Origin of the sequence: Streptococcus sp. 1171_SSPC (assembly GCF_001069335.1) — a bacterium.
Lineage (GTDB): Bacteria > Bacillota > Bacilli > Lactobacillales > Streptococcaceae > Streptococcus > Streptococcus xiaochunlingii.
Map to the genome: position 1 here is coordinate 153,565 of NZ_JWAK01000015.1, position 57,671 is coordinate 211,235.

Annotated in this window: 56 protein-coding genes, 1 pseudogene and 1 riboswitch (1 of these 58 running past the window's edge); of the genes and pseudogenes, 13 read left to right on the forward strand and 44 right to left on the reverse strand. The window is 35.8% G+C overall.

What is annotated here, in order from left to right; translation table 11 throughout:
• The first annotated feature begins 232 nt into the window (after positions 1-232).
• The 3 genes from ADF75_RS02420 to ADF75_RS02430 all read left to right on the forward strand — a co-directional run bounded on the left by ADF75_RS02420 (position 233) and on the right by ADF75_RS02430 (position 3,725).
• Positions 233-2,242, forward strand: coding sequence for a DUF1430 domain-containing protein (locus ADF75_RS02420; protein WP_048789012.1), 2,010 nt, complete (start codon positions 233-235; stop codon positions 2,240-2,242).
• A 1-nt stretch (position 2,243) separates the two neighbouring features.
• Entirely contained in the window at positions 2,244-2,870 is a 627-nt protein-coding gene (locus ADF75_RS02425; protein ID WP_048789013.1) for a putative bacteriocin export ABC transporter, read from the forward strand.
• Between the two features lie 213 nt (positions 2,871-3,083).
• The gene (locus ADF75_RS02430) at positions 3,084-3,725 is read left to right on the forward strand and encodes a hypothetical protein (protein ID WP_048789014.1); all 642 of its coding nucleotides are present in this window, start codon (positions 3,084-3,086) and stop codon (positions 3,723-3,725) included.
• An 85-nt stretch (positions 3,726-3,810) separates the two neighbouring features.
• Here ADF75_RS02430 and xerS read toward each other — a convergent pair whose 3' ends face one another.
• From xerS to ADF75_RS02505, 15 genes are all read right to left on the reverse strand, one after another.
• The gene (gene xerS / locus ADF75_RS02435) at positions 3,811-4,881 is read right to left on the reverse strand and encodes a tyrosine recombinase XerS (protein ID WP_048789015.1); all 1,071 of its coding nucleotides are present in this window, start codon (positions 4,879-4,881) and stop codon (positions 3,811-3,813) included.
• 339 nt (positions 4,882-5,220) lie between these two features.
• Positions 5,221-7,923, reverse strand: coding sequence for a zinc-ribbon domain-containing protein (locus ADF75_RS10120; RefSeq protein WP_048789016.1), 2,703 nt, complete (start codon positions 7,921-7,923; stop codon positions 5,221-5,223).
• A 9-nt stretch (positions 7,924-7,932) separates the two neighbouring features.
• Positions 7,933-8,658, reverse strand: coding sequence for a hypothetical protein (locus ADF75_RS02445; protein WP_048789017.1), 726 nt, complete (start codon positions 8,656-8,658; stop codon positions 7,933-7,935).
• A complete protein-coding gene (locus ADF75_RS02450; protein ID WP_048789018.1) occupies positions 8,651-10,312 on the reverse strand; it encodes a hypothetical protein in 1,662 nt (553 codons plus the stop codon). The genes ADF75_RS02445 and ADF75_RS02450 overlap by 8 nt, the downstream gene beginning before the upstream one ends.
• Positions 10,309-12,162 carry a hypothetical protein gene (locus ADF75_RS02455; RefSeq protein WP_048789019.1) on the reverse strand — a complete coding sequence of 618 codons (1,854 nt, stop codon included), beginning with the start codon at positions 12,160-12,162 and terminating at the stop codon, positions 10,309-10,311. The genes ADF75_RS02450 and ADF75_RS02455 overlap by 4 nt, the downstream gene beginning before the upstream one ends.
• 12 nt (positions 12,163-12,174) lie before the next feature.
• Entirely contained in the window at positions 12,175-13,434 is a 1,260-nt protein-coding gene (locus ADF75_RS02460) for a site-specific integrase (RefSeq protein ID WP_037600646.1), read from the reverse strand.
• Between the two features lie 488 nt (positions 13,435-13,922).
• Positions 13,923-15,605, reverse strand: coding sequence for an ABC transporter ATP-binding protein (locus ADF75_RS02465; RefSeq protein ID WP_046165602.1), 1,683 nt, complete (start codon positions 15,603-15,605; stop codon positions 13,923-13,925).
• Positions 15,606-15,631: 26 nt separating this feature from the next.
• Positions 15,632-16,345 carry an ABC transporter ATP-binding protein gene (locus ADF75_RS02470; protein WP_009664206.1) on the reverse strand — a complete coding sequence of 238 codons (714 nt, stop codon included), beginning with the start codon at positions 16,343-16,345 and terminating at the stop codon, positions 15,632-15,634.
• Positions 16,346-16,480: 135 nt separating this feature from the next.
• The gene (locus ADF75_RS02475) at positions 16,481-17,221 is read right to left on the reverse strand and encodes an ABC transporter permease (RefSeq protein ID WP_009664163.1); all 741 of its coding nucleotides are present in this window, start codon (positions 17,219-17,221) and stop codon (positions 16,481-16,483) included.
• Positions 17,222-17,498: 277 nt separating this feature from the next.
• Positions 17,499-18,128, reverse strand: coding sequence for a TetR/AcrR family transcriptional regulator (locus tag ADF75_RS02480; protein WP_009664054.1), 630 nt, complete (start codon positions 18,126-18,128; stop codon positions 17,499-17,501).
• Positions 18,129-18,298: 170 nt separating this feature from the next.
• Entirely contained in the window at positions 18,299-18,628 is a 330-nt protein-coding gene (locus tag ADF75_RS02485) for a GntR family transcriptional regulator (protein ID WP_035620602.1), read from the reverse strand.
• Entirely contained in the window at positions 18,625-18,846 is a 222-nt protein-coding gene (locus ADF75_RS02490; protein WP_048789020.1) for a DUF1648 domain-containing protein, read from the reverse strand. The genes ADF75_RS02485 and ADF75_RS02490 overlap by 4 nt, the downstream gene beginning before the upstream one ends.
• Positions 18,847-18,864: 18 nt before the next feature.
• Complete coding sequence (locus tag ADF75_RS02495) at positions 18,865-20,424, reverse strand: hypothetical protein (protein WP_009664211.1); 1,560 nt, start codon at positions 20,422-20,424, stop codon at positions 18,865-18,867.
• On the reverse strand, positions 20,417-21,127 hold the full coding sequence (locus ADF75_RS02500) for an ABC transporter ATP-binding protein (protein ID WP_009664098.1): 711 nt from the start codon (positions 21,125-21,127) through the stop codon (positions 20,417-20,419). Before ADF75_RS02500 ends, ADF75_RS02495 begins: the two co-directional genes overlap by 8 nt.
• Positions 21,128-21,236: 109 nt before the next feature.
• Entirely contained in the window at positions 21,237-21,854 is a 618-nt protein-coding gene (locus ADF75_RS02505; protein WP_009664199.1) for a TetR/AcrR family transcriptional regulator, read from the reverse strand.
• A gap of 394 nt (positions 21,855-22,248) precedes the next feature.
• On the opposite strand from ADF75_RS02505, the gene ADF75_RS02515 reads away from it, so the two are divergent.
• The 4 genes from ADF75_RS02515 to ADF75_RS02530 are packed head-to-tail and all read left to right on the forward strand — an operon-like array spanning position 22,249 to position 23,493.
• The gene (locus ADF75_RS02515; protein ID WP_001813542.1) at positions 22,249-22,494 is read left to right on the forward strand and encodes a hypothetical protein; all 246 of its coding nucleotides are present in this window, start codon (positions 22,249-22,251) and stop codon (positions 22,492-22,494) included.
• Positions 22,491-22,826, forward strand: coding sequence for a hypothetical protein (locus tag ADF75_RS02520; RefSeq protein ID WP_000806926.1), 336 nt, complete (start codon positions 22,491-22,493; stop codon positions 22,824-22,826). Before ADF75_RS02515 ends, ADF75_RS02520 begins: the two co-directional genes overlap by 4 nt.
• A gap of 12 nt (positions 22,827-22,838) precedes the next feature.
• Entirely contained in the window at positions 22,839-23,207 is a 369-nt protein-coding gene (locus ADF75_RS02525; RefSeq protein WP_000567222.1) for a hypothetical protein, read from the forward strand.
• Positions 23,194-23,493, forward strand: a complete 300-nt coding sequence (locus ADF75_RS02530) for a DUF5960 family protein (protein WP_001072467.1) — start codon at positions 23,194-23,196, stop codon at positions 23,491-23,493. Before ADF75_RS02525 ends, ADF75_RS02530 begins: the two co-directional genes overlap by 14 nt.
• A gap of 117 nt (positions 23,494-23,610) precedes the next feature.
• Here ADF75_RS02530 and msr(D) read toward each other — a convergent pair whose 3' ends face one another.
• The 11 genes from msr(D) to ADF75_RS02585 all read right to left on the reverse strand — a co-directional run bounded on the left by msr(D) (position 23,611) and on the right by ADF75_RS02585 (position 35,566).
• Entirely contained in the window at positions 23,611-25,074 is a 1,464-nt protein-coding gene (msr(D), locus tag ADF75_RS02535) for an ABC-F type ribosomal protection protein Msr(D) (protein WP_000420313.1), read from the reverse strand.
• Positions 25,075-25,193: 119 nt separating this feature from the next.
• Positions 25,194-26,411, reverse strand: coding sequence for a macrolide efflux MFS transporter Mef(A) (gene mef(A) / locus ADF75_RS02540; protein ID WP_000417519.1), 1,218 nt, complete (start codon positions 26,409-26,411; stop codon positions 25,194-25,196).
• Positions 26,412-26,796: 385 nt separating this feature from the next.
• Positions 26,797-26,967: a hypothetical protein gene (locus tag ADF75_RS02545; protein WP_000873143.1), complete on the reverse strand. Its 171-nt coding sequence runs from the start codon at positions 26,965-26,967 to the stop codon at positions 26,797-26,799.
• Positions 26,968-27,739: 772 nt separating this feature from the next.
• Positions 27,740-29,230 carry an LA2681 family HEPN domain-containing protein gene (locus ADF75_RS02550; RefSeq protein WP_009664121.1) on the reverse strand — a complete coding sequence of 497 codons (1,491 nt, stop codon included), beginning with the start codon at positions 29,228-29,230 and terminating at the stop codon, positions 27,740-27,742.
• The gene (locus tag ADF75_RS02555) at positions 29,217-30,239 is read right to left on the reverse strand and encodes a hypothetical protein (RefSeq protein WP_036757376.1); all 1,023 of its coding nucleotides are present in this window, start codon (positions 30,237-30,239) and stop codon (positions 29,217-29,219) included. The genes ADF75_RS02550 and ADF75_RS02555 overlap by 14 nt, the downstream gene beginning before the upstream one ends.
• Positions 30,240-30,647: 408 nt before the next feature.
• Positions 30,648-31,631 carry an acetylxylan esterase gene (locus ADF75_RS02560; protein ID WP_048789021.1) on the reverse strand — a complete coding sequence of 328 codons (984 nt, stop codon included), beginning with the start codon at positions 31,629-31,631 and terminating at the stop codon, positions 30,648-30,650.
• A 105-nt stretch (positions 31,632-31,736) separates the two neighbouring features.
• Positions 31,737-32,504 (reverse strand): alpha/beta hydrolase, encoded by a 768-nt coding sequence (locus ADF75_RS02565; protein ID WP_048789022.1) that lies wholly within the window; start codon positions 32,502-32,504, stop codon positions 31,737-31,739.
• A gap of 66 nt (positions 32,505-32,570) precedes the next feature.
• On the reverse strand, positions 32,571-34,142 hold the full coding sequence (ffh, locus tag ADF75_RS02570; protein ID WP_009731038.1) for a signal recognition particle protein: 1,572 nt from the start codon (positions 34,140-34,142) through the stop codon (positions 32,571-32,573).
• A 17-nt stretch (positions 34,143-34,159) separates the two neighbouring features.
• Complete coding sequence (locus ADF75_RS10765; protein ID WP_023026816.1) at positions 34,160-34,375, reverse strand: hypothetical protein; 216 nt, start codon at positions 34,373-34,375, stop codon at positions 34,160-34,162.
• 2 nt (positions 34,376-34,377) lie between these two features.
• Complete coding sequence (locus ADF75_RS02580; RefSeq protein ID WP_003001435.1) at positions 34,378-34,710, reverse strand: putative DNA-binding protein; 333 nt, start codon at positions 34,708-34,710, stop codon at positions 34,378-34,380.
• 157 nt (positions 34,711-34,867) lie between these two features.
• Positions 34,868-35,566, reverse strand: a complete 699-nt coding sequence (locus tag ADF75_RS02585; protein WP_023023243.1) for a GntR family transcriptional regulator — start codon at positions 35,564-35,566, stop codon at positions 34,868-34,870.
• Positions 35,567-35,704: 138 nt separating this feature from the next.
• On the opposite strand from ADF75_RS02585, the gene guaA reads away from it, so the two are divergent.
• The 3 genes from guaA (at position 35,705) to ADF75_RS02600 (ending at position 40,714) form a co-directional block, all read left to right on the forward strand.
• On the forward strand, positions 35,705-37,270 hold the full coding sequence (guaA, locus tag ADF75_RS02590; RefSeq protein WP_048789023.1) for a glutamine-hydrolyzing GMP synthase: 1,566 nt from the start codon (positions 35,705-35,707) through the stop codon (positions 37,268-37,270).
• Positions 37,271-37,490: 220 nt separating this feature from the next.
• Positions 37,491-39,506 (forward strand): hypothetical protein, encoded by a 2,016-nt coding sequence (locus tag ADF75_RS02595; RefSeq protein WP_048789024.1) that lies wholly within the window; start codon positions 37,491-37,493, stop codon positions 39,504-39,506.
• 50 nt (positions 39,507-39,556) lie between these two features.
• Entirely contained in the window at positions 39,557-40,714 is a 1,158-nt protein-coding gene (locus ADF75_RS02600; RefSeq protein ID WP_048789025.1) for a hypothetical protein, read from the forward strand.
• 87 nt (positions 40,715-40,801) lie between these two features.
• Here ADF75_RS02600 and ADF75_RS02605 read toward each other — a convergent pair whose 3' ends face one another.
• From ADF75_RS02605 to ADF75_RS02615, 3 genes are all read right to left on the reverse strand, one after another.
• The gene (locus ADF75_RS02605; protein WP_048789026.1) at positions 40,802-41,206 is read right to left on the reverse strand and encodes a hypothetical protein; all 405 of its coding nucleotides are present in this window, start codon (positions 41,204-41,206) and stop codon (positions 40,802-40,804) included.
• Between the two features lie 371 nt (positions 41,207-41,577).
• The gene (locus ADF75_RS10770; protein WP_239665197.1) at positions 41,578-42,051 is read right to left on the reverse strand and encodes a hypothetical protein; all 474 of its coding nucleotides are present in this window, start codon (positions 42,049-42,051) and stop codon (positions 41,578-41,580) included.
• Between the two features lie 15 nt (positions 42,052-42,066).
• Complete coding sequence (locus tag ADF75_RS02615) at positions 42,067-42,570, reverse strand: hypothetical protein (RefSeq protein ID WP_239665198.1); 504 nt, start codon at positions 42,568-42,570, stop codon at positions 42,067-42,069.
• 319 nt (positions 42,571-42,889) lie between these two features.
• On the opposite strand from ADF75_RS02615, the gene ADF75_RS02620 reads away from it, so the two are divergent.
• Complete coding sequence (locus ADF75_RS02620; RefSeq protein ID WP_048789027.1) at positions 42,890-43,579, forward strand: hypothetical protein; 690 nt, start codon at positions 42,890-42,892, stop codon at positions 43,577-43,579.
• A gap of 360 nt (positions 43,580-43,939) precedes the next feature.
• Here the strand turns inward: ADF75_RS02620 and ADF75_RS10890 are convergent, their stop codons facing one another.
• Positions 43,940-44,368: a hypothetical protein gene (locus ADF75_RS10890; RefSeq protein WP_342666685.1), complete on the reverse strand. Its 429-nt coding sequence runs from the start codon at positions 44,366-44,368 to the stop codon at positions 43,940-43,942.
• A gap of 306 nt (positions 44,369-44,674) precedes the next feature.
• Here ADF75_RS10890 and ADF75_RS02630 point away from each other — a divergent pair, with 306 nt between their 5' ends.
• Positions 44,675-44,980: a hypothetical protein gene (locus tag ADF75_RS02630; protein ID WP_048789028.1), complete on the forward strand. Its 306-nt coding sequence runs from the start codon at positions 44,675-44,677 to the stop codon at positions 44,978-44,980.
• 204 nt (positions 44,981-45,184) lie between these two features.
• Here ADF75_RS02630 and ADF75_RS02635 read toward each other — a convergent pair whose 3' ends face one another.
• From ADF75_RS02635 to ADF75_RS02670, 8 genes are read right to left on the reverse strand one after another with little or no spacing between them, the layout of a single operon-like run.
• On the reverse strand, positions 45,185-45,787 hold the full coding sequence (locus ADF75_RS02635) for a lysozyme family protein (protein ID WP_048789029.1): 603 nt from the start codon (positions 45,785-45,787) through the stop codon (positions 45,185-45,187).
• Positions 45,787-46,761: a nucleoid-associated protein gene (locus ADF75_RS02640; protein ID WP_048789030.1), complete on the reverse strand. Its 975-nt coding sequence runs from the start codon at positions 46,759-46,761 to the stop codon at positions 45,787-45,789. Before ADF75_RS02640 ends, ADF75_RS02635 begins: the two co-directional genes overlap by 1 nt.
• Before the next feature lie 8 nt (positions 46,762-46,769).
• Complete coding sequence (glyA, locus tag ADF75_RS02645) at positions 46,770-48,026, reverse strand: serine hydroxymethyltransferase (protein WP_048789031.1); 1,257 nt, start codon at positions 48,024-48,026, stop codon at positions 46,770-46,772.
• 38 nt (positions 48,027-48,064) lie between these two features.
• Positions 48,065-48,676: an L-threonylcarbamoyladenylate synthase gene (locus tag ADF75_RS02650; RefSeq protein WP_048789032.1), complete on the reverse strand. Its 612-nt coding sequence runs from the start codon at positions 48,674-48,676 to the stop codon at positions 48,065-48,067.
• Complete coding sequence (gene prmC / locus ADF75_RS02655; RefSeq protein ID WP_048789033.1) at positions 48,663-49,499, reverse strand: peptide chain release factor N(5)-glutamine methyltransferase; 837 nt, start codon at positions 49,497-49,499, stop codon at positions 48,663-48,665. Before prmC ends, ADF75_RS02650 begins: the two co-directional genes overlap by 14 nt.
• On the reverse strand, positions 49,499-50,578 hold the full coding sequence (gene prfA / locus ADF75_RS02660) for a peptide chain release factor 1 (RefSeq protein WP_023026823.1): 1,080 nt from the start codon (positions 50,576-50,578) through the stop codon (positions 49,499-49,501). The genes prmC and prfA overlap by 1 nt, the downstream gene beginning before the upstream one ends.
• Before the next feature lie 9 nt (positions 50,579-50,587).
• Complete coding sequence (locus ADF75_RS02665) at positions 50,588-51,067, reverse strand: GNAT family N-acetyltransferase (protein WP_048691223.1); 480 nt, start codon at positions 51,065-51,067, stop codon at positions 50,588-50,590.
• A 21-nt stretch (positions 51,068-51,088) separates the two neighbouring features.
• Positions 51,089-51,673: a thymidine kinase gene (locus tag ADF75_RS02670; RefSeq protein ID WP_048691226.1), complete on the reverse strand. Its 585-nt coding sequence runs from the start codon at positions 51,671-51,673 to the stop codon at positions 51,089-51,091.
• Positions 51,674-51,785: 112 nt separating this feature from the next.
• On the opposite strand from ADF75_RS02670, the gene ADF75_RS02675 reads away from it, so the two are divergent.
• Positions 51,786-51,968, forward strand: coding sequence for a 4-oxalocrotonate tautomerase (locus ADF75_RS02675; RefSeq protein WP_001117401.1), 183 nt, complete (start codon positions 51,786-51,788; stop codon positions 51,966-51,968).
• Between the two features lie 177 nt (positions 51,969-52,145).
• Here the strand turns inward: ADF75_RS02675 and ADF75_RS02680 are convergent, their stop codons facing one another.
• The 6 genes and pseudogenes from ADF75_RS02680 to ADF75_RS02705 form a co-directional block, all read right to left on the reverse strand.
• Positions 52,146-53,492, reverse strand: coding sequence for an MATE family efflux transporter (locus ADF75_RS02680; RefSeq protein ID WP_048789034.1), 1,347 nt, complete (start codon positions 53,490-53,492; stop codon positions 52,146-52,148).
• A gap of 116 nt (positions 53,493-53,608) precedes the next feature.
• Positions 53,609-54,871, reverse strand: coding sequence for a nucleobase:cation symporter-2 family protein (locus ADF75_RS02685; protein WP_048789035.1), 1,263 nt, complete (start codon positions 54,869-54,871; stop codon positions 53,609-53,611).
• Positions 54,871-55,452, reverse strand: coding sequence for a xanthine phosphoribosyltransferase (locus ADF75_RS02690; protein WP_048789036.1), 582 nt, complete (start codon positions 55,450-55,452; stop codon positions 54,871-54,873). The genes ADF75_RS02685 and ADF75_RS02690 overlap by 1 nt, the downstream gene beginning before the upstream one ends.
• Before the next feature lie 75 nt (positions 55,453-55,527).
• Positions 55,528-55,623: riboswitch (purine riboswitch) on the reverse strand.
• On the reverse strand, positions 55,616-56,599 hold the full coding sequence (guaC, locus tag ADF75_RS02695; protein ID WP_048716041.1) for a GMP reductase: 984 nt from the start codon (positions 56,597-56,599) through the stop codon (positions 55,616-55,618). (Overlaps the previous riboswitch by 8 nt.)
• A gap of 179 nt (positions 56,600-56,778) precedes the next feature.
• The gene (locus ADF75_RS02700; RefSeq protein ID WP_048789037.1) at positions 56,779-57,501 is read right to left on the reverse strand and encodes an alpha/beta hydrolase; all 723 of its coding nucleotides are present in this window, start codon (positions 57,499-57,501) and stop codon (positions 56,779-56,781) included.
• Positions 57,498-57,671, reverse strand: a pseudogene (locus tag ADF75_RS02705) (sugar O-acetyltransferase) (it continues 388 nt past the right edge of the window). Before ADF75_RS02705 ends, ADF75_RS02700 begins: the two are co-directional and overlap by 4 nt.

A 57,671-nucleotide genomic window follows, 5' to 3' on the forward strand; every position in this document is an offset into this window, starting at 1 on the left:
AATCCAAAGACAATTGAGAGGCTAGGACTTTTGTCCCAGCCTTTTTTTTGAAACTAGTTTCACATAAAAATTATTGTTTTACTAAGGATTTTGTAGTATAGTAAAGGTGGAAAAGTGTATTCGCTTACAAAGAATATAACTGTAATTTGTAAAACTCAGTAATTATTAAACAACGAAATTAATTGACTAGCTAGGTATTACTTTCCTTTTCTGCTTTAGAAAGTGTGATGATATGAAACGTGTCTTTATTATTTTATCAAACCTTTTCATCTCTAGCTTTTTGATTTGGATTGCCTTTATTTCTCCAAATACGGTTATCCACCGCAGTCTTCCGGTAGTAGGTGTGGTAAGACAAGATAAGAGCGTCACATATGAAGAGTTATCTTCCAGTTTAGACCGCTTGGCAAGGGAAAATCATAGTATAATTGCTAGTCAGATACAAAGAACAGATTCTAAGGGTCAGGTTGTTTTCACCTATGATATCTACGGAGAGGGAAAACTTCCTCTTGGGATTAAAAGAGAGAAGAAAGAACTGGCTGCCAAAGAAAGCCTGCTAACGAATTATTATGTATTAACAGGTGAATTGGAAACTGAAAAGCTGGATCAAACGCTTCATACTCTTGGTTTCTCACAAACTTTTATAGTGAAACCAAATCCTCTGCAGACCTTTATTGCCTTTTTTGGCTCAGGTTCACAATCACTTGCCTTAGTCATTTTTATCATTAGTTTTAGCTCTTTTACGATTATTCAAAAAACACAAGAAATGAGAAGTGCTGGGATTCGATATATTTCAGGGATGAGACGCTTGCAACTTTTCGGACATTCTCTAAAAGATGATAGTATAGAGTTGCTTTTGGGATGTATTGGCGCAAGTATAATGGGTGCTGTTCTGATTTATTGCTTTCAATTGACACCTTTTTCCTATTCCCTCGTCATTTCCAGTAGTATTATTTACAATGGGATTTTACTAATTTTGTCTGTTTTCTTATCCTTCCTCTTTGCATATAGTATTCAAACAATGCATTTAGTCCCCCTTTTAAAAGGGAAGGTTCCATTGAAGCGCATATTGGTTTTCCTCTTTATTTGTCAATTTCTCGCTGTGGCATTAATTGGCCTTGCGATTCATCGAATCAGTATTTATGGATCAGTCTGGCAAACTCACCAAGAGGGAAGTGAGGCTTGGTTAAAACAGTCGAATTGGGTCCAAATTAGTACAAGTCGGGAGGATTTTTCACAGAAAACAAACAAAGAGACGCAAATTGAGGACAGAGCAAAATGGTCTAAGCTCATCGAGTCTGGTATTGAAAATGGTGGTCTTTTAGCTTATCATAATCTCGTATCTTTTAGTTCAAAAGGAGTTATGACGGATCCTAGTACAGGTAAAGAGTTTTCCATCACAGATTACGATCCACTTGCACGAACTCTTTATGTAACTCCAAATTACCTCGAAATCCAAGGTGTACCAGTTTCTCATGAAGTAAAAGATCACTTAAATCACTTACAAGCAGGAGAATTTGGTCTCTTGCTTCCGGAAAAATTAAAAGGTCGAGAAGAGGAGATAATTAAACGATATGAAGATTATCTATCTCCTCGAGATGATCAAGGAAATATCACCTTATCAATGAAGGCGCAGGTAACGTATATTCCGAATCATCAAAAACGCTTTATCTACAACAACACACCAATCAGCTATAAACAATTCTTTACAGATCCTGTTTTAGTGGTTATTCAACCTGAAAGTTTTGGAGGCTATGAGAATCCATATTTCACCCAACTAAATTCCTACCTTTATTTTAATGGGCTTCAAAATAGTAAAAAGCTAGTCGCTGAGTATAATCTTGAAAAAAGTGTTAGTCAGTACGACTATGCAGTGGACGTTTACCAGCAAATGGCCCAATTCATCCAAATAGAAAATCTCATGATAATTGCAGGAGGAGTCTTTGGTATAGCAACCTCTGTTCTTCTTTTTAACACTATGAATTTCCTATATTTTGAAGAGTTTAGAAAACAAATCTTCTTGAAGAAGATTGCAGGTCTGGGATTTGTAAACATTCACCAAACGATTTTGCTCTCAGAAAGTGTCCTCTTACTATTAGGAAGCTTCCTGGTATTCATTCTCACTTCGGAATGGTGGATTGCTCTTGTCACTCTCATTCTATTTATTACTAATGCTTGGTTCATTCTTCTGTATCGGTCTCATAAAGAAGACCACTTGTTAGCCACTGTACTGAAAGGAGCCTAATATGATTAGCATAGAACATTTAACCAAATCATTTGGCCAACGAACGGTCTTTCAAGATTTGAGCTTGCAATTTACAGAAGGTAAGGTCTATGCTCTGATCGGAAATAGTGGGTGTGGTAAAACAACCTTGCTCAATATCTTGGCGAAGATAGAGCCTTATGAAGAAGGGAGTATAAGCTATCAAGGGCAAGAACTGAAACAAATCAAACAGCATCACTTCTTTAAGCGTGAATTAGGTTATCTCTTCCAAAACTTTGGCCTACTTGAAAACGAGACTATCGCTACAAATTTAGATTTGGGATTGATTGGGCAAAAATTAACGAAAAAAGAGAAGAAGCAGCAAGAGGAAGAAGTGCTCAAAAAAGTAGGATTGGCTTACCTTGCTCTGGATCAAAAGATTTATGAATTATCGGGGGGAGAGGCGCAACGTGTCGCATTAGCTAAAGTCATTTTAAAAGATCCACCTTTAATTTTGGCAGATGAACTAACTGCAGCACTGGATCCAGAAACCTCACAAGAGGTGATGGACTTGCTCTTAATGTTAAAGAATCAAGAGCGTATAATCATTATCGCAACCCATAATCCAGTAATTTGGGAAAAAGCTGACGAAGTGGTAAAACTCAACTAGTCCATGACTGAAGAATGGTTTGATTTTCTACATTATCTTTTATAGCTAGCTATTCATGAGGTATAGGCTGATGAAGAAAAAGGATCATGTCAAACAAAAATTTTTAAGTTTTATCATCAAAAGTTAGTTCATGACACGGCTTCTTTTCTTGATATTCAAAAATAATGAGAGTAGAATATAGAGGAAATCTGAACAAAAAGGGGATCATATTCGATGATGAAAATTCCAGTTGAAAATCTCGGTTTATTTGAACAGTTAGATCGTATAGTAGTGGCTTTTTTTAGCAAGCAACAACCTTCAAGTCCATATGATTTGAATATCAGTATTACACAAGAACACCTTGACCGGAAAAAGCAAGAGCTAGAACCATTAGGCTATCAAGCTGTCCAACTACCATTAGGAATGGCTTTAGATAATATCATCCAGCAACCTCATTATCAAAATTTAATCCTTGGCGGACTTGCTCCCGACGAAATTATCGTCAGCAAAGAAGAATTAATGCCTTTGAAAGATATTGTGGACAGTTTTTGTATTATGTACGCTGCTGCGAATAACAGACTGGAAAATAGTAAGGCTTATGAGTTAATGAAAGATAAGACGGTTTATTTTATTGGTAAACTATTTACAGATTTTCCAAAAGCCGGTGATGAAATTGCTTATTTAGGAATTGATCGAATAGCGAGCGATGGTACTCCATATGAAGCAGTTAAATGTTTTCTAACGGAAGAGAGTGCAGAGAAGTACAATGGTGAAAAAAGACCGGTCACCCCTGCAAACTTGGCCTATCTTAAATCATTCTGGGGAAAACCAGTCATTATTGAGCCACACAGAAATTATTGGATCGAATTTTTATAGAAAGAATTAAAGAGCGTAAGATTCCATAAAAAATCCTACGCTCTTTTTCTAATGCCAAAATATTACATAATTTATATTATGTATCTTATAAACTATCCAAGGCATTTTTCTGTTCGTCATTAACGATATGCGTATACAAGTCCGTTACCTGTGTGCTAGCATGTCCCAGCTGGTGGCTGACCAAAACTTGGGATTTGGTAGCATCATAGAGACGGGTTGCAAGAGTATGGCGCAGTTTGTGGGGGGTTACGCGGACTTTAAAGTCTTCTGAATACTTGGCCACCATCTTTTCAACACTAGAAGCATCAATCCGGTTTGGAACCCCTCGATACAAGGTTAAGAAGAGGGCTGTATCGGTTTTTTCTGTCTTATAACGTTTGTCACGAATAGCGAGATATTGTTCTAAATAAGGTTTAGCAAAGGCAGCAACATTGACTGAGTCTCGTTTTCCACCTTTTCGAGTAACGTCAATCACCATCATTTTGAGATTGAGATCTCGAAGATCCAGGTTAACTGCCTCAGAGAGACGGACACCAGAGGCAAGTAGGAGTGCGATAATGGCTAAATCACGCTCTTTATTCTTATTAAAGGAAGATAAGGCGCGATTGGAGAGTGTTTGAGGGTATTCCTGATCGATATAGTTAAGGAAACCTTCTGTTTCATCCCCTAAAAAGAGCTTTTGCTTGATATTTTCAGCTCGCGCAGCCAAGGTTTCTTTCTTTTTCTTGGTAGCAACCTTCTTCATGACATTGCGGTAGAAATAAGGTTCACCTTGTTCATTTTCAACCTCCTCAGTCAAATACTTATACAGACTAGAAAGTGCAGAAAGTGTACGATTAATGGTAGTTTGGGAAACCCCATTTTTCGTCGTATTGGCATTGAGAAGAGGACGTTCACGTAAGTAAAGGATAAAGGATTCCATGTCTTTCTTGGTCATGTGCTCCAGAACCTCTAAAGGGATATCAGCCATGGTGTCAGCATCTGATATACCAGATTCCAAGACCCAGGTGAAAAATCGATCGTATTCCTTTAAGTATTCATATAAGGTCGTAAAACTATATGGAACGGCTAGTTTTGATTGGTAATATTCTAAGACGTACCAAGGCATGACTTGTTTGAGTTTATCGATCCGTTCTAATAAGATCTCGCGTTTCATGTTTTTCTCCAAATCTTTCTATACTAGTAGTATAGCATAGCCAGATATATTTTTCAAGAAAATTATAGTTTTTCGGAAAGATGTTATAGGGTTTATATAGGACTCTTTTGTATCTCTTTCTATACTAGATTTTTAACATAACCAAAAATTTTTTTTAAGCCAATTATACTCAATTATGTACTTTATTTAAGTGAACACTGGAAATTTTTAAAACTATTCATCTTCTGTATAATGTACTTTATTTAAGTGAAAACTAAAAATTTTTCAAATGTACATTTTGATACTAAAAAACACTTTAAACCATTAAATTGATATTAAAGTGTTTTTAGATTGTTTAATTTATTGATTTACAAACTGAACAAAATGTTCTTGTTTTCTTCTTAAACCTTTACAGATTTTACACGTTATTAAGTTACGTTTTTCATATTTGATTTTTTCATTGATTTTAAACTTATACCGATGATTTGGTTCATCTTTACAAATCCACCACACAATTTTATTACTTTTCTCATTAATTTCTGTTGGATTTGCTAAAAGAATATTATTCAGATAATCCCATTCGTTTAACAAATAGTCATGAGTTGTTGCAAGGTCGTTTAAACCTTTTAATACTTCATTGTTTTGACAATAAGGACAACAAGATATGTTCATTTGAATTTTTTTCTTAATCGTTTGCTGATATTCTCTGCTACATTCTGAACATCTCCACCATGCTTTATAATTTGAATTACACATTATAGAACTAGATTCCATGTCATTTAAAGTTGACCATTCCTTAATCAACCATGGGTGTGTGGTCGCAAGGTCGTTAAACCCTTTTAATACTTTATTGTTTTGACAATATGGACAAGAAGATTCTTTCTTTAGAATCTTTTTCTTAACTGTTTGCTGGTATTCTCCGCTACATTCAGAACATTTCCACCATGCACTATAATTTGAATTACTCATTATAGAACTAGAGTCCATGTCATTTAAAGTTGACCATTCCTTAATCAACCATGGATGTGTAGTCGCAAGGTCGTTAAAGCCTTTTAATATTTTTACTTTTCTACAGTAAGGACAAGATATTTTAGTAGTGAACTTATGACTAACAACCTGCTGGTATGTATTTGAACACACAGAACAGTTCCACCATGCTTTATAGCTTGATTTATTGGTTAAACAACTTAATTGTCGGTCATTCAAGCTTGACCATTCTTTTATTAAGTGAGGATGAGTTGTCGCAAGATCATTAATTCCTTTTATTAATTTTCTATTGGAACAATAAGGGCAACATTTATCGTCTTCAGCTCTATTAGAAATTTTTGCCTTATAGTTTCTGTGACATTTTCTACATATCCATTCAATTATATCGTTTGAATTAGAGAAAACATTATAAATGTCTCCGTTAATATTTTCTAGCCATTCTGATTTTAAAAATGGTTTTTTGTAACCCAATGATTCTTCAGGTTTAGGTATTTTTTTATTACAGTAAGGACAAATTTTCTTGAGTTCTTTATTGCTGATATTCGAAAATTTATCTAGAACAATACTTAGTTTTTCATTAAATTCTAAATTACAACAGTCGCACAACCATATACATTTTTTATTTTTAGCTTCTGACAGAGTTATTTCATCAAGTTGTTGGATATTTTTGTTACTCCAATAACTAGATAGTTCAGGGTGAATGTCAGATAGTGTATTATACCCCTTTAATGGTTGTTCATCATTACAATATGGACAGCTATCTATTACTTCTCTTCTTATTGGAATTGAACAAAGGTATTCGCCTTGACAAATAGAACAGTTCCACCAATATTTTTTTGTTTCAATATGACTTAGAGCTAAGTGAACAGAGATATTATTTTTTTTACTCCATTCTTTCCGTAACCTTGGCGAATTATAGAAAATATCATTATTAAAAATCAGTGTATTCCAATCACAGTTGTTAGGACATGTTTCAAAATTACTATTCTCTAAGTTGGTTCTAGATATCATTTCAACAGGGCTGCATTGAAACTGAATATTACAACAAGGGCATTTCCAATTTATACATTCAGAAGACTTATGCCAGTATTCAGAAATAGATTTATCATTACTTTTATCCCAAAATTTCTCTAAATATGGATGAGTTTCTTGTAAAGTATTATACCCTTTTAACATTTGTTTATCACTACAATATGGACAACCTTCTTGATGTCTTTTTACAACTGAGCATTCATATTCCCCATTGCATTTCATACATTTCCAAGTTGCTACTATATTAGACAAACAGTCAATCATATTTTTTTTAATATGATTTTTAACCAATTGGTCAAGAAGATGCTTATCTGTGTAGCTGAGAGGCTTTACATTCACTTTTATAGCTGTGTCAAAAGTTGCTTCGCATTTAGTACAATAAAATCCATTCCTCTTAATTCTTGAGATCAACTTATCTATTGATAAATCAAAAAAATGCTTGCATTTATCACATTTCCATTTTCTGGGAATTGTAACATTATCACTGAGAGTTAATTTTTCAAATTCCAACTCGTTATAACCGCCTGAAAGATATATTTTTCCGAGGTTAGGGTATGCTTTATAAAAAGGTACACAATGTTTATATTCGTTACAGCCTGCATGAACAACTTTTTTGTTTAATTTTTTTGTTAATAATCTAGAAGTATTGGCTACATCTTTCCAACCAACATGACAAGTGGGACATTTAAAATGAAATAATCTCTTTGAAGTAAAGGTTAAATTTTCAATTTCGTTTTGAATCGATTCTATATTCTCATAATGAAAGTTTATGTACTCAAGAAAGTTGGGAAACCTATCAGATATTGCGTTTTCTCCTTTTACAAGCACTTCTCCAAGGTCGCATACAGGACAGATTTTTGTATGATTTAGGACTTGCTTGTAAGATTTTGCTACACTTGCTTTCCATTCGTACGAACAGTTAGGGCATTTCCAGCTAACGTGTTTTTTACTAGTAATAGGGAGTTTTTCTATTTCTAATTTAATATTGCTATCAAAGTTCCAATATTTCAATAAAGCTGGAAAATCAGTGATGAAGTCTGACATTTTTTCCTCCTAATACTTAGTCTTATTATCCAGTAAGTTTTTGATTTCCAAAATCTTACTTTTGCCTGCTTTCTTCTCTTTATGAGTGTGCTTTTCAAAAGATATTTTTGTGTCTGAGGTGATAATATTTTCACTTAGATACTTCTTAGTTACAAGTTGCTGATCAGATTTTAATAAGCCTTCTTCTTTTAATAATTCATTTGCAATCCCAGGATACAAACTGGTTTTAAGAAGATTTCTTAACTTTTTGTTTTCCTCTAATAATTCTTTGTATAATGCTGTCTGCTCCTTAATTTCAGCATTCTTTTCATTAAGTTGTGCTACGTCATTTTTCAACTCTGAAACTCTTGTTTTAAGCTTATTTGCTTCTTCCTTATATTCTATTGCTGCATCAACAACTTTTTTATAATAATTGTTAAGTTCTATCAATGCTGATTTGATTGCTTTAGGGGTTCTATTGGTCATTAAGAAACGTTCTACATCTAGAGTTTTATACGTTATAACTGTTTGATAGGTGTCGTCCTCAAATAGTTCCAATTTATCATTAAGGGCTTGTCTAAATTCTTTGTTTCTTCTAATCGTTGTGTCTGCAACCTGCGGAAATCCGTTGCTTCTAAGGTAATTTCCAAACTGTGGAATTTTGAATAGTCTAGGATTATTCGAACAATGTTCCAGTAAATAATGTTCAAATAATAATAGCAATTCTTGATTATCAATATACTTCTTTCTAGCCATTTGAGAACTCCTGTAAGGATAAATGTTTATCAGTTAGATATTCTTGATAAGAACGACTAACTGTTTTAAGTTTTAATAATGCCTCACCAATATCTTCTATATTCCCCTTTCCTTGTCGAACTCTTTTTATAGCCTCATCTACAATTAAAGCTTCCTCGTCGATTGATTTCTTAAAGGATTTATCCATAGAGAAATAATCTTTTCCAGCTTTTCTGTAAAATGGACAACTAGTACAAGCACCAAGCTCTGCATGTGAGCTAATGACTTTAAGGCAGTCTGAATAATCACCTTCCGCAAATCGAGGTGAATAACATCTGCCCTTATTATCAAGAGGAACATAGTTTTTATTAATGGTGTATCTATGTTGAGTTTTACTTATAGCGTAAGACGTTTGAGAGTTTGTTAATTTACGATAAAGCTGATAGCTCCTACATTCAATAAACTGACTCAGATTTGAAAAATAATGTGAAGATGTTGTGACACTATCATGTCCAGCTAAGAGCATTGCTGTTACTGGACTAGCCCCTTCTGCTATCAGATTGATCATTGCAATGTGTCTAGTATCTCCAATATGAATGAAATTAATCTCATGATCGTCTAATTGATTTGGGGAATTGATATGATGTACAAAATACCCATACTGTTGAGATACAATCTCATTAAAGAAATATTTTAAAATTGTATTTAAGTTACTGTACGTCAAGAAACGGTTTTTAGTACCAGCAATACGTTTCCATTTCCGATAATGAGAGTCTGTCACAAATAGGGTATCTAACTGTGTAGATGATAAGTCTTTGGTTAGCTCTAAATAATTTAAAATCTCACTCGCAAGCTTAAATGGTACTTCGTAAGTTGTTAAATAATAATCCTCTGAAATTTTATGGGATACTCCCTTGTCTTTTCCTTTTAAGTTATTTCGTCTGAGAGTTAAGTAATATTTTCCGTCTTTTTCTGTGAGACAATTTCTCTGAGTGAGCAAAAACTCCCTTGGTCTAAGTGGTACTACTGCTGTTATTTGCCACCATAAGAAAAGAGGGTAGTAAAACAATCTTTCCTCATCTGATAATGATTTAACCCAATAGTCGTTTAAAATATCATTAAATAAAAAATAGGATTGAAATTGGGCTAACTTTCGCTGTTTTTTAGTGTTCAGTTGATAACTAACATTTAAAAGTTCATCTAGTTGCTCAATCAGTTGGGTTAATTCGTTACTCTCTAAACATGGTAGTGTAGAAAGAAAATCTATACATACTGAGGGGTTGGAAATCTTCATATTTGCTAACGAGAAGACTTCGTTCACTTTTATTTCTTTGACTAATTTTTTTATATCTCTTAAAAAGGCTTGGAGTGTGATTAAAACATGATGTTCCATAGATAGCACTATAAAACTCTTTAAGTAGGTGACAAAATCATCAAAAGATAATTGAAATACTTGTTCATAAAACCTTTTATATTGGAATTTATTCAAGTTAAAAATGAAGCTAACGTTAGAATATTCATTAGTTGTTGCCCATCTATTTTCTTCAAAATTGGTGGTTAGGATAATCCCTTTTTCAACATAGTCTTGAAAACATTCTTTTGCGCTCTCAATCATATTGTCATCAAACAGGACAATTTCATTTACTTTACGAAATAATTTTAATTGATTATTCAACTGACTAACTCCTTGATAATATCCTCATAATCAGATAATACAGCTTCGCCATACTGTTCTGATAATGCTTCTAACATTTCTGTAAGACATGGTTTAATCTGCTGCTCAAGAATGGCTCGAACCTTTCCTCGTTCAAGTTCATTCTTTAATTTTTGATATTGTTTATTGAGACGATTAAACTCACCAATTAACAAAAGTAAGGTAGATTTTGTTTGTAATTCATACTGGCAACCGACACAATGTTGACGGTCATCATAGGGGCATAGTTTCCCTAATGCAGACAAGAGACACATACTTTCTCCCTGCTTAGAGAAAGCCTCTCCGTTGCCAATTCGATGACAGATTGTCAGTAATTGTTCAGGTTCAACATTGTTTTCAACTAGAGTTTTTAAAGCTTGTTGCGAACGTAAATCTGCCCTAATACTCAGTTCTAACGTTTTTTCAATTTCTACTGGCGTTAAATCTAAACTTTTAATCATTTGAGTTTGTTGGCTTGGACTTAATTTTTTATACTTTCCTCTAGTTACAATGGTCAAGAGCATAGACGGAATCATGGATAATACGCCTCGTTCAAATAGCTCTTTTGCAACCATTTCAGGTTTTAGTTGTCCGAGTTGGGCATCTTTTAGATACGTTGTTGTAGTTTGTGCAAATTCATTAAAATCCCCTTTATGGCTACGAGCTAATGCTGCTAAAAAATAACCTTTAATATTCAGTTCTGACTTTTCTTCAAGAACATCATCTGCTAACATTGCGACAGATTGTAAGTAGGACTTGTTTGCAGAACGACTACTAAAGTTACGCTCTAAAAATAAATTTCCGATTTCCTCCCCCATATAACTAGTAATCTTTTCATAAGTTTTAATTTGTCTGATCAATGGATTTTCTGCATTGTATGGTATTTGAAGTTGGAAATGTGCCTCACAGATAGCCAATAACGTTCCAATAAGAACCTGACAACTTTCTGGGACATGAAACTTTAGCTGAGCAACATTAGAAGCGTTTTTGGTTTTATTAGGTGTTAAGTTTAAATAAGTCAATCTTGTTGTAATACTTAGTAAAGTCCTTCTAGCTTCACTACTGCTCCAAGTTCCATCTACTACTGCTTCTAAAACTTCTAATGGCTCTCTTGTTAATTTAGGATGTCCTAATCTTTCTAAGTCTGTTGATCTTAGTGCACAAATAAAATGCAATCCTAGATATAGCCATGTATCTGCATAATCCTTTGAATTTGCTGCTTTGCACAACATGTCATTTTTTATGATGTAGTCTTCGTTAAACAGGTAATACATTAATTCAAGGTATTCATCTAATTCATACGCTCCATTTGCACTCTCAATCGTGTAACGCTTCGTCATTTCAAAACTTACTCGATAACGAGTAACGCCTTTATTGAGTAGCCATTTAATAAATTGAATGAGGATATTGCCTTGTGACTTCGTAAGAACTTCTGTTGCTACTTCTACTAAGGTCTCTACTTCAGCATCACTATATAGAAACAAATCCTTTGTTAAGTAGTATGCTAAAAAATCAAGTAGATAGAAACGATTTGTTTCACTCAGCTTTTCTTCTTCAGCAAATTGAACGAATAATTCATTTGTAGAAGGGAATTTTTTTGAAAAGATTCCTTCCATACTCTTAATTCCAGGAGGTGTTGTTAGATAGTCTTTGATGTGATTTTTAAGAACTTCAGCATCTTTTTCCGTAATAGTATAATCATCAAGATTTATAGACACACCAAACCAATCATTGTCTAGTAAAAATCCACTGACTTTCTCACGGTGTTTTATTGTAGCATCACCTAACTCGACTAATATTCTTTCAAGATAACTTTTTAAATCTACTACCAACAGCTACTCCTTCTAGTGTTCACCAAATAATTTTTCTGCTTGCCAGTTCATATAATCAAAAACACCATTGTTCACCTGACCATACTGTTTTGCAATTTCTCCTTTATTTTGTAAATATACCCAAGCACTTTCTGGTGAATTGTCCCCTCTAGCGGACATCAGCTCACTAACTTCATTAACGCCTGACAACACTAATTGAGTGGTGTACCAGTGCCTAAAGATATGGGGTGAAATATTATTTTCTTGCAAGAGTTGACCAAAAAAGACAACCTCTGGGTCATCAGATTTAAGAAATATTGGGATCATTTCTTCGCGAATAATCTTACGAAATCGTTGATAGTACACATCGTATGATAATGCTTTACCCTGCTTGTTAAGGTTTAATGGACCAAAATCTTTCTCATACCTTTTACCCTCTAGATAACTCATATAGTCATTATAAGTGTCTAAAAAGACCTCCAAGAAGATATAAGGTACAGCTTGAAGTCTTTCCTTTTTAATTCGTCCAGTTGGCTTTAAATCACTTCTAAGGGGCATTTCTTTTCGCAGATCAATCTCAATCTTAAATACTTGATTATCACTTTGGTGAAATAAGATACCTGCTCCCAAAGGACTATCTTCACGTCTTACATTACATGCTTCTGATGGTCTCAAACCAACAAATGCTCCCAAAGCAACAACCATAAGTAAATCCTTGTGATATTGAGCAATGTGAGCAAAGAGCATTTCAAAGGCGCTGTTTGGCATATCTCTAAAAATTGACTTCTGTGCGTTGCTATCATCAACAAATATCTCAAAATTCAGTTCTTTCCGTTTAATGACTCTACCTCGTCTATTAGTGAATGTATTGATAGAATAAAGGTCTTCTGGCTTCAAATTAGCCTTTCCTTTTCGTTCATTCAAGTATAGAGTTAAAAAATCAAGAACTGCATTTACACATTTTTCGACTGTACTTTTCTTTCTATTTTTTCTATCTTCTGGAAGTTGTCCTAAACCATAAAGCATAAAAAACTCCTTGACCATTTCTAAAGTTAGTTGATCAAGATTGTTAACCCCAACTGTTCCGTAGATAAAATTCAAAAACTTAACAACGTATGAAAATCGTTTGTTTCCATCGTCTGAAATAGATTTAATCTTTGTGGCAGATTTTACATATCTATGAAAATCAGTGAATTGTAATGTACCATCATCATGTTTGAGTGCAATCAATTGCTTTGTAACGATATTATTATCACCTAGAATTAGCGAATGTTTATATACAACAAATCTCATGTTATCTCCTTGTTTATTATGACTGAAGGTTCTGACTGTGTTTTATGATGTCAATACACAAAAAAACGATCAAATCAGTACCATTTTCCTTTGTGCTCTAAACTGCATAAAGGGAATATCGATGAGTACTTTCATTGATCGTTATTATTATTTAAATTAATTCAATAATAAAAGTAACTTCATCTAAGTAATAAGAGCAATTTATTAGCTCAGCAACAACGATAACCACAGCAACTCCTTCTAAACGATGAAAGGAATATCCGCCGTGGCTATCTATTTACTTTTTTTCTTTTACTTCTGTAAGTTACTTTTGTTATTTTTACTTTTTCTGTATTATATCATATTTTGATTAAATTGTCATCTAAGAAAGTGATTTTAAAAAAACTGGAAATTTTTTCAATTGTATATTTTGACAATAAAAAACACTTTTATATCAATTTAATGATTTTAGAGCGTTTTATAAAATTATACTATAAAATGAAAGAGAATTACACACTCAACTCAAACAACTTATAAAACTCACCTCTCCTATCCATCAAATCACTGAAAGAACCATCTTCAACAATAACGCCATCTTTCATAAAGAGAATTCTATCGTATTTTTTCAAAATGTTCTCATTCAACTTGTGGGTTACTACAAGTGCAGTCAAATTTTTAATATCCAAGATTGAACTTTCAATTTCAGTAGTTACTTGATTATCCAAAGATGAAGTAGCCTCATCCAATAATAAGATTGGTGTTTTTCGAATCAAGGCGCGCGCAATACTAACTCTTTGTTTTTGTCCGCCAGATAAATTTGATCCATTCTCTCCACATAAAGCTTGTAGACCTAATTCATTTTCTAAAACATAACTTTCTAAACCTGACTGCTGTACAGCTTTCTTTATTTCCTCATCAGTGAAGGATTGATTAAGAGTAATATTTGCTCTTAAAGTATCATCAAAGATATAAATATCTTGCTGAACAATCGTCATCAAGTTATAAAGACTCTCTGCTGAAATAGCTTGTATATCTTGATTATCAATTGAAATATGTCCACTTGTTACATCATAAAAACGCAGCAATAGATTGAGCAAAGTTGATTTTCCACTCCCTGACATTCCTACAATTGCAATTTTTTCCCCTTTTTGAATCTTCAAAGATAAATGATTAAAAATTTTTTCTTCAGCATTAGGGTAAGAAAAGTCTATATTTGAAAAAGAAATGACATCATCGAAATATTCTTTCGTTTCACCAGTCTGAAGTCCAATTACATCTTTTACCTCAAATGCATTAAGTGTTGCTTGCCCTTCACGAAATTTACTCATTCCCATACCAATTTCATTTAGTGGCATTACTACAAAATTGACTAGTTGAACAATAGCTGTCACACTCCCAATTGTGGTAGAACCATTAAATACGAGGTACATCCCTCCACCAAAAGCTACCAAAAAAACAATCATCCCTGAAAGCTGTGAAATAACATTTGCTAAAACATCAAATTTTCCTTTTATAAAATATATCTCATCCAATTTTTCACTTTCATAACTATAATCCTCACAGATAGCATCTTTCACATTAAAACTTTTAATAACAAGAAATCCTGCTAAAATATCTTTAACCTTAGCTAAATACTTCTGATCTGCAATCATGGCACTCTTTTGAAGATAAGCTGATTTTTGTCCAATGAATCCAGAAATCATCATTGGAATAATGCTAGCAATGATAACCAATAAGGTCAAATACCAATTACCTATAAACATAGCTAGGAGCGAAAAAATCATTAAGGAAAGGTTTTTTGAAATATTAAAATACTGGTGTAGATAATCTTGCTCAATTTTCTTCATATTTTCGGTTAATACAGAAATAAATTTCCCTGATTTTTCTTTAGAAAAGTCTCTATAATCCCTATCTAAAATAGATTGGAACACCTTATTTTTGTATCTTGACATGATTTGCCTAACAAGTTTATTTTTCAATCGAAGAGATATAAAGTTGAGCCCTGCATATATGAGAATAACAATAGCTCCTACTAGTACCGCTTGAGTTAAGGCTTCTTTATTTTGAGACATGCCACTATCAATAATACCTTTAATAGAATAAGCAAAAGCAATATTAGTTAAAGGGACCAGTATATTAAATATCATGAAAGCATAAAAAGCCTTCTGATGGTTCTTTATCAATTGTTTCATCCTTAATCTACCTCATAATTCTTAATTTAATTTAGAAAATGTGACATAAAATATTCTTCTAAGTCAATATTCTCTCTCCTAATCTCTTTCATAGAGACCTGTTCTACAATTTTTCCATTTTTGATAAAACCAATTTTATCTGCTATCTGTGAAATTTCCGATAATATATGACTCGATATTAGTATTGTAATTCCATGCTCCTTAGAAAGCGACAACAAAAGATTTCGAATTTCTTGAATTCCTATTGGATCTAAACCATTGATTGGCTCATCTAAAATTAACAATTTAGGTTTTGTTAGAAAGGCACGAGCTAAACCAAGCCTTTGCCTCATTCCTAACGAAAAATCTTTTACTTTTTTAGTCGTATTTTTTAATCCGACCATTCTTAAGGCTCTTATTATATCTGATTCAGTAATAGTTTTCCCCATATACTGAGCGTGAATTTCCAAAATTTCTTTTGCAGTGCAGTTATCATAAAAAATTGGTGATTCAATAATACTTCCAATCTGACTTAGGATTTCTTCTCTGTGTTCTTGTAGATTTTTCCCAAAAATTTCAATACTACCTGATGTAATTGTTGATAAGGATAACATACATTTCATTAACGTTGTTTTTCCAGCACCATTCGGTCCTAGAAAACCATAGATTTCTCCTTCAGCAATTTGAAGGTTGATACCACTTAAAATTTCTTCTTTATCAATTGTTTTAAAAACTTCTTTTATTTCAACAATATTTCTCATTTCTATCTCTCTTTCTATATCCAGTTTTAAATGCAAGAATTTTTCTCCCAGAGCATAAATACTAATTTATACAGTCTCTTTTTTTATAGAAATCATTAAGGAATTATCACTTTCCTTCAATTAAACTTAGGTATGCTACTTGATACTAATATCTTGTCTTGAAATATTAAAAATTGAAAATGAAGTAATCATTAAACTTATGAAACTTGCAAATATCAAAAAGAATAAGTTATCAGCAATATTATTAGATAAACTTCCTGGACTTACATTTGAAAGTAATGCTGCTAAACCAAGTCCTGAAAGCATTGTTATAGCTGTTGAATGTTTAATCATACCTAAAACAAATGGTAGTAACCCTATTAGTACTGTTGCAAACGTTATTCCAGCCAAGTTAATTAATTGACTAGCTAGAGGGATATAACTAGATTCAGTTACAACAGCCATGAATCTAATGAATAATTGAGTCACTAAATGTGCAGAAAAATGGGCAATAAATGCTATTAGAATGACTGAAAGAATTTTTCCCCAAAGTAACTTTATTTTAGAAATAGGGTAAGAAAACAACTGAAAAATTGTTCTTCGTTTAAATTCATCAATAATAATCGTAGATAATAAATAAGATTCGAAAATCAAAAATGCTGCTTTTGTAAATAAAGATGAAAACAATGAAGCTACAATTGCCCAACCTTCCCATTTACCAGTAATTCTAATAACATTAGAATCCTGTCCAGTAAATTCTCCTAGTTTATTGTCAGTACCTAAACCCATAATAATGATTGCTGTAATACCTAACACTATAAATATAGTACACAACCAGGCTAAAAATAATTTAGATTTAGAAACTTTATTTAATTCAATTTTAATAAGCGACAACATAGATTATTTCCTCCAAAGCGTAAATAAAGAATAAACTATTCAGACTAATCTCGACAAATATTTAAAAATAAGCTTATTTTACAGACAATGGCACCATACATACTATCGGTATGTATATACTAAAAACAAACATACCCTCGGTATGTATAATAGATTTTTAATAACACACTTAAAGTATGTTATTTTTTAACTATAAATTATGTAAGATAATTTATTGAATTGATAACACATAAATAGAAATTAGTATTAACATGAATGTCATGCGACTACTTATTTACTATTTTTTTAAGCGATCAAATAAGTTGAAAATCACCTCCATCATTTCATCAGAAATTAACTGTACCCCTAGACCTTCAAAAGTAAGTTTAATGAAATTCATTTTACGCTTTAATTCTACTAATGAAAAAACGGAAATTTGAAAACCAATCCAAATATTTAGAGATAAAACAATTAAATCTGCTAGCTCTTCTGGATATTCTGTTTTAATAGACCCATCTTCAACTCCTTCGTAAACCTTTTCTCTAATTTCGGGTAAAAAATCAGAAAATAGACCTAGATACTGCTCTCCCAATAAGCGTGGACTTCTTAGCATGATTGAGGCAGAGTAAACGAGCCTTTGGTGTTCAAAATTAGAGAAAGAGTCCATCAAAGAATTTTGTATCTTTTCTAATCCAGTATTTCCTCTCCAATTATAATTTAAAATTTCTTGATTATTTTCGCTAATGATTGTTTGCAGTATATCATATTTAGACTCAAAATGATGATAGATAACACCTTTTGTTAATCCACCTAATCCATCTATGATATCTTGTATTGATGTATTATCAAATCCTTTTTCTAAAAATAGATTTTTAGAGACCTCTAGTATTTTTTTTCTAGTTTCATGTGAGTTTCTATTCCTTGCCATTTTTGTTCCTTTCTATCATACCGATGGTATGTAATTCTATTGTAGTGGAAGTAACTAATAATGTCAAGTTCTTTATTGGAAAATGCAAAAAAAGCCTTATAATCAAGGCTTTTATATACTTTCAAAAATAATCCTAATAAATTTCCATTCAACTTCATCTAAGCATCTTTTCAAAAAAATAAATTGACAATCTCATCTTCCGAAAATCCTAGCTCACCTAGATTTTCAAACAAAATTTTCACTAGCTTGTTCGATTCTTGATATCTTAACTCCTTTATTTCTTGCTCGCTTGCTATGACAAAATATCCTAATGTTCCACAGCTAATAACCAAATTCTGTTCTTCGAGAACTTTCATTGCTTTTTGGATTGTTGCTGGATTACACTTCTCATTTTCTGCTAAACTCCTTATCGAAGGAATTTTTTGTCCAAGCACATAATCACCTCTTAAAATAGTTGTTCTTAATTTTGATGCAATCTGTAAATATAGATGGGGTTTCATTTAATCTTTTTATTTTCCTTCCCCCTAACAATCTTCCAATATGCAGAGTATGTTATTACTGTAGCCAGTAGAAGATAATATTTATTTGCAAACATATCTGCAACACCTTTTGCATTGAAATGGATAGGAACTTCCTCTGGGAGAAAACTACAAATAACAACTATTATGACTGTCATCCCTAGCAACACCAAAATATCTTTTGTCAGTCTGTTTTTCATCTTATTTTCCTCCTTTAACTAGATAAAATTCGACTTGCTCATTGTTATATAAACACCCATTGTAATAACCAATAAAACTACTGATACTACCTGCAAAACAAATGTAATCGGAATATTTAACACCCAATTAAGAAAAATAGGCGTAATAAGTACAATCATACCAATAATTCCAGTCACAATAACAGGTAGACTTTGTTTGACGACTATCATCTCACTGTCCCAATCATAGTTAGGATATTTTTTATTTAATGAAATTCCGATTACCGTTATAAAAAGGGAGTAACATATAGGAACAATAACTAGATTCATAACTTGAATAGGATTCATATCAAGTTTCAGCATAAATACTGATACAGAAATCATATATCCAATCAAATGAAGTGTAAGGTTGACAGCTATCTTAGCATTTAAAATCATTTTTATCTCAACCGGAGAACTTTTCAAAATCCAAATATTTTTACCTTCTAAAGATATAGATGAAGCTGCTGGACAACTGAGTGAAAGCATAGATGCAATAAAGACGGGAGCTAAGTTTGAAAGATACTCATTTATATTTTCAATTCCTGCAGAATTTCCTATTTGACCTACAGAATTAAACAGGAAACATATACTAAAGACACATAAAAGAATCACTCCAAGCCCAGCATTCAAGACTGCCATATAAGAACTTAAAAATCGTCCAAGCTCTTTTTGATACAAGGCAAAAAATACCGATTTTCTTTCATAAGATACTTTGTCATTAGCATAACTTGATTTTGTATTGGCAAGTGTATTAAGTAGTCCATACTTCAACGAAGCAATTTTGACAAATAGATAAAAGACGACTATTGAAAGAACTATATAAAATCCCATCCCATAGTACATTGGAAAATTGTAGTATGACATAAATAGTCTAGAAATTGGATACAGTCCAGTAATTTGCTTAGCCAGAGTAACCCCAATACTACTTTCATCACCTGATTGCAAAGCTGATAATGCAAAATATCCAATTATACCTAGCATCGCAAATGAAAAAATAAGAGAGATAACATTTTTTCTTTTAAAAAAAGATGAAGCGACAACAATAACGAGTCCCATGCATGCCGCTATACACATGGGGATCAAAGGGGCAAAAAATATAGAAGTAAAATACAATATAATCTGTAGGAGGTTTAAACTTCCGTTCAAGCCCCATACAATTCCACCCGGAAGCATAAACATCAAGCCTATTAAAAAATTCAATAAGTACATAAACATGAACTTGCTGGTGATAATATACGAACTTTTAACAGGTAAGGATTGGAGAATTTCCATATCTCGACTGCCAAATAAAATGCCATTCGAATAAAAAACTGTCAAAAATAATATCGAAAAACTTGAGACAGAGACCATATATGCCGGAATCAAGTTTTGTTGTCCAACTTGTACCAATGTTTTAGCTGTTAGGATATTATAAAAAAAGCAAAATAAGGCAAGAGTTACTATGCCAAAACTCGCAATAGCCATTGAACTTTGTTTTTTATTTCCCGTCTCTCTAATCTGGTTAATGGGAAAAAAATTTATCAATTGTGCTCTAATTAGTATCCAAATGTTACTCATTGCCCTGCACCTCCATGAAAAATGCTTCCAATGATTCATTACCTTTGATATCTCCTGTATTACCACTTGCAACTAACTTTCCATTTTTGATAATGGCAATCTTATTACATAATTTTTCCGCAACATCCAATACATGGGTTGAAAAGAAAATAGCACCTCCATCTGAAACACACTCATGCATAATTTTCTTTAGTAGGAAAGTTGCTTTGGGATCTAGCCCAACAAAAGGTTCATCTAAAATCAATAGTTTGGGAGAATGTACAAGTGCAGAAATAATGGCTGTTCGTTGCTTCATACCATGTGAATATGAAGAAATTATCCCCGAAAGATGCTCAGTCATATCAAATAAATCACCGTAATTTTGGATTCTCTCCCTGCGTATTTTTGTAGGAATTTCAAACAGGTCAGCAATGAAATTAATATATTGAAGTCCTGTCATATGTTCATACAAATCTGGATTATCTGGGATATACGCCATCATTTTTTTACAAATAACAGGTTCTTCTTTAATAGAATGACCGTTGATAATTATACTTCCGTCTTCAAAATCATGGATACCGACAACTGCCTTTATCGTTGTCGTTTTTCCCGCACCATTTGCTCCAATAAAACCATAAATATCTCCAGGCTGTACTGAAATAGATAGGTTATCCACAACCTTCTTATCCCCATAACTTTTACTAAAATTCTTTATCTCTAACATATTTTCACCTCTATTGACAATTTGTCAGTCATATTTTGAAATAATACCGATAGCTTGTTTTGATTCAGCTATCGGTACATAGTTCTCTTTACAAACATTCTATCTTTTTTTAATTGCTAAAGAGTCCTTTTGTATTTAGGTTTTGTTCCAGCATTATCTTAAATGCATTCAAGTAATCTTTGACAGGTTCTTTCTTTGATGTTTTTATACCTATGTTATTTGAAACAAAAACATAGGCTGTCATAAGAAATTCTGCTGTTTCAGATGGATATTTTACAGAAAATACTTTTTCTGAGATGCCTTGATTTATTATCCTCTCAAAATATATAGTCAGTTTTTCAATGAGCTTATGGGATAACTTATCTAACATATAACGATTTTCTTTAAGATCAACCGTCTTTTGTAACTCAGTTCCCTCCGCTGAAACGTTATCTGTAGAGATTATTGTGGCATCTATAAAGGCTCTTATTTTTTCAATAGCAGTTTTGTCGTCATCATTGACAATCACATGAATATCTCTCAATAATTTCTCTGAATATCGTTCCACAAGACAATATAGAATATCTTCTTTGTTCTTAAAGTGATAGTATAACAAACCTCGTGATATATTTACCTTATCGACTATATCCTGAGTTGTTGTGTTCGCATATCCTTTCTCCATAAAGAGGAGCATAGAAGCATCCATAATCTCAGCCCGTCGAATTTCCGGATCTTTTACATCTCGCATTTTATTCCTCCTGATTATAAATTATACTGCTCTACTGACAAATTGTCAATTATAAAATTATCTTTTTGAGGATAGCAAAAAATCCTTGACACCAAGGCTTTTTCGTCAACATTTTTTTCTAAGCTCGTACAAGCAGTGATACTGCCTCAACGTGTGCTGAGAGCTTTCTTCTATACTAATAGACGAAAGGGTGTGAAAATGATTTTTAAATGATACTGTGGAACGGAACAGTAGCCCTAGTATTGACTACTGTCGTTTCTATTCATATTGGCTATTCTAGGACTGAGATGAAAAAATCTATAAATGCTCAGAATAAAATTGAACCCGCAAATCTCCCCAAAACAATGGTGAGTCATGTACTTGTATTATTCCGAAAAAATACACCTCTGGTGCAGTGAGACAAATTGGTGTATCTTATAGTGGCTTCGTAGATGAAAGCTATACTCTACTATCACTCTTTGATGATGTAGAACAAATTGAAAAAGATAATAGACTTCAGACAGCTATTGATGTTGTCAGAGAACAGTTTGGTTTTTTAGCCATACAAAAAGGAACCGTCCTAACTGAAGGTTCCAGAAATATTGAACGCAGTAAACTTATCGGTGGTCATTCCGCGGGTGGATTGGAGGGATTAAAATGAAACAAGAAAAAAATACAGTACAATTTTCAGAAATCCGTAGCAAAGGATGTAATGATATTGAAATGCTTGAAAGATTTTTACATGGAATCGTTGAAACAGCAACTTCAAAACTTCGTCAGAGAAAACTCAAAACAACTGAAATATCGATACGACTAGTACATGCTAAATCTGAAAACCGATTACCATTGGAATTTACATTTAGCATTAAGCCAACAAGCTCATCTGTGATAATCTATACTGAGGTAATCAATCGCTTTAAAGAATGTTACACAGGTGGGGGAATTCAAGGTTTTACGATTCAATTTGATAAAAATACCCTTGCCTCTGCATAGAAAGGATTTGATATGATTGACCGTTCATATTTACCATTTCAATCAGCAAGAGAGTACCAGGATACAAAGATGCAAAAATGGATGGGCTTTTTCCTATCTGAACATGCATCAGCACTCTCTGATGATACAAACAAAGTAACGTACATGTCTGACTTATCACTAGAGAAGAAATTATTACTCCTCAGTCAAGTATACGCCGGGCAGCTACGCACACGCATTCAAGTGATTGAAAAAAACAAGCGTGTTTCCTACACTGGAACAATACCAAGTCTGACCAAAGATTTCATTTTGATAAAAACTACAACAGGTCACATCAATTTGAAATTAAAAGACATTATTAGTATTGAACTTGTCGAGGAGGTGCTCTATGAATCAGCTTGAGTTTCAGCGTAATCACCTACAAATGGACTATTATAGCGAGAGCTACCAAGATTTTGAACGTGACTTCTACCGCTACTCTAACATGAATATTCCATTGACCTTCCTAACTGATGATATCCTAAAAACAATGGCGACTTCACGTAAGAATTACTTTGTCCTCAATAAGGAAAAGTCCAGAGATAACCGCGATCACTTCTTCATATTTGAAGTAAGTACCGTAGATGAGAATCCGCTAATCTATCATTATACATATAAGAAAACTACAATATATTTAGCAGAAAAATAGGAGCAGTTCAATTGACTGTTCCTATTTTTAATATTCATAAAATCTAAAGTCTTTATACTCTTTAACAATGGAGTCGCCAACCAGAACAGACTATACTGACCAGCGACTACCTTAAATTTAATGTTTCAGATTTATTTTCTTATCTCTAATTTCATAAACTACATCTGCTACATTTTCGAGTAATCGTTTATCGTGGGTGATAAACACGATAGTTCCGGTGTACTCCTTCATTAGTATTTCCAAAGCCTCTAAACTTGGTATGTCAAGGAAGTTACTGGGTTCATCCATTATTAGGATGTTATATCTACCCATGAGCATTTTAGCAAGCAACAATTTTATAATTTCTCCACCGCTTAAAACAGATAAACTTTTTCCAATATCGTTCTGTTTGAACCCCATAGATGCTAGCACTGAACGAATTTCTGATATATTGTAGTCACAATCCTTCTGCATAAACTCCATAACATTCTGATTACTGTTGTACTTGTAACCATTCTGTGCAAAGTAACCTATTTTTGCCTTAGGCGAAATAGAAATTCCTTCTTCATGGTTTAAGATCATTTGGATTAAAGTTGTTTTTCCGATTCCATTACCACCAGTTAACGCCACTTTTGCTCCTAACGGAATTTGAAAAGATGCATTTTCAAACAGAGCCTTATCCCCAAATACTTTATTAATTTCTGCACCGACTATAGGGTATGGATTATGGAGCTCCAATGCTTTACTTTGCCTGAAACGAATTCTGCGAATGCCTTCCGGAGCTTCTACTTTTCCTAAGGCCGCAATCCTGTGCTCTAGGGTTTTAGCAGCATTATACATCTTTTTTTCCTTACTTCCTATTGATTTTTGATGAGCTAAACGCCCTCCGTCTTCAGTACTTTTTTTCTTTGAAGAACCTTTTGCCTTCTGTTCTATTTTACGAGCCTGTTTTCGCTTTTCCTCCGCAGCCCTTTCCAATCGGGCACGTTCCGCAATAAATTGTTCGTATTCTGCAGCTTGGCTCTTACGTTCTTCCTCTTTCTGACGAAGATAATCAGAATAGTTTCCCCAATACTCAGTGATTTTGCCATCTTTCAGTTCCCATATTTTATCTACTATTTCATCAAGAAAATAGCGGTCATGGCTAATAACTAACAGTGCACCTGTAAAATATTTTAGCTGTCCTATTAGAAAATCAATTCCTTCACGGTCTAAATGGCTCGTAGGTTCATCCGCTAAAATACCATGAACCTGTGCCGATAAGGCCTGTGCTATTTTAAGCCTTGTTTCTTCACCACCGCTCATAGTCTGTATATTTAATTGCTCAACACCTAGCTTGCCTACAAGTGCAAAATCTTTTTCCTCCTGCAGAGTTACTTCGTCCAACTGGGGAATATAGGCAAGTTCACCCAGACGATTCATTTTACATCCTGGGGGAGTTAATTCTCCTAAAAGTACCCTGAGTAAAGTGCTTTTTCCAGCACCATTTGCTCCTACTAAACCAATACGGTCATAATCATATACTTCTAATTCATTTATATCTAAAACATCGCGTCCTTTGAATTCCACACGAATGTCTTTTGCTTTTAATATTAATTCCATAACATTTCCTCCTGTCTATAATCGCATGCTTTCATTTGCTTGTATGCAGGGAAAACCCTGCGATTTTAGCAGGAAGAGTTACATGAAAATAAGATACATAAATATTCCTCCAATATTGTTTATTTTAAATCTAATTTTCTAACCTCAGTTATCATTTGGCAAACTATAGCAATGCCAATAATTAAAATACCTGATAGTAAAAACCAATGATTTACACCGATTTTATCAGCAAAGAATCCAGAAAGAATTAACCCAATTGGCATAGCAAGTGACATGATACTTCCGATCAAAGAAAATACACGTCCTAAATATTCAGGCTTAATTTTCTCCTGAAAAAGAGCTGTTTGCACACCGCTATAAAATGGCACCGAAAGCCCCATTATTGCACAGCAAACTACGAATATTACAAATCCATTTGGAGGAAGTATTCCCGAAACGGCTAAACTGGTCCCCATTATAAAAAATGAACTTGTTATTAGTAATACATGCTTTTCGAAGCCCCCTAATCTTCCTAATAATAAGCCTCCTGCTAGCATCCCAAATGCAAAGGAAATTTCCGTAATAGAAATATGCACAGGCGTTCCATTAAAGTGTTCCATGCTTATTAAAGGAAATAGTGCATTGATTGGCATATAAACAAAAGTATATAGTGTTCCTAAGAGTAATAAGGCAAACAATCCTTTGTTTTGTCTCAGAACCACAACTCCTTCTTTCATCTCCCTTATGAAATTTGGTTCTAAACTTTGCACTTGATTACCCAGCTTAGGTATACGTACAATTGCTACCGTAATAGATGCAATCACAGCACCCAATACGTCGATGGCAATAATAGCATTTAAATCCCAAACGGAGTATAAGAGTGCTGCAACTGCCGGACTAACAATATAGCTTATAGACTGCAAAGACTGACTATAGCCTGCGCATTTCGTTAGCTGTTCTTCTGGTACTAAAAGTGGTGTAACCGCATTGAGTGCTGGGGTATGAAAAGCTGTTCCAATGCTACGGATAAACAATACTATCATAATCATCCAGACAGGTAGCTCCATACAGAATGCAACAATAGCAAGCACTGCACCAGCTGCTGCGATAATTAAATCGGCACCAATCATTATCTTCTTCCTATCATGACGATCCACTAGCACACCAATGGCAGGTCCCAAAATCGCATAGGGTAAAAAACCTACTAATGAAGCCATAGACAAGACCATCGCAGATCCTGTTTTTTCTGTAAGGTAAAAAATAATCGCCATTTGCAGGATGGCACTAGTGATTAATGATACTGCTTGCCCTGCCCATATTGCATAAAATTTTCGTTTCCAATTGTTGTATTTTTCCATTTATATTATCTCCTGCATATTATTTTGCTTGAATTTCTATTTTGAATAGCATTCTAGGCAATAAAAAATGCAGGCCAAACCCCACAATGTGGCTTTTGGTCTGCATACATACAATTTGGAAACATTCATATTAAAGACATAGTTAAATAAAGGTATAGTTAAATAACCAATATCCTCACCGTAACTAATGAATGCTCAATATCGTATAAATAAGCACAACAAAAAAGCCTATCATCGGGTATAGATTCTGCTTTTTTTATTGCCAGCTTATCTTAAACGCATTGAGGCTGTCATAGTTTCGGTTCCTCCTACATCTTTGTTTATATCAATTTATAGTATAACACAACAAGATGATATGTTCAATATAAAAGTTATGGAATGAGACTCATACTTCCAATTCGATGCCAGATTTAAAGGATATGACGAAGTTTTCTTCATAGACTGTAACGCTCTGGATTATCTTCCTTAGTAGCAAGCGATTAGCTTTCACAAAATCTTCTGTTTGTAGTTTTAAAAATTCATCAGGATTTTCTAACTCAACCTCAAAATATTTCATTTTACATTCCCTCATTTCATTTATTGATAAATTGAGTTTGCAAAAAAGAGTGGACAATTTTTGTCTACTCTTAACCTTTAAAATAGTTTTTTTTAATCGATTTGAAGTTGCCTAAATTATTACTTATTCGGTAAAATGAAGTATTGCTTTCAACAGATTTCCTTCAACTACACTTCACTTGATTCAAACAAGGTGGGTACATTTCTATTCCCACAAACTCCTTGTCAATGGAAACAAACACGTACCCACAGGGTAAATGGAAATAGAAACTGATAATTTCTAGCTATCACTTCTACTCATTCCAAAAATTTTCTCACTCTGATACTTACCCACCATAAAGCAAAAAGCCTTGCAATCAAGGCTTTCATTATCCCTTTCGTTCAAAGGTTTCTAAGCTTTTACGAGCAGAGCGACACACTCAGCGGTTCGCTATCTCCGTTCTGTCTGCGTGCTAGCACTTGTCAATCACGGACAGCTATCGCATGGGCGGAAGTAAATGCTAATCTTCGTCGTTTTACTCCTTGACTAGCAAACTTACCGCCTCAACATGGGTTTTAGAGGACTAAATGGAGACTGAATTGCCTGATAGCGATGTAGTATTGATTAAGCAATCAACAAATAATGTACAAAACAAAAATAAAGTACACTGCTTAATGAGTGTACTTTATCCTTCTAATTCAGTTTTATCAATGGTTTAGATCTAGTTAAGTCGATTAGTTAAATGAATTTAGGCTATTGCTTTTTATAACGACTATAAATTGTATGTTCAATGCTATAATTTATCTTCCGAATCTACTTCTTCATAATTTATCGGAATTAAAGCAACTTCACTGCTTATAGTAGATTGTTTTTCATTTTCACTTATTTGAATGGCATTTTTGAGTGAAAAAATAACTTCTCTTACAAGATTTAATAAATCTAATGCAAACTCTTGAAGTTCAAATTCAGTTAGATACAGTCTGGTTTCATTATTATCTTCATTATCTTCACTTCCATTAAAAATATTCAATGTTATATTAGTAAATCTGTGCTCTAAATAATTTCTAATAATTTTCAATCGCTTTGAGTTTGGATTAGCTGTTAAAGAATTATCACCATTATCAAAATCTTTCTCTATCCAAAATATAGATGACAGACCAATATTCTTATCCAACATTTTATTTAAATCACTATTTGATCTCCAAATTGAATGGAAATTTACTTGTCGAGTTTTAATTTTTAAAGAATAATATTCATTTATAAACATAGCTACTTTATCTAATAATGAATATAGTGTTTTAAAAGATGCTTTTAATCCTTCAACTCGGATAGAGTATTGTACATAGTCTAGACAATCAATAAGATAAACATTCTCATCAGCATAATGAACCGAATCAATTTCAATGCTATTAAAACAGAGATAACGCGCATAAACATATTCTTGCTTAATTTGATTAAACATAGAAATATATTTGTTTAAATCTTTATCCGATTGAAATAATAAACTTGGTAGTAAAAGATTATCATCATATCTATTTATATCGTCAGCTTGTAAGTCATTAAGTGGATTAAGATACAGCCCGTTATTCCAACACCATTCGCGATACTTTTGTGAATTAGGATTATAATCGATGGTTTTACAAGAGCATTCATCTAAGTCTTTATAATTAAGATATTGTTCGTAAAGTTCAATAAATCGCTTTTCTGCATAATCAACTCTGTTTGGATCTGAAACAGTTATGCTTGTTTCTATTAAATTTTTAATTTTTTTAATAAAGTGGAGGTGTTCGTTATCATTCAAAAAATTACGATAATGATCTAGACAAATAGCCAAGTTACCACTAGCCATTGTGAATCTTGGATTGATTTGTATACATTTACAATACATCTTAATAGCTAACTGCTTTCTACCACAAGCATCTAATAAATTTGCGTAATTAGTGTAAAGTGAACATAATAATGGGAAAACAAACCTACTGTTCTCAGAATTTATATCAACGTTATTTGAAATTTCTATAGCTTTTCTTAAGTAATAAATTTGTTGAACTGTAAAATCGGTATCTATGTTGAAAACTAAGTTATCACTTAGTTCAAATATATCAGCGTATGCTGTCCCAATAGAATAAAATAATTGAATTTTGGAAATATCATCAATAGTGTTTTCCATATTTTTTCCAAATTCTATTAGTCTATAGATTTCCTCTATATTTTTATGTTTAAAAGCATTATCGAAATCCATTGACAATTTAAGTACACTATGATTAATTGGATTATTTGTTAACATCTTCACCCCAAACTAAATATCTCGATTTTAAATTTGATTTTCCTTTATTTTCCTGTTCTTCAACTAACATATCAGATAAAAACTCTTTTATCATGTCCCAATTAAAATTCTCTTTAAATCCTCTACTACCATCAGAAGGAACATTTAATGAAAATGTTGCAAATACGGTTTCACAAGTTCTTCTTGGAAATTTTGCTAAGTAAGAATCAAAAAATGAATTTGAATACCTATAATGATGGCTATGAATAAAGTCTTTCCATGTATTTAGCATAGTCTCTTCGTCTATAATATCTATTACGGAAACTTCTTCAAGTGGTCGGTCTTCAATATTTCCCCATGCTTTTTTCATTAAATTAACAGCATCTACATCGCTCTTAGGAGCACTGTATCCAAAAATAGTTAACATATATGAATGATCGACAAAGTAATCTAATGCTTTCCAACACCAATTTATGTATCCATCGGAAGAATAGTCTTTGTTTTTTACGGGATACAATAATTTTGTTGGATTTAATTTTTTATAACATGTTGGGCAATAGTAATCTACTGTTCCAAACTCAGTATGTTCTTCACAAAAACCGACAGCTACATTCCCATGTAAACAAAGAATTTGTGGCAGGTTCAGAGTAATTTTTGAACAGCGAACATAAGCTTGTATAAGTAAAGGGTCCCAATTAAACGTAGCTATGCAATCTTTATTAGTTAAACTTAATATTAAAAGATCATAAATTGTTGGTTCATCAGGTAACTCCAACGAAGCAAAATAATCATAGAGTCTTTCTTCTAGTTTTTTAACTATTTCGGAGCACTCTTCTCTCTCAAATAATTCTGAATAGATATCTTCTAAATTTTCGCTCTTTGTCTGTAATTCAACACCAGCAAGAATTTCTTCTAAATTTAGTTTTTTTAGCAATCCATTCATAACTGAAGAACTTTTGCCGTTTTTATCACCATCTGGAATTGCTGCAATAGTAGCACCAGCACCTAGAATAACTGTGTGCGATCTCATGTCATTTCTCCTGAAAGTCTTTTGACACTATTATACCACTGTATCTACTTTATTTATGCTTCAAATACTAATCTTATAACTATAAATATTTTAAATAAAATGTACAATTGAACCACCACTTCTTCTACCGTTACTAGAGTAAAAAAATGTACAAATCAATTTCTTCGATTAGCTGATATTATGCACTAGCAAACATACAAAATACCATTCCAAAATAATGTACAAAATAAAAATAAAGTACACTTTTTAAAGAATGTACTTTATGCTTCTAATTTAGTTGTATCAATGGTTTAGGTCTTGTTTGGTCAATTGTACATAAACTTTTAGTTTTTATATCTATACAGATCCCTTTTAAACACAAAACAATCAGCAAATCACATGGATCTACTGATTATTTTCTTTTCTAACTTAATTTTCTACATATTGAAATGAAATCTTGCTACCACAGAGCCAATTATAGACTCGATCATTGACTTGAACGTTCATGGCTTCGTGGGCATATTCTGGCATGATTAAATGCTCTTTTGGACATTCTAATCGATTATAAATGGCAAACTGTGTCACAGGATAACAGACATCATCATCTAGCCCGGTAATCATGTGAACCTGTCCTTTGATACGATGGGCAAAGTTTTTCACATCAATATAGGCCAAAGTCTGCATCAAACGATCTTCTGTTTCATGGAATGGATCATGGAACTTGAAATAACGGAAAAGCTCGTCATAAGCCTCGCTGGTGTTCCCAATCTCCAATACTCGTCTGAAATCTGATAAGAATGGATAAATGGCTACCGTTCGTTGTATACGAGGATTCAATCCAGCAGCAATCAGGGCCAAGGCTCCACCTTGAGATGCTCCGTAGCTAGCAAGTTTGCTGTCGTCAACTTGAGGGAGGTTGGCTACAATTTCAATTAACTGGTAAAGATCCAAATAGACATCCTTATAAAAGAGCTCATCCGGACCTTCCACGGCTCCACGGATAATCTGTCCTTTTACCGTATTTCCAAGTGGTGAACGATCTCCGTCGGTTGAAAAGCCTGACTGACCTCTTACATCCATAGTCACAACACCATAGCCGGCTACTGTATAAGGCAGCATGTCAGACCAATCCCAACAACGGCCCATATAGCCATGAAAATGGAAAATAACTGGAACCTTTTGATCCGTTTTTGGGAGAACAACCCGCGCATAAACAAGCCCATCTCGTGTTCCTTTAAAGGTTAATTCATAACAAGCAACATTTGGAATGCTGAAATCTCGTTCTTCAAGCTTGTATTCAGGCAGTTCAGTCATCTTTGCTAGGGCTTGATCCCAAAAAGCATCAAAATCTGCGGGAACCTCATCTCGTCCCTTATAATCTTTCATTGTTTCTAATAATTTGGGATTTTTCATAAAATCCTCCTTAAGTATGTGTAATCGCTACCAAAAATGTACCATATTTACTTAAGGATTGCAAGAGACAAATAAAAATTACATAACCGAAATTATGTAATTTACTTATAGATTCAAAAATAGACTTAATTGTTTCACTAGATCTGGATTAGTGGGTAAAGCTGAATGATGAGCCTTACGACCATTTAAATTCACTTCTGTATAGGTTTGATTGTCAAAAATAGAATTTGCTGCTTGGGCACTAGAAAGGGGGACGATCCCGTCTGATTTTCCAGCAAAGCTACCAACAAAGTTAAGGACCTCTACTTCTTTTCCTAGGCGATGCTTCCATTTTTGAAAATCGTCATACATTTCTTGATTGAATTGGTAAGGACTGCCAATAATAGCGAGCTTGCTTACGGTCAGCTTTTTCTTTTCTAAAAAGCCACTTTCCAATAAGCCAGTCAAAACTAGTCCACCATTGGAGTGCCCGACTGCCTTGAACTCTGTAAAATGATAGTGATCAAGAAGGTAGGTTAGAGCAATCTTAAGGGATTCGATTTGCTGCTTGATATTGCTGTAGCCATCTCGATTGTTCTCGAAGCCAATCACAATCATTGGATTCGGCTCTTTGGTATTCAGTCTTCCTTCCATCTCTATAGAATCATCTTTATTGACTTTGATTTTTAAGAGACTTTGCTTTTTTCTAGAAAAGCGATGGAGCATGCGAATGGTTCCATTGAATCGCTGTATACTGGCTGAACTCCCAGGTACAAAGATAATCGGTCTGATTGGTGGTTTCTTCGATCCTTTAGGAAATTCAAAGGGCTTGCTGTGCGAAGAAAACAATCTTGCAAAGAAACGAATGACTTGTTGAAATAGTTTTTTTAACATCTTTCCTCTAGTAGTAGTTTCTAAAAGAACCCAGAACAGTGTGTTCCAGGCCCTTATTAGAAACGATTATTTCCGTTTTTTCTTATTTTTGCGCATTTGTTTGGCCATCTTGTTCATCGCCCGTTTCATCATAAATTCACCGGCTTTTCCTTTGAGACCACCGCCAAACATTTGGCTCATATCAGGCATTCCAGCGCCTCCGCCAAGAGCTGACAAGTCAGGCATGCCACCTTGTCCCATCATTCCTTCAAGAGCAGACATATCAGGCATACCACCAGGCATGTTTTTCGGCATATTATTTGGATTGAGACCCATTTGTTTCATCATCTTGTTCATATCTCCAGAGAGGACACCTTGCATCATCTGTTTGGCTTGGTTAAAGTCCTTGATGAATTTATTGACTTCGACAAAGCTATTTCCTGAACCAGCAGCAATCCGACGACGACGGCTTGGATTTAACAAATCTGGATTTTCCCGTTCAGCTGGTGTCATGGATGAAACGATCGCACGTTTGCGAGCAATTTCTCGTTCATCGACCTTGAGGTTCTTCATGGCTGGATTATTAGCCATACCTGGAAGCATCTTGAGCAGGTCTTCCATTGGTCCCATGTTTTGGACTTGGTCTAACTGATCGATGAAGTCGTTGAAATCAAAGGTGTTTTCTCGCATCTTCTCAGCGAGTTCAAGGGAACGTTTCTCATCGTATTCTTGAGAAGCCTTCTCGATCAGCGTCAGCATATCCCCCATACCGAGGATCCGACCAGACATGCGGTCTGGGTGGAAGGTTTCGATATCCGTGATTTTTTCACCAGTACCAGTGAACTTGATTGGTTTTCCAGTAATCTGACGGACAGAAAGGGCCGCACCACCACGGGTATCCCCATCGATCTTGGTCAAGATGACCCCAGTTACTTCTAGTTGTTCATTGAACTCACGCGCCACATTGGCTGCTTCTTGACCGATCATGGCATCGACAACCAAGAGGATTTCATTTGGCTCAGCAAGGGCTTTGACGTCGCGCAACTCGCCCATGAGTTTTTCATCGATTTGCAGACGACCGGCTGTATCGATCAAGACATAGTCATTGTGGTTGGCTCTTGCTTGCTCCAAACCTTGGCGAACGATCTCAACTGCAGGGACTTCTGTACCGAGTGAGAAGACAGGGACATTGATTTGTTGACCAAGAGTCTTTAACTGATCAATGGCAGCTGGACGATAGATATCGGCTGCAATCATCAAAGGACGTGCATTTTCTTCCTTGACCAATTTGTTAGCCAATTTACCAGCAAAGGTTGTTTTACCAGCCCCTTGAAGACCGACCATCATGATAATGGTTGGAATCTTTGGAGATTTGATAATGTCTGCTGTCTCAGAACCCAAAATGGCTGTCAATTCTTCATCGACAATCTTGACGATTTGTTGGGCAGGGTTGAGGGTTTCGATGACCTCATGACCTACGGCCCGCTCACGGACGCGTTTGATGAAGTCTTTTACAACAGGAAGGGCAACGTCGGCCTCTAAGAGGGCTAGACGAATCTCTTTGGTTGCCTCTTGGACATCCGCTTCAGAGATTTTTCCTTTCTTACGAAGATTTTTAAAGACGTTTTGTAAACGTTCGGTTAAGCTTTCAAATGCCATTATTTTCTCCTATTTTTTCAATTCAGTGGAAATCGTCCGAAATGTTGGAAACATTCTAGTTCTTCGGGTGTAACTTCTTTCATGATTTCATTTGGATATCCCCAACAGCTAAAACCTATTTGCATAGCCTTGGAGATATCATTTGGCGAGATAATCTGTAGCCGACTAGGAAATGGTTCCTCTGCAGCTAATAATTTACAGGGTATTCCTTTATAGATGACAAGATTTTCCATGATTACTCCCGATTGTCAATACTTGATAAAATTTCAACCTGCTCTTGTAGAAAAGTATCTTCCGGATAGCGTTCTAAAATCTGATCAAAAATCTGGCTGCGTACAATGTAGTCAGAGTACATATGCAACTTCATCTCATAATCCTCTAGAATCTTCTCTGTCCGCTTAATATTGTCATAAACCGCCTGACGGCTCACTCCAAACTCTTCCGCAATCTCAGCTAAGCTGTAGTCATCTGCGTAATAAAGCTCGATGTAGTTCATTTGCTTGTCCGTCAAGAGCGCTGCGTAAAACTCAAAGAGCGCATTCATTCGGTTGGTTTTCTCAATTTCCATACCTTTCATTATATCAAAAAAGCCCGCCAAAGACTAGCGGGACTTACCTATTTTGTCTCATAAGAAACAAGGAGGTCCGATTTCAAATGATTTAAAACAAGGTTGATGTTTACTAGCGAAAGACTCCTGTGAATTACGTAATATAAATTATGTAAATCTAATTATTTTCTAAGTAAAACTCAAAGCGTTCTCCAACATATTGGCTCTTTACATACTCAAAAGCGACACCATTATCAAAATATGAGATCTGAGTCAATCCAAGGATGGCCTGTCCTTTGGGGATTTCTAAATATTCAGCAATCTTTTCTTTGGCTAATCGTGCATAGATGGTTTGTTGAGATTTGCCAATTCGATAGCCGTGCTTTTCCAAGGTTTGGAAGAAATGACTGGTCACTTCTTCTTTTTTGAAGTTCTTGATAAATTTCTCTGGGATGGATGTAACTTCATAAACGACTGGTACACCATCTGCATAACGAACCCGTTCCATTCGAACAATTGTTTCGGTCTTGTCGATACCAAGCTTATCTACTTCTTGAAGGCTAGGAATGGTACGTTTGTAGGAAATAACCTGTGTCGAAGGTATCTTCCCCTGTGCCTTCATGATTTCAGTAAAACTAGTCGTCCCCCGCATCTTTTCCTGGACGCGCGTGCTAGCGACAAAGGTACCACTACCAACACGTCGCTCCAGTACTCCTTCTTCTACCAAGAGTGTGATGGCTTGACGGAGGGTCATCCGACTCACTTGGAACTTCTCAGCCAAGTCCCGCTCACTAGGGAGGCGTTGTCCGATTTTCCAGATTTTCTGGTCAATTTCGGCTTTAATTTGATCGTGAATTTGTATGTAAGCTGGAATCATCTTGCTACTCTTTCTGTGTGTTATAACCTATTGTAGCGCAATTTTGTTAAATCTTCAATCCTAGTCAGTCTTGATTGGTAATGAAGGGGCTTTTGTGTTAGAATAGAGGAAAAGAATTTTCTAGAAGAAGGGGAAAAGATGACAAACCTATCAACTGATTTGCATGATGTTGAAAAAATCATCGTGCTTGACTACGGTAGCCAGTACAATCAGCTCATCTCTCGTCGTATTCGTGAGATTGGTGTCTTTTCAGAATTGAAGAGTCACAAGATTACTGCAGCTGAAGTGCGTGAAATCAATCCAGTTGGGATCGTTCTTTCAGGCGGACCAAACTCAGTGTATGAAGAAGGATCTTTTGACATTGATCCTGAAATTTTTGAACTTGGAATTCCAATTCTTGGGATCTGCTACGGGATGCAGTTATTAACTCACAAGCTTGGTGGGAAGGTTGTTCCTGCAGGCGATGCTGGTAACCGTGAATACGGTCAATCTGAGCTTAGCTTGACGGAGTCTTCTGCTCTCTTTGCAGGCACACCGGATAAACAATTGGTCTTGATGAGCCACGGGGATGCTGTTACAGAAATCCCTGCTGACTTTGTTCGTACAGGTACTTCTGCTGACTGTCCGTATGCATCGATTGAAAATCCAGATAAGAAAATCTACGGTATCCAATTCCACCCTGAGGTTCGTCACTCAGTACATGGCTATGATATCCTGCGTAACTTTGCCTTGAACATCTGTGGTGCCAAAGGCGATTGGACCATGGATAATTTCATCGAGATGCAAATCAAACAAATCCGTGAAAAAGTTGGAGACAAACGTGTTCTCCTTGGACTTTCTGGTGGTGTTGACTCTTCTGTAGTTGGGGTTCTTCTCCAAAAAGCCATCGGTGATCAGTTGATCTGTATCTTTGTAGACCACGGTCTCCTTCGTAAAGGGGAAGCTGACCAAGTGATGGATATGCTTGGTGGTAAGTTTGGTTTGAATATCGTTAAAGCAGACGCTGCCAAACGTTTCTTGGATAAATTGGCAGGTGTATCTGACCCTGAACAAAAACGGAAGATTATCGGTAACGAGTTTGTCTATGTCTTTGATGATGAAGCAAGCAAACTTAAAGATGTAAAATTCCTTGCTCAAGGAACACTATACACTGACGTTATCGAGTCAGGTACAGATACTGCTCAAACCATCAAGTCTCACCACAATGTGGGTGGACTTCCAGAAGACATGCAGTTTGAACTGATTGAGCCACTCAACACACTTTACAAGGATGAAGTTCGTGCTCTCGGTACAGAGCTTGGCATGCCAGACCACATCGTATGGCGCCAACCATTCCCAGGACCAGGTCTTGCGATCCGTGTCATGGGTGAAATCACGGAAGAGAAACTTGAAACTGTTCGTGAGTCAGATGCTATCCTTCGTGAAGAAATTGCCAAAGCAGGTCTTGAACGCGATATTTGGCAATACTTCACTGTTAACACTGGCGTTCGTTCTGTAGGTGTTATGGGAGATGGTCGTACTTACGACTATACCATTGCCATCCGTGCTATCACTTCTATTGATGGAATGACAGCTGACTTCGCCAAAATCCCTTGGGAAGTACTCCAAAAAATCTCTGTACGTATCGTAAACGAAGTTGACCACGTCAACCGCATCGTCTACGATATCACAAGTAAACCACCTGCAACTGTTGAGTGGGAATAACGGAGAGGCTTGATTTACCTTCAAAATGGCGATTCTACAGCAGTTTAGCAGGAACAAAATAGTCTAAAAAGGGTGTATCTTCGTTTGATTCCCCCCTAAATCCCCCCGAAAAGTTAGTTAAAAATTTTTTTGACCAACATTTTTGGAGGGATTTTTATAATAAAAAGTACAAAGTATTTTAATAGCACGTAATTTTATTTTTCAAATGTAAAAAATATATATGATTTCTAGAGTAAAATTTTATGATGTAAATGACTTATCTATCGGTTTCTATTTTCCAAGAATTCAAGAAATTTTAGATGCTTATTTATCGAATTCTTATAGCCTAAATTCTTTTTTGGAAGCCCTTGAATTTTATAATATTATCAAATTCATAGAAAATGAGGTTTTTTCAATTGACTGGTCGCTAAGCTATATTGAAGAAGTAAAGAAATCTCTTCCTTCGATGATTCAACTACAAAATAATTATTTTGGTTCTGCTCCGAAAGATGAGATTTTAAATAACATAAAACTTCTACAAAGCGAATATAACTATCGTGAAGACTTTTTTGAGATATTTACATTATTTAACTATGGTCAAAAAATTAGTGAAGTAGAGTTTGTGCAATATTTTATAGAATCCAATCTACATTTATGTCATCTCTTAAAAAATACCTATTTTCTAAAAAAGTATCCTACTTTCATTAAGCAATTTTTTCTGAGTTCACCCTCTCATCTTGAAATATTACTCGATAATTTTGTAGATTCAAATTCATGTAAAAATGTTATCCCAAGTAATATCACAAATTTAGAGTGGAATGATTTAATTGAAAAATATATTTGTGACCCCGATGTGAATATAAATTATTTAAAAATTTTAAGAAACCCTATAAAAGGTTTCGATAAGAATAGATACTTTCAACTTACAGATAAACAAAAACTGTTGATTGACAAAAAAATTCAAGAATTAAATTCTAGTTTTAATGATAAGGATTTTGGAATTCAAGTTGATATTAGAGTATATACAAAGAAGGAAGCGTACTATTACGCAATTAAAAAGAGTAGGGAGCTTCATATTGAGGGAATTGAAAAAGGTTTGTATAATCCTATTGCAGTCTCAACAGGTGGAGCTAGGCCAAAACAATATGAATATACATTATCAACTTTTATAGATAGTGCTAAACTTTTTGAAAAACATAATTTTCAAAATATATTAGACTATTTTTGTAAAGACTTTGAACTGATCACAAGTGTTGGTACTTTTGCATTAGCAAGCTTTCCTCAATTAGAGATGGGGGTACTTGAAAGAACGTTAGGCATTTCGACTAGAAATCACTATAAATTTGGTTTTTACTTCTCAGTCAAGCATCAACTATACGTGATGAAACTGATTGCTTTATCAAAAATACTACAGAAATTCAGTCTAAGAATTGAAGATTTCATTACTTGGTTTTTCGATATTTTCCTGACTAATCAGTACGGTATTGATTGGATACATTTTGATGTGCCTTCAATTTCAGAAACAACGGGAAATAAAACAGCAACACTTTTTAGAATCGAAGAATCATTAAGAAAACAATACAAATTATTGAGTGAAGAAGGGCTTATTGATGTAAATTTATATAATATTACTTCTACTCCTTCAATTGAATCTTTGCAGAGTTTTACTAAAAGAAAATACTTCTCAATGAATAATTCAGATAATAATATTCAACAGATTGTTAATTTATTATTCTCTGACCAAAGTCCTATTCATTTTATTAATGAGGAATACAAAGGAAGCAACTTTAAGGAATTAATTTCACAACAATGCTTGAGTTATGCAAATTTTCATGAATATCAAATAGATTACATAAAACTACTAATAGATGCTGGAATTTGCCAAAATGATACAGGCGTTATATCTTTTAAAGATATGTCCCAAATAAGTCTTTTAGAAAAAATATTCTTATACGGCTCTGTTAATAGTATATCTTTATCTGAATCTGAAAAACTCAGTGCTGATAGGATGCTTGATAATGGATGGTTAATATTTTCGGATACCTTATTTTCAATTCAAGAAATTAATTATTTGAATTTTGTCCTAAATAACAAATCATATGACAATAGCTGGGGAATCAGAAATAAGTATTTGCATGGAGTACCTATTTATGATTCTATTCAGCAATATGAGTATGAATATCATCTCATTCTGCTTATATTAGTTTTCTATATTATCAAAATAAATGAGGAACTCAAACATTGTAGTTATTGCTAACCAAATTCATTCACAAATAATATTCTACTGATTAACTATCGGAGCTTTTTATGACTACAATATTCTTTTCATGGCAATCTGACTTACCGAATAAAACAAATAGAAATTTAATTGAGAATTCTATAAAATTAGCATTGAAAAAAATGAACCAAGATTCTCCGTACTCTCTTATCACTGAAATTGACAGAGATACAAAAGGTGTTCTAGGTAGTCCAGATATTGTTGATTCAATATTAACCAAAATTGATAAGTGTGGCCTATTTATAGCAGATATATCAATTATAAACAGTAGTTTAAATGGTAAAAGAACTCCTAACCCTAACGTATTATTTGAATTAGGATATGCAGTAAAGTGTCTAGGGTGGGATAGAGTTATTTGTGTGTTCAATTCTGATTTTGGCAATGTTTCAGAACTACCTTTCGATTTACGTAATAGACGAATTCTAACATATGAAACATCCAATATTTCCGAAACAAGGAAAAAGTTAGCTGATATATTTAAACAAATAATTGATAAGAATTACTATACTTTAGAACAAGTCCAAGAAGTTAGTGACTTTTATAGTATAAAAATCTATTCATGCTTTATTAATATCATATCAAGAATTATAAAGGTTTTATATGGAAGTGAAACTGTCTGCTCTTTTGAAGCAATTACTAATGTTTTAAATATGACTCCTACAGAAATAAATAGACTACTTTCCCATGAATTGCTGGGTTTTAACTTATTTACAAGCTATGACGAGCAAATTAAAATATTAACAAACGAGTTAGATAGAATCACCTCTATTAATATGTTTAACACAAACCTGTATGTACCCATTATTAAATTAATTAAGGAATTAAAATCCCATAATCTTTTTATTAACAGAGAACATTTTTTTGAAAATTTTAAAGTAAATACACCCATTATGAATGACTATAGTATCATTCATAATAGTGATAATAACGAAATTCCAAATAGATATGCTCTAGGAAAGAAAATTGATGCCGATAGAGCAAAAATCGTAGATTTCACCGATATTAAACGAACTGACCATGTTAAATTTGCTTTAACTCACTTCTGTTTAGACGCAAATACATATAACGTTTACTATAATCATTATGTTTGTATTCTTAAATATATTAATGAGTTTATTAGTAATAATGATGGGAAATTTTTAATTGACAATACAGAAATATTAATAAAAAATGTAAAAAAACTGTAATTAGATGATTAATATAAAATATTACTTACAAACTTACAAGAATAGAGCCTGATAAATTACATATCAAGCTCTATTTTTTGGTTTATTCTATTTACTTAATGTTACTGTTTCACCAATATTTCCTGCTAAATCAGGCATTGTTACAGAATCTCCAGAAACTGAATATTTCAGCTCAGTACCATTGTTATCACTGATAATCTGTTTGTCCGTATCAATAGCTACTCTCTCGGAATAGAGGTACTTCACATTATTGCCTCTCTCTGAAAGGAGATTGATATTAAATATGTTTTCATCACCACTTACTTTTAGTTCGTAATGCAATGTCAATTCTTCGTCTTCGAATCCCATTTCAGAACCGTCAATACCGCTTTTTTCGTATGAATATGTTCCTGCTAGCTGACGATCATTAGTATTCGATTGATTACCACAAGCACAAAGGACAATTGTCAGCGTTAGAGTGAGTAGGGTCAATATTAGTTTCTTTATGTTCATCAGTCTGCTCTTTTCTTTAATTGTTTGAAATTAGATTTTCTAGCTCCGAATCACTTGGAGCTGTAGATCGGTAAGTTTCAAATACTAGCTTGGGTACAATGTAGATATTCGCAAGGCTAGATAATACTATTTGTTCTGAAATAATCTCTTCACCCATTACTTGGTCTTTAGTAATATCCCATAAAGCATTGCCGTAATCGGTTGATAGTAAGTAGTATTTGGAATCTAACTATTTTTTTAGCATAATCAGTTTGACGATTTGCAAGAGCCGATGGAAGAATTTCTAGTTGAATATACTTCCCAGCTGGTAAATCACTAGCAAGAGCAATCTGAGCGATTTTAACCCTCTCAGAACGTCCTGACAACGTTGTTTAACCATATAGAGTGAAATACGTTCCGTACAGGTTATTATTGTTTGAATTGGTTGTTGTTCCAATCAGTGTTTCATCATAGTTGTTAGTAACAGTAACTTTCAAGCTTCTAGTTGCTTCATCATAACCGTCAATCGTGACATTTAGCTTTGTCAATTCAGAAGGAAGGTAGTCATTAGTAACATTTATGCTAGCCTGTCCGTTGAAGATGTTGGTTTGATTCTCATTCCATGCTTTTTGACTACGTTCTTCAATCTCATTATGGTAGTTTGAACCATCAGTTTCAGCTTCTTCTTCATAAAACTCCTTCAACCAATTATTTCTTTGTTCCTCGGAGATTGCATCTTTTGATGAAGAGGAGGTTTCAACAATCTTTTCAGAGGATTTTGTGGTACTCTTATTACTCTGACAAGCAAATAAGAGTACCGTAGATACCAATAGTGTAAAGCTAGCTAAAAATTTCTTTTTTTTCATAGTGTATCTCCTTATTTATAACCAACCGTTTTTCTTCGCAATATCATTATAGAACACAGAACGGTTATTCCTTCGTTTTAATTCTTCTGCTACTTTATTTTGAGCTTCGGTATTATCTCTAATGTTACGTTGTTCTGCACGTTGTCTAGCCAGACGAGCTTCTGCTTCTCTCGTCTCTTTTATAACAGCTTTCGATGCCTGCTCAACTCTTCTAGTCGATACTTCTATATCCCAAAGATTCAAAGCTTTTCCGATAGTCTTCGCTTTCCCATATTCTAATTTTTGTATGAGGAAATTTATGACTTCATCATTAGTCCAATACTGATTGGGAATGGAAATGGTATTCATAATATTCATCATTTCATTTTGATGGTTCAGTAGTTGAGCTTCAGTGGATTTCAAGGTATTTTTCAGATTATCTACCACTAATTGTTGTTGTCTACGCTTTCCAGGGACGAGAGCGTTTTTCTTTCGATTCTCTGGAATAACAATATTTTCATAGTGGATTCTATTTTTCATAACCTGTCTGATGCTATATAGAACTCAGACTATCAAAAGCCCAACCACAATTGGAACAGGTATTGAAGGTGGATAATATATAAAGTCTTCAACCGCTTTTATTGGGATATAGAAGAATGTATCCTCAAACTCAAAATCCTGGAAGAATGATAGTAAAATATTCTTAGAAAATCTAAAAGCAGAAAATCCTGAATACTTTTTAGACTGGTCAAAAGAACAGATTAGTAAAACAAAATCTCCAGGCTTCTTTACATTAAGTCTATCGGCAATGCTATCTGGTTTAGTTTTGTTGTATATTTTTTATTTGAATGTATACGGTATGGGGAGTAGTTGGTGGGATTTTTTTCAATGGGTATTAGAACCTTTGATTAGTCTAGTCACGTTGGAATTTTTGGAATATCCATTTTTATCCTTCTCATTCTTTGTAGGATTTGTAATTGCATTTGCAGTTTTATTGACTATCACAAGTCCACTAACTATTTCTCTCTGGGAAAAATTTGTAAGAGATCCTTCAGCAGAATCAAAATCTAAAAAGATTGCTAACGATCGTTATATTCACTCACAAACAGTCTTAAAAGAGTATACAAATAAGCCTCTATCAGAATTTATTGAAAAGAATGTTTATAACCAATTAATTACTGATGCAATCCCTACTGATTATTTAAATAAATTAATTAATGACTATAATAAGAATAAAGAATTGCTAAAAACAACTGATGTTTGGAAAAAAAGATACCCTAAAGCAGCAATTGAAAAGGTTTTCAAGTTAAATGAAAAATTTTCTACGGCTTTGCAAGACTATAATAATAGAATTGAAAACGGTACTAGTATGATTGCATTACTACCAAAATCGTATCATGATTCTAAAAGTTTATCAGTTATTTGGCAGTTATTAAACGAGGGACGAGCAGATACATGGAAAGAGAGTGTCAATCTTATGAAAACAGATCAATTCCAAGATCAGATGCTCTACACCATTAATAATCTTTATCAATTATCAATCTGTTGATAACCTTTCATCTCAACTGGCTGATGATGGTAAGAAATTGCGTGAAAGTCTAGAATTCTCCATTCAGCAACAACACTCTCATTACTCTGAACTGAAACAATCAAATTCTAAACAAAATACTCTATTAGAGAAAAATAATAAATTACTAGAAACGCAAAATGATATTACAAGTTCCCTTTTGATGTCAGAGTTAATCTCTAGATAGATACATAAAAATTTATTTAAATACAAAAAATCACTTGATTTTTCAAGTGATTTTTTGATTTACTACTATAGTCAAAAATGATGAAAATATATATAGAGATCTTTATTTGAATAGTATTTATAAAACATGTATCTTATAGGAAATAATTAATCTATTCATTTCAAAAGTTTGCTATAAATCCGTGCAAATGTTAAAAATAATCCCCATAGTAAACTTAAGATGATTATAACCATTTTTCCAGAACTTACTTCTGCTCCGATAATAAATATATGAAAGAGAGGAGCGAGGCTCATGCACATGTAAATTAGATAAGTAAGGAAATTAACTTCACCAATTCCAATAATAAAATATTTCATGAAGTCTTTCATAGTTTTTTTATCTTTAAGCTTCTTAAAAATTGTATATAAGATGTTTGCTCCACTAAGTCCGATTAATAATTCTATTGGTAAGAAGTAATAAGAAAAAATCAAATGAGAAGTTATTACAAATGAAAATATTAGAATATCTAAAAAAATACTCTTAAATTGAGCTTTAATCAGATGATATAAAAACGCAACCAATATAGAAAGTATAAACATCTTCATAATACATTTCCTGACTTATTTTTTACTTTAAAATATAATTATTTGTGTATATACAACTATTTCTTTCATAATTTATAACAGAATGAGATAATTATTTTCAACATGATAATAGCATAAATTTGTAAGTTCTTCAAGCGTAATTATTTATGATTTAAACTTAATTTGAAGAATCTATTCTAATAGATACATACACTATCTTTAGTATAAGATTTAACTTGATTCTTAAAGAAAACAATGCTATGATAAAGTTATCGTTATTTTTATGAATTATTAAGTAAAATACTTTTAAAGTTTAGGAGAAACAAAATGTCAGAAATTACAGTATCGCGTCAAACTGGCCTTGTAGGTGTATTAATGAAGGTAAACGTTTATATCAATGGAGAATGTGTTGCCAACTTAAGCAAAGACGAAACCGTTATACTTCCGCTTCCTGAAGGGGTTGATATGGTTAAGGTCTACGTAGATCAAAGAGGAGCCTTCACTCGTTCTAAGGAAGTGATCGTAAAAGCTGGTCAAACAGCTATTATTAAAGCTTCAGCTATGAAAACACTTCTAGGTATTTTCGGAAAAATCTTAGGTCTTCCTTATCTCTCAATCGAAGTAACAGATTAAAAAGCCAATGAAAATTGGTTTTTTTTTAGGACTTAAATTTTTAATATAAGCCTACAGAAAAAGGAAGCAGGTTTTATCCCTTTGCCTCCCAACTAGTCTATCCTTTTTATCTTATGACGGGCTTACAGCTTCTTTATAAACAGATGACAGTTTGCTCCATAAAAAAACAAGGGATTCTTCCCTTGTTTAGAGTGACTGCTTGTATTAGAACCAGGAAAATAGTTTCATGATGAACTGATTCATTTCAACGAGACGTGAATAATAATAATTTCCCCCATTAACGTAGAGCTCTGAGCCATGTAAAAATGAAATAGGATGGAGATAAAGATAGGTCTTCCCTGTGACATTACCAAGACTCGGTGCAACCACTTCTTTTGAGTATTTACGAGCTAATTCAAGACTGTTTTTCCCGCCATTTTTTTCTACATATTCAATGTAATCCTGTCCGAAATTATAAGCCTGAACAGCTGTCCAGGGATCGACTCCCTTCTCCTTTGCTTTTCGCAGATTTTCAGAGAGGGTTTGAATTCCTTGGCGTATACTTTCTTTGTTATTGGTGATAGAATTTGTCTGGCCTGTTGCACTTTCACTGGCCTGCATGACATCATCTTCCTTGCCCTTGGTCTCTGTATAAATCATAGCAAGGATCAGATCTTCATTAGTACCAGTATCTTCCTCAGCCAGTACTTCACGCACTAAGGTACGATAAGTCATGACCTGTTTTACATCCCGGTGTATCTGATAGCCCTTGTATATGAAAAAGACGAGCAAGAGGCAAAAGAAAATTTTTATTATTCGTTTCATCATTATTTATTCTGAATGTCCTCTATATTCTTGATGAGGATCGAGTAGGTCCCATTCTCATTCTGGATGAACTCTACTGATTCAGCATCTTCGTAAACATGGTTAGGGACCAAAAGCTCAATTCCGTTTGAAAGGGAGAGTTTTTGGTTTTCAAATTTCTTCAATTGGCGGCTGGCATCAATCTCATCGAAGCGAACAGGATCTGGAATAGTCTCTTTCACCTGATCGACAAAACTGAGTCGAGCTGTTAAGTTGTTATCGAACAAATCATTGGCTAACTTTTCAGGTGACAATTCATTCTCTTCTTCCAGTTGGTTGAAAATTGCTGATTTGACCTTGGATTGGAACTGAAAATCATCTTGTTGGAAGTTCTCAGCAATCCGTTGGGCTGTTTTTTCGATTTCTTTGATCGATTTTTTAGGTGAAATCTTGGGTTGCTCCTGGAGGAGATTCTCAGAGAAATAGTTCAAGAAAGCGCCATTGTACTTGATTCGTTTTTCGATCAAATGGTACTTGCGGCTTTGAAGATTGATAACCAAGGCTTCATCAGCACCCGTTCCAAAGCCAGGTAGATTGTTTTGCGTCAACTTAATCGGATTATCCACTTCCCCACCAAGATGTGTCAAGGTTTCCCGTAAGGCGATCCGAAGAAAGGCAAAATGATCCACCCCTTCTTTTGAGAATTGGATAAACACCAAATCGTTGGTCTTTTGATTCTCAGAGACGACAAATTCTTCTTTCCAGCGATTGGCTAAGGCTACTGAAGTTTCTAGGAGATCATCCGTTATCATCTCAAGGAATGGATTGTCTTCCTTAAAAATGCCGGTCTTGGCCTCATCGGAATAGACCCGCTCAATCTTTTTGCGCAAGTATTCCTCAATTTTTGGGGTGATATTCAGGAATTTGTCTGCTAGATAAAGATCGGTATCATCTGGGCTAAATTGATGAATGATGGCTTTTTTTACGTAAATGTCCATAAGATGGTTTAGTCCTCGTAAAGTGGGAAGGCATCTGTCAAGGCTTTGACTTGGTTCCGCACTTCTTCTAATACAGTTGGGTTCTCTGCGTTTTTCAAGGATTTGATCATCAGTTCAGCCACTGTACGGCTTTCCTCTACTCCAAAACCACGAGCGGTGATGGCTGCTGCCCCAATCCGGATTCCACTGGTCTTGAATGGCGACAAGGTTTCATAAGGAATAGAGTTCTTATTAAGGGTAATGTTGACTTCATCCAACAAGTTTTGCGCCACTTTCCCATTTTCAACGACTTTCGTCACATCGACAAGGAAAAGGTGGTTCTCAGTTCCGCCTGAAATGACACGGAAATCAGGATCTTGTAAGAAGACATCCGCCATGGCCTGACTGTTTTTAATGACGTTCGATGCATACTCTTTAAAGGCTGGATCCAGTGCTTCCTTGAAGGCTACTGCTTTAGCTGCGATGACATGCTCCAAAGGTCCTCCTTGAATACCAGGGAAGATAGCTGAATTGATCTTCTTGGCCAAGTCTTCATCATTGGTCAAGATCAAGCCACCACGAGGGCCACGAAGGGTCTTGTGGGTGGTCGTGGTCGTGATATGTGCATAAGGAACTGGGCTTGGGTGAAGACCTGCTGCGACCAAACCAGCGATATGGGCCATGTCAACCATGAGCTTAGCTCCTACTGCATCCGCAATTTCACGGAATTTAGAGAAATCAATGATATGAGAGTAGGCTGAGGCACCAGCAACGATGAGTTTTGGCTTCACTTCTTTGGCTTGTTTTAGGATGGCATCAAAATCCAAGAGCTCTGTTTCAGGATCTACACTATAAGACACAAAGTTATAAGTTTGACCTGAGAAGCTCACAGAGGCACCGTGAGTTAAATGTCCACCAGCAGCCAGATCCATCCCCATAACAGTGTCTCCAGGCTCAATCAAGGCCATATAAGCAGCACAGTTGGCCTGACTACCTGAGTGGGGTTGAACATTGGCAAACTTAGCACCAAAAATTTCCTTAGCGCGTTCAATCGCCAAGCTTTCAACGACGTCTACAACATCTGTCCCACCATAGTAACGATGACCAGGGTAACCTTCAGCATATTTATTGGTCAGGATAGACCCTTGTGCAGCCATAACTGCCTTTGAAACGACGTTCTCAGAAGCAATCAACTCGATATTGTTTTGCTGGCGCTCCTCTTCTTTTGCGATGGCATTCCATAGGTCCGCATCATAGGCTTTGTAATCTTCTTTGTCAAAAATCATAGGTCTTCTCCTTTATAAAAAAATATTTATGTACATTATCACTGAGGAAATTCATCATCCTCAAAGGAAAGCTCGGGCACATGTGCAAGCAAATCAGCTTTCGTTATAAAACCTTGCCGCAAAATCCTGGCTTTAGAACCAGAGATATCCAAAATAGTTGAATCTTGGCCAGTCAAGAAGTCATCATCCTCTATACCAGGAACCACTTGATCAAATTCGCTTACAATAGCCTCATACTTTGTTCCACTTGCATGACCTGAAAGATTAGCAGAAGGTCCTATCAAGGGACCTGTTTTACGAATTAATTCCAATGTTTTTGGATGAGCTGGCATCCGAAAGCCAACTGTAGCCATTCCAGAATTGATCCAGCTTGGAACTTCTTCATTAGCCTCAAGGATGATGGTTAAAGGGCCTGGTAAGAAACTTGCAACTAATTTGGATAGGTAGGATGGATGATTTTTTGAATAAAATCGAATTTCTGCTTCGCTGGAGATATTTAGATTCATAGCCTTTTCGCGAGGGCGTTGCTTTAGAGCATATACATGATCAACTGCTGCTTCATTCAGAGCCTTGGCAAAGAGGCCATAGACGGTTTCTGTCGGTAAGACAACTGCGTGACCAGCTTCTAATTCTTTTTCAAATAGATCCATTGTCTACTACTACCATTCTATCTTGTCCAAATTGGTCTTTCAGAACGCGAACGCGTTTGTCGGGAAACGCTTCTTGAAAGAGCTCTTTTACTTTGGCTCCTTGCTTATAGCCAATTTCTAGATAAACCTTTCCGTCTGCTGTTAAAACATTTGGTGCCTGTTGGGCAATCTTTTCGTAGATGGCATATCCATCACGGTCCGCAAAGAGAGCTAAGTGGGGTTCAGAGGCTAGTACGTTGGGTCCGACTTCTTCTACATCATCCCGAGAGATATAGGGCGGGTTGGATACAATCAGGTCATAAGGACCTGATAACTGTTCCAAAACATCTGAAGACTTGAAGGAAACATTTGCTTCTAACTGATTAGCATTTTCTTGAGCAAGCTCCAAAGCTTCTTCTGATATATCGCTAGCTTGAACCTGCCAGTTAGATCTAGCAAGGGCTAAGCTAATGGCGATGGCACCACTACCTGTTCCGATATCTAGAACTCGTAAGGCTTCCTCATCGTTTTCCTCCAGTATGAGATCCACCAACTCCTCTGTCTCTGGTCGTGGGATCAGCACGCGCTTGTCAACTGTAAAAACATGGCCACAGAATTCTGCGCTGCCAATAATATACTGGGGAGGAACGTGATGTTTCAACTGCTCAAAGATGGATTCAAGCAAGTCCTGGTCCTCTGCTTCCACTTCTTTTTGCAAGGCAAGGACAAAGTCTGTAAAGGTCCAGTTTTTTAAAGCTCGATACGCGAAGGAGAGGCTTTCTGCTTCCTCTCCAACGACTATTAATGCTTCTTCATACTGGGCTAATAATGGTCCCAACAACATTATTTATTCAACTCTTCTAGTTTTTGTGTTTGATCATACAAGACCAAAGCATCTACCACTTCGTCCAGTTTACCAGATAAGATAGTATCCAGTTTTTGAAGGGTCAAGCCAATCCGGTGATCGGTCACACGGTTTTGAGGGAAGTTATAAGTCCGGATCCGCTCTGAACGGTCACCAGTACCGATAGTGGACTTCCGCTCAGCGTCTTGCTCGTCTTGGGCAATCTGAGCAAAGTGGTCAGCCACACGCGCACGGATGATCTTCATGGCTTTTTCACGGTTCTTCTGTTGCGTCCGTTCTTCCTGCATCTCTACCTTGATATTGGTCGGCAAGTGGACGATACGAACGGCTGTTGCGACCTTGTTGACGTTCTGTCCACCCGCACCAGATGCGTGGTAGATGTCAATCCGAAGATCTTTTGGATCAATGTCGTACTCAACTTCTTCGATTTCTGGCATGACCAGAACGGTTGCTGTAGAGGTATGGACACGCCCTTGGCTTTCTGTCACAGGAACCCGTTGCACCCGGTGGGCACCAGATTCATACTTGAGTTTCGAGTAGACTGATTGACCAGAGACCATGGCTACGACTTCTTTGATCCCGCCAACGCCATTGTAGGAAGCTTCCATGACTTCAAAGCGCCAGCCTTGGCTTTCTGCGTATTTTTGGTACATCTGCAATAGATCACCAGCGAACAATTGGGCTTCGTCTCCTCCTGCTGCCCCACGGATTTCCAAGATAATGTTCTTATCATCGTTTGGATCTTTTGGAAGAAGTAAGATCTTCAGTTTTTCTTCGTATTCTTCTTTTTCAGCCTTAGCATCCTTAAGTTCTTGCTTGGCCATTTCTTCCAAATCAGCGTCTCCACCTGATTCTTTAATCATTTCTTCAGCATCGACGATATTTTGAAGGACTTGTTTGTACTCACGGTAAGCTGTCACCGTGTCACGAGTGGAAGCTTCTTCTTTTGAAAGCTCCATAAAGCGTTTGGTATCAGAGACCACATCTGGGTCACTCAATAACTCTCCTAACTCTTCGTATCGGTCTTCTACAGCTTGTAGTTGATCATAGATATTCATGTTTGCTCCTTAATTCTTGGTTGTTAGATCATAGATTGCTACAATTTCGTTTTCTATGACTTCGCCAGTTTCTTTAAATCCATAATGGAGATAGCAAGATCTCGCTTGATTATTTTCCGGTTCATAAGATAACCAAAGACTTGTTGCTTTTCCAGCTGGCTCTGTTCGAACAAAGTCAATGACTGCATCCATAGTCGGTTTAAAATAGCCTAAACCTTGAAATCGTTTATCGATCATAAAACGAAATAACAAGTAGTTCCCCTTGCTGATCCCAATTTTCTGGTCATAGGCAATCATAACAAAACCAACTAATACTTCCTCATCATAAACTGCTAAGGGAACTATAAAATCACCATTTTTATCATATACATAGGCTTCAGCTAAACTAATGGAATTGGATGCAATAAAATTCCTTTGGTTTGGCTGAACTTCTAGATTTAAAACGTTAAAATAATTCTCTATTGTAATATCTTTTAAACAAATAGACATTATTATCCTCTCTAAAACGTTCTAGACGCTTTCAGTTGGTATATCAGGATTAAAATAATGCTTACGGCAAACCGAGATATAGGTCTCGTGTCCACCGATCTGGATCTGCTCTCCATCGTAGACGGGTTTGCCCGCTTGGGTACGCAAGACCATGGTCGCCTTGCGGGAACAGTATTGGCAGATGGTCTTGATTTCTTCGATCTTGTCGGCTAACAAGAGGAGGTATTTGGAACCTTCAAAGAGTTCATTTCGGAAATCATTTTTGAGGCCAAAAGCCATCACCGGCACATCCATTTCATCAACAACCCTAGCCAAGTCATAGACATGGTGGCGTTTCAAAAACTGAGCTTCATCGATCAAGACACAATAGGGTTTCTCTTCCAAACTTTGGATATAACCGAAGATATCTGTCTCGTCTTCGATGGCCATAGCTTCCCGTTTCATACCAATCCGGCTAGAAACTACTCCCACTCCATCTCGTGTATCGATGGCAGAGGTCATGATGACCACGCCTTTGCCTTGTTCTTCATAATTATGGGCTACCTTCAAAATTTCGATGGTTTTACCTGAGTTCATAGTCCCATATTTATAATATAATTGTGCCATTTTCCTTCTGTTCTCTCTAAAAGTGTTTCATTATATTTTACCATATTTTTGCCCAGCTTTGTATCCTAAAATGTGATAAAATAAGGTTAAGATTTATGAAGGAGGTGGCGCAATGCCATTTGTACGTATTGATTTATTCGAAGGGCGCACATTGGAGCAAAAGAAAGCTTTGGCCAAGGAAGTAACCGAGGCTGTCGTTCGGAATACAGGTGCTCCCCAATCTGCTGTCCATGTCATTATTAATGATATGCCTGAAGGAACCTACTTCCCTCAAGGTGAGATGCGCACTAAATAAGAGAGTGGGACAGAAATAGGTAATTCGTTAGAATTCGATTTCGTCGTCCCACCTCCGCACAGTTGAGTAGGGCTGTAAAAGCTGATGAAATCAGCGAAGTAGAGCCCACTCAACCACTGCGTTTTGCTCGATAATCCAAAGACAATTGAGAGGCTAGGACTTTTGTCCCAGCCTCTTTTAGGAAATTTGGTATTTCTTTTGAATCTGCCATAGTCGCATCTGGTAACAAATACCACTAACGACAATACTAGAAATTAAGCCAATCCAGTAAGCATACGGACCTAGGTTAGTGACATGGTCTAAAAAGATCCCCAAGGGAATAGAGACACACCAGTAACTAAAGACACCAAGTAAGAAGGGAACGGTAGTATCCTTGTACCCCCGAAGAATCCCTTGAATCGGTGCTGCGACTGTATCTGCTATTTGGAACAGCAGGCTATAGGTCATGAAAATGGCTGTCTGATGAATAAATTCTGAGTCAGTTCCATAGAGACCCGCCACTTGATAGCGATACAGATAGAGGAAAGTAAGGGTAAAGAAGGAAAACCCAAAGGCTGTCCAGCGTCCAATCCGACAATATTGACGAACGACATCGGGACGCCCAGACCCAATCTCAAAGGAAACGATAATAGCCATGGTATTGGAGATACTAGCTGGGAAAGCGTACATAAGGGTTGAGAAGTTCATAGCCGACTGGTGACTGGCAATAGTCATTGATGGGAATTTAGCCATGAGCAAGCCCACTACAGAGAAAATAATCACTTCTGCAAACACAATCCCTCCAATCGGTAAGCCGAGTCGGATCGTCTCTTTCATCTCTTTGAGGTTGAGAGGTTGGATCTTCCATAGTTGGTAGATAGCTACTTTAGGATGTTTGAAAAGAATCAAGAAAGCAATGATGAGGAGAACCCAGTAAGCTAAGGATGTCCCCAGACCTGCTCCTGCTCCTCCTAGCTCAGGTAGACCAAAAGCTCCATAGATCAACATGTAGTTAAAACTTGCATTTAAAGGCAATAAGAGGAGCATGAGGTACATGGACAAGCGAGTGAGCCCCAAGGTATCCAGCAAGGAACGGACCACACTAAAGAGTAAAAGTGGCAAAATCCCTAGAGAGAGAAAGGCTAAATAATGGGTTGCGATCCCAGCTACGACACTTTCTAGACCAATTTTTCTTAAGACGATTGGTGCAATCAGCAAGACAAAAGCAATCAAAAGGACAGCCATCATGAAAGAGAGATAGATAAATTGATAAAAATCAGAAGCGATTCGTTTTTTATTTCCCTGTCCTAAATGATGACCGATAATCGGTGTTAAAGCTGATACAATCCCCGTTAAAAAGGTAAAAAATGGATTCCAGAGACTTGTGGCAGTCGAGACTCCAGCTAAGTCTAAGGTATTGTATTGTCCCGTCATGGCTGTATCCACAAAACCAGCAGAGTAGTTGGCAAGTTGATAGACCAGGAGAGGGATAAATAGACTGATAAACAAGCGCAAGCGCTCTTTAAAATGATGGGTTAGATACATGGTAGGACTCTCTTCTTATCATGGTGAAATTTTCTCTTACCACTCTACTATATGTCTCCTTAAATGTCAAAAAAATTAAAAAACTGAAGATCTAACGGATCCTCAGCTTTTTTAGATTATTTTTTATTGCGGTTTAAGATGGCGTTCAGAATAATTGCCAAGACGCTGGCAACAACAATTCCGTTTGCAAAGAACATTTTAAAGGCGCTTGGTAAGCCATTAAAGAGTGTGCTATTGTTTAACCCTACTCCTGCTGCGATTGATACAGCCGCGATGAGGAAATTGTGCTCATTGTGTTCAAAATCAACACGTGCAAGAATCTGCATCCCTTGAATAGATACAAAACCAAACATGACCAACATAGCTCCACCAAGTACTGGACTTGGGATGATTTGCGCCAAAGCACCAAACTTAGGAAGGAGACCAAGAAGAACGAGGAAACCAGCCGCGTAGTAGATTGGAAGACGGGTCTTGATACCAGATAATTTCACCAAGCCGACGTTTTGTGAGAACCCTGTGTATGGGAAGGTATTGAAGATACCACCGAGAAGGACGGCCAACCCTTCAGCGCGGTATCCATTGCGAAGGCGCGTGCTATCAATTGGATCTTTTGTAATATCTGAAAGAGCAAGATAAACACCAGTCGATTCCACCATGGAAACAGTCGCGATAATACACATCATAACGATTGAAGTGATTTCAAACTTAGGAGCTCCAAAGAAGAACGGTGTTGGAACGTGAACGACTGGAGCTTGTGCTACAGGTGCGAAGTCCACCAATCCCATAGAAGCTGCGATGGCTGTCCCAACGATCAACCCAATCAAAATAGAGATGGATTTGATAAAGCCGGTTGTATAGATGTTGACCACCAGAATGATGAGGATGGTGATTACGGCCAAGAGCAAACTTTGAACCGTAGGTTCTGCTGCATTGTTTCCCATATTCCCAATCGCAACTGGAATCAAGGTCAAACCAATGGTCGTAATGACAGATCCTGTCACGATGGATGGGAAGAGGTTGGCGATTTTCGAGAAGAATCCTGAGACAAGAACCACGTAAATCCCTGAAACAATCAAGGCACCAAACATGGCTCCACTACCATGGTTAGCCCCAATCATGCTAAGAGGTGCTACAGACTGGAAGGCCACCCCAAGGACGACCGGAAGACCAATCCCGAAATGTTTGTTTAACTGCAATTGCAGGAAGGTGGCTACCCCACACATAAAGATATCTGTAGAGATGAGATAGGTTAGTTGCTGGGCATTATAGCCCAAAGCGCCCGCAATCATAATCGGTACTAGAATAGAGCCCGAATACATGGCTAATAGGTGTTGCAAGCCTAGAATGGCTGCCTGTGAATGGTTTTCTTGTTTTTGCATTAGATGTCTGCCTCCTTAAATACAACCTGACCATTTTCAAAACGGTCCAAACGAGCAAGTGAAACAACTGGGTAGCCGAGTTCTTCTAGTAGTCCACGGCCATTCTGGAAAGATTTCTCGATGACGATACCGACTGCTTCAACACTCGCACCAGCTTGTTCGATGATCTGGATCAAGCCCTTAGCAGCTTGGCCATTTGCCAGAAAGTCATCAACGATCAAGACGCGATCATCTGGTGTTAAAAACTTGCTAGCAATGGAAACCGTACTGGTCACTTGCTTGGTAAAGGAATAGACTTCTGCTGTCAAAATCCCTTCATTCATAGTAATATTCTTGGCTTTTTTGGCAAAGATCATGGGAAGTTCCAAAGCTTCTGCCACATAGAGGGCAGGAGCAATTCCGGAAGCTTCAATGGTCACAATCTTGGTTAGACCAGCATCTTTAAAGCGTTCCGCAAAAGCCTTCCCAACTTCTTTCATCAACTGGTAATCCACTTGGTGGGTCAAGAAGGAATCGACCTTGAGGATATTCTCTCCCAGGACATTTCCGTCTTTCAATATGCGTTCTTCTAATAATTTCATGTTTTCTCCTAAACAGTTTGGAACAAAAAATAGAGACTTACCAAGTAAGCCTCTACAGAATCCAAGTATCCCTGGATCAATCTAAGACTTACTTATTGTTAGGTGTTCCGGCACCTTGTAGAGACCTTGCGCCAATCCGCAAGATAAATAAGTAATTGTAGTTTTAATGAGAGTCACCATTCCAGATAGAGTTCTTTACGATGACATAATCGACATGCTTCAGATCAGCAACCTTCCGGCCTCCAGCATAGGAAATAGAACTTTGCAAGTCTTGCTCCATCTCTGTCAAGGTATCTTGCAGATGACCTTTGGCTGGTAGGAGAATTTTCTTGCCTTCAACATTTTTATAGGCCCCTTTTTGGTACTCGGAAGCAGATCCATAGTACTCTTTAAAGGATTCCCCATCGACTTCAACGGTTTTCCCTGGGCTTTCAATGTGACCTGCAAAGAGAGAACCGATCATGACCATGCTAGCACCAAAACGAATGGATTTCGCAATATCTCCATGCGTCCGAATTCCGCCATCCGCAATAATCGGTTTGCGGGCTGCCTTTGAACACCAACGAAGGGCAGCTAACTGCCAACCGCCAGTACCAAAGCCTGTCTTCACTTTGGTAATACACACCTTACCAGGTCCAATCCCGACCTTGGTAGCATCTGCTCCAGCGTTTTCCAACTCCCGAACGGCCTCTGGTGTTCCGACATTTCCTGCGATGACAAAGGTATCTGGTAATTCCTTCTTGATATGCTGGATCATTTGGATGACACTATCTGAGTGTCCGTGAGCGATATCGATGGTGATGTATTCTGGTGCGTCGTCCTTGAGTTGAGTCACGAAGTCGTACTCATAGTCTTTTACTCCAACTGAAATGGAAGCAATTAAGCCCTGATCGTGCATACGTTTGATAAAGGGAATGCGACCAGCTTCGTCAAAGCGGTGCATAATGTAAAAATATCCCCCTTTAGCCAGTTGCTCAGCCACATCCTCATCCAGGATAGTCTGCATGTTAGCAGGTACCACTGGTAGCTTGAAGGTGTGCTTACCAAACTGAACTGTCGTGTCAGCTTCTGCACGACTTTTGATAATACACTTGTTAGGGATTAATTGAATATCTTCGTAATCAAAGATTGGAAATTCGTTTAACATACGGATTGGAATCTCGTTTCTAAAATTTAAATCGTGATGCGTCATCACTACGCCTTCCGACGTTTCCATTCAAGATTATAGCAAAGATACGGAGTCGATTCAATTAGAATGCTGATTATTGAATTAATGTTCGGAAATTACTAGACGATTGTTTAAAGCAGCTTCTATATACGAGTTATTTATGAACAAATACCAATCCAATTGATGATTTCTTTGCTGACAAGATTAGGAACTGCTGTATAAAAATCGTGACCGAGATCCTTTAAGAGTACCTTCTTTATAGAAGGATCTAAATTTTCAAGTGCTCTAGTTCTCCAATCGGGCTCATCTTCGTATTTAGGTCCGATGAATAAGGCCTTGGTATCTATGAGTGGAACTTGAAAGGATCGAAGCTCCCGTCTAAGTCTCAGTAAAGAAAGAACTGCTTGTGGATCCAAATCCAGTTCATAATGATGAAGGTCAGGATTCCAACGATAACTAGATTGGATCGCTTTTATAGTGGTTGGCGAAGGATTTTCAGTATCTCCAAGTTCACTTGCAACTGCTTCCTCTAGAGATGAAAATACCTGTTGCTTGAGATAGGCGAGTGTCTCTTCGAGTTCCTGCTCTAGTGGTAAGATCTGGTCCATGTCAAGATAGCCCCCGTCAAGGAGGACTAGGTGAGTAATTTGTGGCACATTGGATGCTAGGTATCGAGCCAAATCTCCACCTAGTGAATGGGCAATGATACAAGTATTTTCATTAGAATGCGCATGGGCTTCGAACCAATCTACTAAATCTTTTGGAGATTCCAGTTTTACCTTATAGGCATCTAGATACGTGATGGGGAAGGAAAAGCAGTGAGCAAATTCGCTCATATGATTTTCATTACTTCCGAGTCCTCCGATAAAGTAAAATCTCATTCTTTCACCTCGATTTCCTTGATGATTCTTGCCGGATTACCAGCTAGGACAACATTATCCCCGAAGGATTTGGTCACTACTGCCCCTGCTCCAACGACGACATTATCGCCTAGGGTAACGCCTGGAAGAATGATAGCTCCTCCACCAGCCCAGAAGTTATCTCCAATCGT

What these genes read in the sequence shown, in the direction of transcription:
- ADF75_RS02420 (WP_048789012.1), top strand. Translation starts at nt 233, where the DNA reads ATGAAACGTGTCTTTATTATTTTATCAAACCTTTTCATCTCTAGCTTT.
- ADF75_RS02425 (WP_048789013.1), top strand. Translation starts at nt 2,244, where the DNA reads ATGATTAGCATAGAACATTTAACCAAATCATTTGGCCAACGAACGGTC.
- ADF75_RS02430 (WP_048789014.1), top strand. Translation starts at nt 3,084, where the DNA reads ATGATGAAAATTCCAGTTGAAAATCTCGGTTTATTTGAACAGTTAGAT.
- xerS (WP_048789015.1), bottom strand. Translation starts at nt 4,881, where the DNA reads ATGAAACGCGAGATCTTATTAGAACGGATCGATAAACTCAAACAAGTC.
- ADF75_RS10120 (WP_048789016.1), bottom strand. Translation starts at nt 7,923, where the DNA reads ATGTCAGACTTCATCACTGATTTTCCAGCTTTATTGAAATATTGGAAC.
- ADF75_RS02445 (WP_048789017.1), bottom strand. Translation starts at nt 8,658, where the DNA reads ATGGCTAGAAAGAAGTATATTGATAATCAAGAATTGCTATTATTATTT.
- ADF75_RS02460 (WP_037600646.1), bottom strand. Translation starts at nt 13,434, where the DNA reads ATGAGATTTGTTGTATATAAACATTCGCTAATTCTAGGTGATAATAAT.
- ADF75_RS02465 (WP_046165602.1), bottom strand. Translation starts at nt 15,605, where the DNA reads ATGAAACAATTGATAAAGAACCATCAGAAGGCTTTTTATGCTTTCATG.
- ADF75_RS02470 (WP_009664206.1), bottom strand. Translation starts at nt 16,345, where the DNA reads ATGAGAAATATTGTTGAAATAAAAGAAGTTTTTAAAACAATTGATAAA.
- ADF75_RS02475 (WP_009664163.1), bottom strand. Translation starts at nt 17,221, where the DNA reads ATGTTGTCGCTTATTAAAATTGAATTAAATAAAGTTTCTAAATCTAAA.
- ADF75_RS02480 (WP_009664054.1), bottom strand. Translation starts at nt 18,128, where the DNA reads ATGGCAAGGAATAGAAACTCACATGAAACTAGAAAAAAAATACTAGAG.
- ADF75_RS02485 (WP_035620602.1), bottom strand. Translation starts at nt 18,628, where the DNA reads ATGAAACCCCATCTATATTTACAGATTGCATCAAAATTAAGAACAACT.
- ADF75_RS02490 (WP_048789020.1), bottom strand. Translation starts at nt 18,846, where the DNA reads ATGAAAAACAGACTGACAAAAGATATTTTGGTGTTGCTAGGGATGACA.
- ADF75_RS02495 (WP_009664211.1), bottom strand. Translation starts at nt 20,424, where the DNA reads ATGAGTAACATTTGGATACTAATTAGAGCACAATTGATAAATTTTTTT.
- ADF75_RS02500 (WP_009664098.1), bottom strand. Translation starts at nt 21,127, where the DNA reads ATGTTAGAGATAAAGAATTTTAGTAAAAGTTATGGGGATAAGAAGGTT.
- ADF75_RS02505 (WP_009664199.1), bottom strand. Translation starts at nt 21,854, where the DNA reads ATGCGAGATGTAAAAGATCCGGAAATTCGACGGGCTGAGATTATGGAT.
- ADF75_RS02520 (WP_000806926.1), top strand. Translation starts at nt 22,491, where the DNA reads ATGAAACAAGAAAAAAATACAGTACAATTTTCAGAAATCCGTAGCAAA.
- ADF75_RS02525 (WP_000567222.1), top strand. Translation starts at nt 22,839, where the DNA reads ATGATTGACCGTTCATATTTACCATTTCAATCAGCAAGAGAGTACCAG.
- ADF75_RS02530 (WP_001072467.1), top strand. Translation starts at nt 23,194, where the DNA reads ATGAATCAGCTTGAGTTTCAGCGTAATCACCTACAAATGGACTATTAT.
- ADF75_RS02545 (WP_000873143.1), bottom strand. Translation starts at nt 26,967, where the DNA reads ATGAAATATTTTGAGGTTGAGTTAGAAAATCCTGATGAATTTTTAAAA.
- ADF75_RS02550 (WP_009664121.1), bottom strand. Translation starts at nt 29,230, where the DNA reads ATGTTAACAAATAATCCAATTAATCATAGTGTACTTAAATTGTCAATG.
- ADF75_RS02555 (WP_036757376.1), bottom strand. Translation starts at nt 30,239, where the DNA reads ATGAGATCGCACACAGTTATTCTAGGTGCTGGTGCTACTATTGCAGCA.
- ADF75_RS02560 (WP_048789021.1), bottom strand. Translation starts at nt 31,631, where the DNA reads ATGAAAAATCCCAAATTATTAGAAACAATGAAAGATTATAAGGGACGA.
- ADF75_RS02565 (WP_048789022.1), bottom strand. Translation starts at nt 32,504, where the DNA reads ATGTTAAAAAAACTATTTCAACAAGTCATTCGTTTCTTTGCAAGATTG.
- ffh (WP_009731038.1), bottom strand. Translation starts at nt 34,142, where the DNA reads ATGGCATTTGAAAGCTTAACCGAACGTTTACAAAACGTCTTTAAAAAT.
- ADF75_RS10765 (WP_023026816.1), bottom strand. Translation starts at nt 34,375, where the DNA reads ATGGAAAATCTTGTCATCTATAAAGGAATACCCTGTAAATTATTAGCT.
- ADF75_RS02580 (WP_003001435.1), bottom strand. Translation starts at nt 34,710, where the DNA reads ATGGAAATTGAGAAAACCAACCGAATGAATGCGCTCTTTGAGTTTTAC.
- ADF75_RS02585 (WP_023023243.1), bottom strand. Translation starts at nt 35,566, where the DNA reads ATGATTCCAGCTTACATACAAATTCACGATCAAATTAAAGCCGAAATT.
- guaA (WP_048789023.1), top strand. Translation starts at nt 35,705, where the DNA reads ATGACAAACCTATCAACTGATTTGCATGATGTTGAAAAAATCATCGTG.
- ADF75_RS02595 (WP_048789024.1), top strand. Translation starts at nt 37,491, where the DNA reads ATGATTTCTAGAGTAAAATTTTATGATGTAAATGACTTATCTATCGGT.
- ADF75_RS02600 (WP_048789025.1), top strand. Translation starts at nt 39,557, where the DNA reads ATGACTACAATATTCTTTTCATGGCAATCTGACTTACCGAATAAAACA.
- ADF75_RS02605 (WP_048789026.1), bottom strand. Translation starts at nt 41,206, where the DNA reads ATGAACATAAAGAAACTAATATTGACCCTACTCACTCTAACGCTGACA.
- ADF75_RS10770 (WP_239665197.1), bottom strand. Translation starts at nt 42,051, where the DNA reads ATGAAAAAAAAGAAATTTTTAGCTAGCTTTACACTATTGGTATCTACG.
- ADF75_RS02615 (WP_239665198.1), bottom strand. Translation starts at nt 42,570, where the DNA reads ATGAAAAATAGAATCCACTATGAAAATATTGTTATTCCAGAGAATCGA.
- ADF75_RS02620 (WP_048789027.1), top strand. Translation starts at nt 42,890, where the DNA reads ATGGGGAGTAGTTGGTGGGATTTTTTTCAATGGGTATTAGAACCTTTG.
- ADF75_RS10890 (WP_342666685.1), bottom strand. Translation starts at nt 44,368, where the DNA reads ATGAAGATGTTTATACTTTCTATATTGGTTGCGTTTTTATATCATCTG.
- ADF75_RS02630 (WP_048789028.1), top strand. Translation starts at nt 44,675, where the DNA reads ATGTCAGAAATTACAGTATCGCGTCAAACTGGCCTTGTAGGTGTATTA.
- ADF75_RS02635 (WP_048789029.1), bottom strand. Translation starts at nt 45,787, where the DNA reads ATGATGAAACGAATAATAAAAATTTTCTTTTGCCTCTTGCTCGTCTTT.
- ADF75_RS02640 (WP_048789030.1), bottom strand. Translation starts at nt 46,761, where the DNA reads ATGGACATTTACGTAAAAAAAGCCATCATTCATCAATTTAGCCCAGAT.
- glyA (WP_048789031.1), bottom strand. Translation starts at nt 48,026, where the DNA reads ATGATTTTTGACAAAGAAGATTACAAAGCCTATGATGCGGACCTATGG.
- ADF75_RS02650 (WP_048789032.1), bottom strand. Translation starts at nt 48,676, where the DNA reads ATGGATCTATTTGAAAAAGAATTAGAAGCTGGTCACGCAGTTGTCTTA.
- prmC (WP_048789033.1), bottom strand. Translation starts at nt 49,499, where the DNA reads ATGTTGTTGGGACCATTATTAGCCCAGTATGAAGAAGCATTAATAGTC.
- prfA (WP_023026823.1), bottom strand. Translation starts at nt 50,578, where the DNA reads ATGAATATCTATGATCAACTACAAGCTGTAGAAGACCGATACGAAGAG.
- ADF75_RS02665 (WP_048691223.1), bottom strand. Translation starts at nt 51,067, where the DNA reads ATGTCTATTTGTTTAAAAGATATTACAATAGAGAATTATTTTAACGTT.
- ADF75_RS02670 (WP_048691226.1), bottom strand. Translation starts at nt 51,673, where the DNA reads ATGGCACAATTATATTATAAATATGGGACTATGAACTCAGGTAAAACC.
- ADF75_RS02675 (WP_001117401.1), top strand. Translation starts at nt 51,786, where the DNA reads ATGCCATTTGTACGTATTGATTTATTCGAAGGGCGCACATTGGAGCAA.
- ADF75_RS02680 (WP_048789034.1), bottom strand. Translation starts at nt 53,492, where the DNA reads ATGTATCTAACCCATCATTTTAAAGAGCGCTTGCGCTTGTTTATCAGT.
- ADF75_RS02685 (WP_048789035.1), bottom strand. Translation starts at nt 54,871, where the DNA reads ATGCAAAAACAAGAAAACCATTCACAGGCAGCCATTCTAGGCTTGCAA.
- ADF75_RS02690 (WP_048789036.1), bottom strand. Translation starts at nt 55,452, where the DNA reads ATGAAATTATTAGAAGAACGCATATTGAAAGACGGAAATGTCCTGGGA.
- guaC (WP_048716041.1), bottom strand. Translation starts at nt 56,599, where the DNA reads ATGTTAAACGAATTTCCAATCTTTGATTACGAAGATATTCAATTAATC.
- ADF75_RS02700 (WP_048789037.1), bottom strand. Translation starts at nt 57,501, where the DNA reads ATGAGATTTTACTTTATCGGAGGACTCGGAAGTAATGAAAATCATATG.